The sequence below is a fragment of the Alistipes sp. UBA6068 genome (assembly GCF_949428155.1).
Taxonomy (GTDB): domain Bacteria; phylum Bacteroidota; class Bacteroidia; order Bacteroidales; family Rikenellaceae; genus Alistipes; species Alistipes muris.
Map to the genome: position 1 here is coordinate 287,227 of NZ_CASQFS010000001.1, position 44,674 is coordinate 331,900.

The 44,674-nt window shown below is 60.5% G+C and carries 42 protein-coding genes and 1 tRNA gene (1 of these 43 cut by a window edge); 19 read left to right on the forward strand and 24 right to left on the reverse strand.

Going from position 1 to position 44,674, the window contains the following annotated elements; all coding sequences use genetic code 11:
• The 3 genes from QVG21_RS01245 to QVG21_RS01255 all read right to left on the reverse strand — a co-directional run.
• Positions 1-1,591 carry the 5' portion of an NHL repeat-containing protein gene (locus tag QVG21_RS01245; RefSeq protein ID WP_287921333.1) on the reverse strand. Its footprint begins 431 nt before the window's first position, so the window shows 1,591 of its 2,022 coding nt (coding positions 1-1,591); the start codon lies at positions 1,589-1,591; its stop codon lies beyond the left edge, outside the window.
• A gap of 191 nt (positions 1,592-1,782) precedes the next feature.
• Complete coding sequence (gene lpdA / locus QVG21_RS01250; RefSeq protein WP_287921336.1) at positions 1,783-3,156, reverse strand: dihydrolipoyl dehydrogenase; 1,374 nt, start codon at positions 3,154-3,156, stop codon at positions 1,783-1,785.
• Between the two features lie 7 nt (positions 3,157-3,163).
• Positions 3,164-4,858: a C69 family dipeptidase gene (locus QVG21_RS01255; protein WP_287921338.1), complete on the reverse strand. Its 1,695-nt coding sequence runs from the start codon at positions 4,856-4,858 to the stop codon at positions 3,164-3,166.
• Positions 4,859-5,136: 278 nt separating this feature from the next.
• On the opposite strand from QVG21_RS01255, the gene QVG21_RS01260 reads away from it, so the two are divergent.
• The gene (locus tag QVG21_RS01260; protein ID WP_287921340.1) at positions 5,137-5,808 is read left to right on the forward strand and encodes a YggS family pyridoxal phosphate-dependent enzyme; all 672 of its coding nucleotides are present in this window, start codon (positions 5,137-5,139) and stop codon (positions 5,806-5,808) included.
• A gap of 164 nt (positions 5,809-5,972) precedes the next feature.
• On the opposite strand, the gene QVG21_RS01265 is transcribed toward QVG21_RS01260, so the two are convergent.
• The 6 genes from QVG21_RS01265 to QVG21_RS01290 form a co-directional block, all read right to left on the reverse strand.
• On the reverse strand, positions 5,973-7,010 hold the full coding sequence (locus QVG21_RS01265; RefSeq protein WP_251213797.1) for a peptidoglycan DD-metalloendopeptidase family protein: 1,038 nt from the start codon (positions 7,008-7,010) through the stop codon (positions 5,973-5,975).
• Positions 7,011-7,012: 2 nt separating this feature from the next.
• Complete coding sequence (locus QVG21_RS01270; protein ID WP_287921430.1) at positions 7,013-7,585, reverse strand: DUF3109 family protein; 573 nt, start codon at positions 7,583-7,585, stop codon at positions 7,013-7,015.
• Positions 7,582-8,574, reverse strand: a complete 993-nt coding sequence (locus QVG21_RS01275) for a D-alanine--D-alanine ligase (RefSeq protein WP_287921345.1) — start codon at positions 8,572-8,574, stop codon at positions 7,582-7,584. Before QVG21_RS01275 ends, QVG21_RS01270 begins: the two co-directional genes overlap by 4 nt.
• Positions 8,571-9,383, reverse strand: coding sequence for a nicotinate-nicotinamide nucleotide adenylyltransferase (locus QVG21_RS01280; RefSeq protein ID WP_287921348.1), 813 nt, complete (start codon positions 9,381-9,383; stop codon positions 8,571-8,573). The genes QVG21_RS01275 and QVG21_RS01280 overlap by 4 nt, the downstream gene beginning before the upstream one ends.
• On the reverse strand, positions 9,383-9,946 hold the full coding sequence (gene gmk / locus QVG21_RS01285) for a guanylate kinase (RefSeq protein WP_287921351.1): 564 nt from the start codon (positions 9,944-9,946) through the stop codon (positions 9,383-9,385). Before gmk ends, QVG21_RS01280 begins: the two co-directional genes overlap by 1 nt.
• Before the next feature lie 125 nt (positions 9,947-10,071).
• Entirely contained in the window at positions 10,072-10,932 is an 861-nt protein-coding gene (locus QVG21_RS01290; RefSeq protein WP_251213798.1) for a YicC/YloC family endoribonuclease, read from the reverse strand.
• Positions 10,933-11,172: 240 nt separating this feature from the next.
• Here QVG21_RS01290 and serC point away from each other — a divergent pair, with 240 nt between their 5' ends.
• The 7 genes from serC to QVG21_RS01325 all read left to right on the forward strand — a co-directional run bounded on the left by serC (position 11,173) and on the right by QVG21_RS01325 (position 17,600).
• Positions 11,173-12,246, forward strand: coding sequence for a 3-phosphoserine/phosphohydroxythreonine transaminase (gene serC, locus QVG21_RS01295; protein WP_287921354.1), 1,074 nt, complete (start codon positions 11,173-11,175; stop codon positions 12,244-12,246).
• A gap of 109 nt (positions 12,247-12,355) precedes the next feature.
• A complete protein-coding gene (locus QVG21_RS01300) occupies positions 12,356-13,282 on the forward strand; it encodes an NAD(P)-dependent oxidoreductase (protein ID WP_287921432.1) in 927 nt (308 codons plus the stop codon).
• 305 nt (positions 13,283-13,587) lie between these two features.
• A complete protein-coding gene (locus tag QVG21_RS01305; protein WP_287921357.1) occupies positions 13,588-14,832 on the forward strand; it encodes a DUF1015 domain-containing protein in 1,245 nt (414 codons plus the stop codon).
• Between the two features lie 114 nt (positions 14,833-14,946).
• Positions 14,947-15,174: a 4Fe-4S binding protein gene (locus tag QVG21_RS01310; protein WP_251213634.1), complete on the forward strand. Its 228-nt coding sequence runs from the start codon at positions 14,947-14,949 to the stop codon at positions 15,172-15,174.
• 4 nt (positions 15,175-15,178) lie between these two features.
• Positions 15,179-16,273 (forward strand): 3-methyl-2-oxobutanoate dehydrogenase subunit VorB, encoded by a 1,095-nt coding sequence (locus QVG21_RS01315; RefSeq protein WP_251213635.1) that lies wholly within the window; start codon positions 15,179-15,181, stop codon positions 16,271-16,273.
• 5 nt (positions 16,274-16,278) lie between these two features.
• On the forward strand, positions 16,279-17,040 hold the full coding sequence (locus QVG21_RS01320) for a thiamine pyrophosphate-dependent enzyme (protein WP_251213636.1): 762 nt from the start codon (positions 16,279-16,281) through the stop codon (positions 17,038-17,040).
• Between the two features lie 14 nt (positions 17,041-17,054).
• Positions 17,055-17,600: a 2-oxoacid:ferredoxin oxidoreductase subunit gamma family protein gene (locus QVG21_RS01325; RefSeq protein ID WP_251213637.1), complete on the forward strand. Its 546-nt coding sequence runs from the start codon at positions 17,055-17,057 to the stop codon at positions 17,598-17,600.
• A 289-nt stretch (positions 17,601-17,889) separates the two neighbouring features.
• On the opposite strand, the gene QVG21_RS01330 is transcribed toward QVG21_RS01325, so the two are convergent.
• Both QVG21_RS01330 and QVG21_RS01335 read right to left on the reverse strand, forming a co-directional pair.
• On the reverse strand, positions 17,890-18,138 hold the full coding sequence (locus tag QVG21_RS01330) for a hypothetical protein (protein WP_251213638.1): 249 nt from the start codon (positions 18,136-18,138) through the stop codon (positions 17,890-17,892).
• A gap of 213 nt (positions 18,139-18,351) precedes the next feature.
• Positions 18,352-18,963 carry a YciE/YciF ferroxidase family protein gene (locus QVG21_RS01335; RefSeq protein ID WP_287921362.1) on the reverse strand — a complete coding sequence of 204 codons (612 nt, stop codon included), beginning with the start codon at positions 18,961-18,963 and terminating at the stop codon, positions 18,352-18,354.
• Positions 18,964-19,085: 122 nt separating this feature from the next.
• On the opposite strand from QVG21_RS01335, the gene QVG21_RS01340 reads away from it, so the two are divergent.
• Complete coding sequence (locus QVG21_RS01340) at positions 19,086-19,793, forward strand: peroxiredoxin (protein ID WP_251213640.1); 708 nt, start codon at positions 19,086-19,088, stop codon at positions 19,791-19,793.
• Positions 19,794-19,896: 103 nt separating this feature from the next.
• Here QVG21_RS01340 and fmt read toward each other — a convergent pair whose 3' ends face one another.
• From fmt to QVG21_RS01365, 5 genes are read right to left on the reverse strand one after another with little or no spacing between them, the layout of a single operon-like run.
• A complete protein-coding gene (gene fmt, locus QVG21_RS01345; RefSeq protein WP_287921365.1) occupies positions 19,897-20,868 on the reverse strand; it encodes a methionyl-tRNA formyltransferase in 972 nt (323 codons plus the stop codon).
• A 1-nt stretch (position 20,869) separates the two neighbouring features.
• Complete coding sequence (locus QVG21_RS01350) at positions 20,870-22,093, reverse strand: bifunctional 3,4-dihydroxy-2-butanone-4-phosphate synthase/GTP cyclohydrolase II (protein WP_287921368.1); 1,224 nt, start codon at positions 22,091-22,093, stop codon at positions 20,870-20,872.
• The gene (locus QVG21_RS01355; protein WP_287921370.1) at positions 22,068-23,570 is read right to left on the reverse strand and encodes an LptF/LptG family permease; all 1,503 of its coding nucleotides are present in this window, start codon (positions 23,568-23,570) and stop codon (positions 22,068-22,070) included. The genes QVG21_RS01350 and QVG21_RS01355 overlap by 26 nt, the downstream gene beginning before the upstream one ends.
• Positions 23,567-24,400, reverse strand: coding sequence for a metal ABC transporter permease (locus QVG21_RS01360; RefSeq protein WP_287921372.1), 834 nt, complete (start codon positions 24,398-24,400; stop codon positions 23,567-23,569). The genes QVG21_RS01355 and QVG21_RS01360 overlap by 4 nt, the downstream gene beginning before the upstream one ends.
• A 26-nt stretch (positions 24,401-24,426) precedes the next feature.
• Positions 24,427-24,585, reverse strand: coding sequence for a hypothetical protein (locus QVG21_RS01365; RefSeq protein ID WP_287921375.1), 159 nt, complete (start codon positions 24,583-24,585; stop codon positions 24,427-24,429).
• Between the two features lie 9 nt (positions 24,586-24,594).
• On the opposite strand from QVG21_RS01365, the gene mtaB reads away from it, so the two are divergent.
• Genes mtaB through floA form a run of 6 tightly spaced genes read left to right on the forward strand, consistent with a single transcriptional unit; the run spans position 24,595 to position 31,220 of the window.
• Positions 24,595-25,893, forward strand: coding sequence for a tRNA (N(6)-L-threonylcarbamoyladenosine(37)-C(2))-methylthiotransferase MtaB (gene mtaB / locus QVG21_RS01370; protein ID WP_287921378.1), 1,299 nt, complete (start codon positions 24,595-24,597; stop codon positions 25,891-25,893).
• A gap of 42 nt (positions 25,894-25,935) precedes the next feature.
• Entirely contained in the window at positions 25,936-26,730 is a 795-nt protein-coding gene (locus tag QVG21_RS01375) for a hypothetical protein (RefSeq protein WP_251213646.1), read from the forward strand.
• Between the two features lie 7 nt (positions 26,731-26,737).
• Complete coding sequence (locus tag QVG21_RS01380) at positions 26,738-28,183, forward strand: TrkH family potassium uptake protein (RefSeq protein WP_287921381.1); 1,446 nt, start codon at positions 26,738-26,740, stop codon at positions 28,181-28,183.
• Complete coding sequence (locus tag QVG21_RS01385) at positions 28,180-29,721, forward strand: SPOR domain-containing protein (RefSeq protein WP_287921383.1); 1,542 nt, start codon at positions 28,180-28,182, stop codon at positions 29,719-29,721. Before QVG21_RS01380 ends, QVG21_RS01385 begins: the two co-directional genes overlap by 4 nt.
• A 48-nt stretch (positions 29,722-29,769) precedes the next feature.
• The gene (locus tag QVG21_RS01390) at positions 29,770-30,237 is read left to right on the forward strand and encodes an NfeD family protein (protein WP_287921385.1); all 468 of its coding nucleotides are present in this window, start codon (positions 29,770-29,772) and stop codon (positions 30,235-30,237) included.
• Between the two features lie 14 nt (positions 30,238-30,251).
• Positions 30,252-31,220: a flotillin-like protein FloA gene (floA, locus tag QVG21_RS01395; protein ID WP_275556992.1), complete on the forward strand. Its 969-nt coding sequence runs from the start codon at positions 30,252-30,254 to the stop codon at positions 31,218-31,220.
• Between the two features lie 52 nt (positions 31,221-31,272).
• Here the strand turns inward: floA and QVG21_RS01400 are convergent, their stop codons facing one another.
• Both QVG21_RS01400 and QVG21_RS01405 read right to left on the reverse strand, forming a co-directional pair.
• Positions 31,273-32,040 carry a CDGSH iron-sulfur domain-containing protein gene (locus QVG21_RS01400; RefSeq protein ID WP_287921388.1) on the reverse strand — a complete coding sequence of 256 codons (768 nt, stop codon included), beginning with the start codon at positions 32,038-32,040 and terminating at the stop codon, positions 31,273-31,275.
• 172 nt (positions 32,041-32,212) lie between these two features.
• Positions 32,213-32,425, reverse strand: coding sequence for a hypothetical protein (locus QVG21_RS01405; protein WP_287921389.1), 213 nt, complete (start codon positions 32,423-32,425; stop codon positions 32,213-32,215).
• Positions 32,426-32,487: 62 nt separating this feature from the next.
• On the opposite strand from QVG21_RS01405, the gene QVG21_RS01410 reads away from it, so the two are divergent.
• Positions 32,488-33,918, forward strand: a complete 1,431-nt coding sequence (locus QVG21_RS01410) for a hypothetical protein (RefSeq protein ID WP_251213652.1) — start codon at positions 32,488-32,490, stop codon at positions 33,916-33,918.
• A gap of 72 nt (positions 33,919-33,990) precedes the next feature.
• On the opposite strand, the gene QVG21_RS01415 is transcribed toward QVG21_RS01410, so the two are convergent.
• From QVG21_RS01415 to QVG21_RS01425, 3 genes are read right to left on the reverse strand one after another with little or no spacing between them, the layout of a single operon-like run.
• Positions 33,991-35,370 (reverse strand): TolC family protein, encoded by a 1,380-nt coding sequence (locus QVG21_RS01415; RefSeq protein WP_251213653.1) that lies wholly within the window; start codon positions 35,368-35,370, stop codon positions 33,991-33,993.
• Between the two features lie 2 nt (positions 35,371-35,372).
• Positions 35,373-38,564, reverse strand: coding sequence for an efflux RND transporter permease subunit (locus tag QVG21_RS01420; RefSeq protein ID WP_287921393.1), 3,192 nt, complete (start codon positions 38,562-38,564; stop codon positions 35,373-35,375).
• A gap of 3 nt (positions 38,565-38,567) precedes the next feature.
• Complete coding sequence (locus tag QVG21_RS01425) at positions 38,568-39,749, reverse strand: efflux RND transporter periplasmic adaptor subunit (protein ID WP_502871754.1); 1,182 nt, start codon at positions 39,747-39,749, stop codon at positions 38,568-38,570.
• Between the two features lie 250 nt (positions 39,750-39,999).
• Between QVG21_RS01425 and QVG21_RS01430 the strand changes: the two genes are divergently transcribed.
• The 3 genes from QVG21_RS01430 to gpmA are packed head-to-tail and all read left to right on the forward strand — an operon-like array spanning position 40,000 to position 42,666.
• The gene (locus QVG21_RS01430) at positions 40,000-40,851 is read left to right on the forward strand and encodes an AraC family transcriptional regulator (protein ID WP_287921399.1); all 852 of its coding nucleotides are present in this window, start codon (positions 40,000-40,002) and stop codon (positions 40,849-40,851) included.
• A 42-nt stretch (positions 40,852-40,893) separates the two neighbouring features.
• Positions 40,894-41,910: a 2-hydroxyacid dehydrogenase gene (locus tag QVG21_RS01435; RefSeq protein ID WP_251213657.1), complete on the forward strand. Its 1,017-nt coding sequence runs from the start codon at positions 40,894-40,896 to the stop codon at positions 41,908-41,910.
• A gap of 12 nt (positions 41,911-41,922) precedes the next feature.
• Positions 41,923-42,666 carry a 2,3-diphosphoglycerate-dependent phosphoglycerate mutase gene (gpmA, locus tag QVG21_RS01440; RefSeq protein ID WP_287921402.1) on the forward strand — a complete coding sequence of 248 codons (744 nt, stop codon included), beginning with the start codon at positions 41,923-41,925 and terminating at the stop codon, positions 42,664-42,666.
• A gap of 57 nt (positions 42,667-42,723) precedes the next feature.
• Here the strand turns inward: gpmA and QVG21_RS01445 are convergent.
• From QVG21_RS01445 to QVG21_RS01455, 3 genes are all read right to left on the reverse strand, one after another.
• Positions 42,724-42,809: transfer RNA gene (locus tag QVG21_RS01445), tRNA-Leu, on the reverse strand.
• 203 nt (positions 42,810-43,012) lie between these two features.
• Complete coding sequence (locus QVG21_RS01450; RefSeq protein ID WP_251213659.1) at positions 43,013-43,522, reverse strand: IS1096 element passenger TnpR family protein; 510 nt, start codon at positions 43,520-43,522, stop codon at positions 43,013-43,015.
• A 36-nt stretch (positions 43,523-43,558) separates the two neighbouring features.
• Positions 43,559-44,545 (reverse strand): acyl-CoA reductase, encoded by a 987-nt coding sequence (locus QVG21_RS01455; RefSeq protein WP_287921405.1) that lies wholly within the window; start codon positions 44,543-44,545, stop codon positions 43,559-43,561.
• Between the last annotated feature and the right edge of the window lie 129 nt (positions 44,546-44,674).

The window sequence follows — 44,674 nt, forward strand, 5'->3', positions numbered from 1 at the left end:
TGGCGCCGTGGGCAAGGTCGTGTTCCGGGAAAGCCCGCACAATGCCCCGGTATGCGTAGAGCGTGCCGTTGGTCGCGGCCAGGCCTACGGCGTCGAATCCCAGCCCCAGCGTGGCGGTGCATTCGTAGGTTTCGGCGTCGAATATGAAAAGCGTGTTGTGGCTTCCCGCCAGGTAGATTTTGTCGTGTGTGCGGATGATGTCGGCCGGCGTTCCGATGGTCTGTTCGTTGCCGTTCGGAAGCGTCCATTTGGTGAACTGCTTCTCGTGCACGGGTTTTCCCGTCGACAGGTCGTATACGTCCCACGTGAAGTTCGCGGCACGGATGTCGTTCGTCACGTACATCTTGTCGCCGTATACATAGACGCTGCGCGGCATGTAGTTCCGTTCTCCTACGCCTGCGTCGTTGTAGTCAAGTCTGAACGAGAGTGCGGGTGCGTCCTCCGTCTCGCCCCAGTCCGTATCCAGGAAGTCGTTGCCGCGGGCCAGACCGCCGTCCATTTCGTCGAGTTCGGGGTCTTCGATTACGTATTTCGACGGCCGGTAGTATCCGCCGCCGGGCAGATAGGCGGTCTTGGAGCGGCGGCTGTGCAGGAAGCGGCGCGAGTAGACGGGCAGTTTCTTGGCCAGCGCCAGTTCTTCGTACACCTTGCCGCACAGCGACGTCCAGCCCGGCCCCGTTTGTTCGTAGGTCATGTTGCCTTCATGGCCGTAGCCCAGGCAGTGGGCGTATTCGTGGAACATCGTCTCCGTGATGCTCGAATCGTCCGGATATTGCTCGAAATAGACCGATTCGTGCATGCCGAACGTCTCGCCGCCGCCAAGCCCCATCACTCCGGTGGTGTAGCCGAAGACCAGACCCCGGTGGCTGATTGCTTGTTTGAGTACGGTTTCTTTGTTGACAAGGTTTTTGTCGTTGTTCGAGTGAAGCGGGCCCCAGGCGTTGAGTTCGGCGGCGAATTCAGGGCTGGAGTACATGTAGGTCATGTTCAGCGCCATCGCCACACCTTCGCGGGCATGGCAGGCATGCAGCGGATAGGCCCAGCTGGTCTGGTTGGGATTGTAGCGGCCGAAGCGGATGTGCCAGTGGCACTTGATTGCCTGAAGCGTCTTCCAGTAGGGGGCGTCGCATTCGATTTCCAGCGTGATGTTCTCTTTCGAGAGGTGCGGATTGGCCATGATTTGAATCAGTTTGCCGCTCCGCGTCGTCGCCGTTATGTCTTCCGTCGCAAAGGGCAGCTGCATCTGGAACAGGTGGAACGGCATGACTTTCTCGAATACGAACAGCTTGAACGCTTCGTCGTATCCTTCCATCGTGGCCCAGACCGTCACGTTCGGCAGTGCACGCGGGCTGTAAAATTTCAGTTGGAATTGCAGATCGTCATCGACGGTCACTTGGAGCGGTTGGTCGGTGTAGAACCAGCGTTCGCTCGTGTTGAAGAATACTTCCGACGGTTCATCGTCGTTCAGCATGTAGTAGGTGTTCAGATTGTTGTAGTCGGCCGTCGACAGGCGGATCGGAAGTCCGTCGGGAAATTGTTCCGTCGGGTCGCTTCCGATGGTCTCAGTCGTACATCCGTACAGTAGTAACAAGCTGACAATCAGCCCCCCCCGAGGTTTAGGGCGAAAAATTTCTTCATCGTTCTTGTTGTTTTCGATTGTTCAAAAAACGGTTTTCGGTCAAAACGCCGCAAAGATACGAATAAGCGAGGGCAAAAGCAAGCGAGCTTGCTTTTTGCCGAGCGTGAGTATCTTCGGCGAAGCCAAAGATACGGATATGCCATTTATAGGTGTATCGCGTGGCCCAGCGCCGCTTCCGCCGCTTCGGCCACTCCTTCGTTCAGCGTCGGATGGGCGTGTACCGTGCGGACAATGGCTTCGGCCGTCGCGCCCAGGGTCCGGGCCAGCGTCGGTTCCGCCAGCATCTCCGTCACGTTCGCCCCTACCATGTGGGCGCCTACGAGTTTGTCGTCTGCGTCGAACAGCAGTTTCACAAAGCCGTCGCGGTCGCCCGCCGCCGTCGCCTTGCCCGAGGCCGTGAACGGGAAGCGGCCGATTTTCACCGCCATTCCCTTTTCCGCGGCTTCTTGTTCCGTCATCCCCACCGACGCCACTTCCGGCGTCGTGAATATGCACGACGGGATGTTCGCGTAGTCTACCGGCGCGGGGTTCAGTCCGCAGATGGCTTCCACGCAGCAGACCGCTTCGGCCGACGCCGCATGGGCCAGCGCCGGGCCTTTCACTATGTCGCCGATGGCATATACGCCTGCCACGTTGGTCCGGTAGTATTCGTCCACCGCTACCTTGCCCCGTTCGACTGCTATTCCGAGTTCTTCGAGCCCGATGCCTTCGATGTTGGCTTGTACGCCCACGGCCGACAGCACTACGTCCGCCGTCAGCGTCTCCGGGCCTTTCTTGCCTTCGATTTCCACTTCGCAGCGGTCGCCCGCGATTTTCACTCCTTTGACCGTCGTCGAGGTCAGCACCGTCGCCCGCAGTTTGCGGAACGCGCGTTCCATCGTCTTCGACACTTCTTCGTCTTCGAGCGGCATCATCCGCGGCAGGTATTCGACGACGGTGACTTTCACTCCGAGCGTCGCATAGAAGCACGCGAATTCGCTGCCTATGGCACCCGAGCCTACTACAATCATCGTCTCAGGCAGTTCGTTCAGCGTCAGCGCTTCGCGCGACGTGATTACCCGTTTGCCGTCCACCGGCATGAACGGCATTTCGCGCGGCCGGGCTCCCGTCGCCAGGACGATATGGTCCGCTTCGTAGTCGGTGCCGTCCACATCTACGTGGCCCGGGGCCGTCAGGCGGCCGAATCCCGTTATCAGGTCTATGTTGTTCTTCTTCAGCAGGAACAGCACCCCTTTGTTCATCGTCTCCGCCACTCCGCGCGAGCGGGCCACCATCTTGTCCAGCACCGGGCGTACTTCGCCCGCTATCTCTACGCCGTATTGTTCCGCCGCCTTGCAGTGGGCATATATCTGCGCGCTCTTGAGCAGCGCCTTGGTCGGGATGCAGCCCCAGTTCAGGCATACGCCGCCCGCTTCGGCCCGTTCCACGAGCCCTACCCTTTTGCCCAGCTGCGCCGCGCGTATCGCCGCCACATAGCCGCCCGGGCCGCTGCCCACCACCAGTATGTCGTATTTCATCGTTTCGTCACTTGATTACTTTCAGCGTCACGCCGTTGTCGGCCGCCACGGCGCGTTTCCACTTTTCGTTGTAGCCCGGGAACCGGATGTCGTCCGGGATTTCGCGGCCGTTGCCGTTGTCCACAAAGTGTGCCGCCGTGCCCGGGCCGTCCAGATATTCCAGTACGTCGGCGTGTTCGCTCTTCACGTTGCCGTCCATGTACTTTATCAGCAGGTATTTGTCCAGCTTCGACCAGCGGTCGAACAACTCCTGCGCCGTCTTCACCGAGTAGTCGGTCAGATAGCGCACGCGTTTCTTGGCCGGGAGTTTCGCCGCTTCCATGTCCGCGAGCGGTATCTGCACTTCCGCCTTGTTGTTTTCCCACGCGTCCACTGCCTTGCGGATGTCGGCCGCTATCATGTCATAGCGCATGTACGCAAAGTTCGTCACCCGGTTGAACAGCCAGAACGCCGAGGTCGGCGAGTAGTCCAGCATCGAGCCGTTCTGTTCGTCGAAGCACTCCGGCACTTCCGTCGCCGAGCAGTATATCGGGGTCAGACACGAGGTCGCCGCATCGTCCACGCCGAACCACAGGATGCCCATGTCGCGCGGTACATTCGGCCGGGCCTGCGCCACGAACCAGAATCCCGTCTGCTGCGTCGCCGTCGCACGTTCGTTGCAGTATTCTACCCCGTCCACCTCGAAATACATCGGGCGCCAGCGGTAGGGACACCCGTGCCCTCCGGCTCCCAGGTCGGCCGTCATGTCCATCGGGGTCCCTTCGTAGTGGTCGCGCATGCAGTCGAAGACCGTCTTGGGCGTTATTTTCGCGCGGGGTTCCACCCACAGCGGCATCTTGTTCGTCGGGTTGTGGCCCATCGCATAGTCCGTGTAGGCGTCCATCCCGTCGGCCACCGTCCGGAAAAAGGCCCATACGCGGGCTTCGCAGCCGCGCAGCGCTCCGAAGTCGGCCGGGGCGTAGGCGTCCGAGAAGCTGAAGGTTTCGTCCGGGCCTTCGTAGTAGCCCATTTCGCGGGCGAAGTCTACGACGTCCGGGGCATAGAGGCAGTTTTCCGGGTCGTCTTTCGGAAAGGTCGTGATGCGGGCTTGGTTGGCGTGGGCCGATACATAGCCGTCCGGTATCCGGCGCGCCACCCACACGATTCCTTTGCGGGCGTTGCCTCCTCGGCCGTCGTCCTCGAAGCCCTTGCCTATCAGTTCCATGATCCACGCTTCGTCCGGGTCGGCTATCGAGAACGATTCGCCCGACGACGCGTAGCCGTAGGTGCCGGCCAGTTCGGCGATGACGCCTATCGCTTCGCGCGCCGTCTTGGCCCGTTGCAGCGTAATGTATATCAGCGAGCCGTAGTCCATGCGGCCCGTCGGGTCGGCCAGTTCCGGGCGTCCGCCGTAGGTCGTTTCGGCTATGACGAGCGAGTGTTCGTTCATGTTGCCTATCGTCGACCACGTCTCCGCCGCCTGCGGTATGTCGGTCAGATAGCGTCCCGTGTCCCATTCGTAGACCGGAAGCAGCGCTCCCGCCTTGTGTTTTCCGCCCGGCGTGTGGTACAGGGCGCCATACAGGCCGTGCGAGTCGGCCGCATAGGACACCATCACCGAGCCGTCGCTCGACGCTCCTTTCGTCACAATAAAGTTGGTGCAGGCATCCGCCGTTCCGTGCACAAGCATGGCCGCCGCCAGTAGTACGATGAGTTTTTTCATGGTTCGCAGATTGATTTCCTGTAAAGACAGCGCACAGCAAGTACTGACGCAGTTTTCTGCGTGCCGTCTCGTCGCTGTCGGTCTTCGCATTGTTTCATTAACGCAAATATAAAAAACAAATCGTGAAAAACCGCAAAAATTTTGAGCGTTGCCGTGCGGTTGTCATCCTGAGCGCAGCGAAGGAGCTGCCTATCCGAGGTTTGTTTCAATATTTTTGTGTAAAGTATATATCGACTTGTCCGATTTTTGCCTATTTTTACCTGACCAATCGTTCGCTTATGTTGGAAATCGCCTGCAATCTTTCGCGTATCAGGGCGTCATTGCCCGAATCGGTGACGCTCGTCGCCGTCTCCAAGACCCACCCCGCCGAGGCCATTCGCGAGGCCTACGACGCCGGGCACCGTATCTTCGGCGAGAGCCGTCCGCAGGAGTTGTGCGCCAAGTACGAGGTGCTGCCCAAGCAGATCGAGTGGCACATGATAGGCCATTTGCAGACCAACAAGGTCAAGTACATCGCGCCGTTCGTGCGTATGATTCAGTCGGTCGACAGCGCCCGGCTCGCCGAGACCATCCAGCGCGAAGCCGCCAAGTGCGGCCGCATCATCGACATCCTGTTGGAAATCCACGTCGCGCAGGAGGAGACCAAAAGCGGTTGGGAGTTGGGCGAGTTGAAGCGTTACGTCGATTCGGCCGCTTTCGCGTCCATGCCCAACGTGCGGGTCCGCGGCATTATGGGTATCGCCACCCATACCGATGACCGGTCGGTCATCCGGCGCGATTTCTCGGAGTTGAAGCGTTGTTTCGAGTTGTTGCAGCCTTATTTCGGCGCCCGTTTCGATACTCTTTCGATGGGTATGTCCCACGATTATCTCTTGGCCGTCGAGTGCGGTTCCACCATGGTCCGCGTCGGGTCTTCCATCTTCGGCGAGCGCGATTATTCCGGGCAGTAAGAATCTTTTCACTCGTCCACAGCAGCCATTCGCGGGCCCGGCTGGGGCGGTCGCGCTGTAAGCGCGAGCCGGGCTCCGCGCAGAATTGTTCTGTCATTCTGAACGTCAGCAAAGAATCTGCCCTTATATATAACAAGGACGGAACCATGTCCCGTCCTTGTCTTTTATTTCACCCGAATCGTCTTGCCCGAGCGGATGTTGCTCGGCGATTCGATGCCGTTCAGCCGGCATATCGTCTTCACGGTCGTTCCGTGGCGTGCCGCTATGGCGCTCAGCGTGTCGCCCGGACGGATTCGGTAGTATTGGGCTTCTTTCTTGTCCGGCACCGGCGTGCCCGTGTCTTCTTCGTCATCGAAGTCCTGCCCCGCGTTCGAGTGGATGTTGAAGAACGATTTCTTCAGCAGGAACGTTTCGCGGCACAGCATTCCGTTCTTGAAGTCTATCAGGCGTTCCGGGTCGAATGCCTGGCCGTAGTAGCGGGTCTCGAAATGCAGATGGGGTCCCGACGAGCGGCCCGTCGAGCCGCCCAGTCCGATGATCTGCCCCGCTTCGACCCATTGGTTCGCCTGCACCAGCCTCTCCGCCAGATGGCCGTAGTAGGTTTCCAGGCCGTTGTCATGGCGGATGATTACCAGATTGCCGTAGCCGCCGTTGTTGTAGGTCGACATGCGCACCCTCCCGCAGAACGTCGCATAAATCGGGTCGCCCGTCTTCAGCGGCAGGTCCACTCCTTGGTGTTGGCGTCTTCCCCGCGGGCCGTATCGGCCGTGCGGGTGTACTCCGCCTTTGTAGGGGCAGTGGTAGCTCTTGGTCGAGTCCACCAGGTCGATGACCACCGAGTTGGGCATCGCCGACATGTCTACGTCCGAGTAGGGAAACAGGTCGCGCACGTCCCAGAATTTCTCGAAGACGGTCTTGTCTTTCACCACTTCGCGGTTGCGGATGTATTTCCACGTGTTGTTGCTGTAAAGCACTACCAGCAGCGCGTCGTTTTCCGACGGAAGCGTGTCCACTACAATCAGTTCGTTCGTGTCGAACGTCGATTGTATTTGTTTGGGTTCCAGGCGCAGGCGCAGGGTCGCCAGCGAGTCGGCGGCCGCGGCTTCGGCCGGGGTCAGCGCCGCAAGCCGCGGCGGTTCTTCCTGCGCCGCGGTCGTCAGTACCGCCAGCGCGGCCGTCAGTGTAAGGCAGTATTTCTTCATGGTCATCGGTTTTTCAGCAGTTCCGCCGCCGCTTCGAGCGCTTCGTAGAATTCTTCGCCGAAGCGGCGTACAATCGGTTCGCGCAGCGCCTTGTAGACCGGCAGTCCCAGTTTTCGGCCGCATTCGCGCGCACCCGCACAGACCGACCAGCGGTGATAGTTCAGCCCCACCGTGCCGTTCGAGAACCGCACCAGCCGGATCGGATAGAGGTGGCACGAGATGGGTTTGCGGTAGGCCGTGCGGCCTTCGGCCCACGCTTTTTCGATGGCGCAGAGCGTCACACCGTTTTCTTCGTAGGCGTAGGCGCATTCCGCATCGTCCACCAGCGGCGTCGTGTAGTCGCCGTCGCTGTCCACTACCATGAAGCCCTGCCGTTCCACCGCCGCTATCCCCGCCGCCGTCATGTAGGGTTTGTAGGCGGGGTATTCCCGTTCAAGAATGTCCGGTTCGTCGTCTTCCAGCGGCGCTCCCGCGTTGCCTTCCACACAGCAGATGCCCTTGCATCGTTCCAGGTCGCAGGCAAAGCATTCGCGCAGCAGGTCGGCGCTCACGATTTTGTCGTCGATTTCGATCATCTCGGCGTACATGTGTCGGCTATCACTATGTCGTAGAGTTGGCCCATGGTCATTCCCATCGCCTTCACCTGCTTGGGGACGATGCTCCCGGGGCTCATGCCCGGTATGGAGTTCAGTTCGATGAAGTAGGGTTTCCCCTCCGGCGTCACAATGAAGTCTACGCGTACCACGCCCCGGCAGCGGCACGTGCGGTAGGCTTCCAGCGTCATGCGGTTCAGTTCGGCTTTCACTTCCGGTGCGATGTCGGCCGGGGTTATTTCGTCCGAGAATCCCGCCGTGTATTTGGCTTCGTAGTCGAAGAATTCCTTTTTCGATGCGATTTCCGTAATCGGGAACAGGTATTCCCTGCCCCCCGCTATCATCACTCCGCAGCCCATTTCGCGGCCCGCAATACATTCTTCGATCAGTACCTCGTCGCTCTCCGAGAACGCTTTTTCGACGGCTGCGGGCAGTTCTTCGGCCGTGCCTACTTTCGTCACTCCGAACGACGAGCCGCTCGCGTTGGGTTTCACGAAAAGCGGCAGTCCCAGGTCGTCCGCTATCTCCGTCGCGTTCCACGTTTCGCCGCGGCGCAGGAAGCGTTCGCGCGCAAGGTTGATTCCCCGGCCCGCCAGCGTGCGTTTCGTCGTTACCTTGTCGAACGTCAGCACCGACGAGGTCATCCCGCACGACGAGTACGGAATCCCCATCATGTCTAAATAGCCTTGCAGACGTCCGTCTTCGCCCGGCGTGCCGTGTATCAGAATCAGGGCGTAGTCGAATTCCCTGCGTTCGCCCGCCACCGTCAGCGAGAAGTCGTTCTTGTCGACCTGCCATTCCCGGCCGTCCGGCGCCGTGTAGTGCCAGTCGCGGCCGTGCAGGTCTATCATCGTCACGTCGTATTTTTCCGGGTCGAGCGCCGCCGCAATCTGGGCTGCGCTTTGCAGTGCGATTTCCCGTTCCGACGAATCGCCGCCCGCCAGGAGCGCTATGCTGAGTTTCTCGGTCATGGGTTGTAGATGTCTTTGTATCTGAATGCCAGTATTTCCTCCACCATTTCGACGAATTGCCGGGCTTCTTCGTGCCCGGGGTCGATGCGAAGCACGGCGTTGAAGTCGTTGAGGGCCGCGCCCCATTGGTTCATCCGGTAGTGCAGTTGGCCGCGTTCGAGCAGCAGCGCCGTGTTTTCCGGGTCGGCGTCGAGGGCCGTGTGCAGCGCCGTCATGCGGTTCGCGGGGCTCCACAGTCCTTTGCGGCGGATGTATTCCGTTACGCCCGGCGCCAGCATCCGCGACGTGTCGTCGCCCCGTTCGATGGCCGCCCGCACTTCGGTCGACGAGTAGTCTTGCAGCGGCGCATCTTCCAGCAGCGTGACGCGGTCCAGGTGTTTCTCCGGCCGTTCGCCCCGCCGCGGGTAGACGTATATCGGGTATTCGAGGATTCTTTCGTATTCTTTCCAGCCGTCGAGCCCCGTTATCTGGTCGCTGCCCATCAGTATCGAGAAGCGCATTTCGTGGCCGCACGTCTCCTCCAGAAAGCGCAGCGTGTCGATCGTGTACGAGGGTCGCGGCAGCAGGAATTCGACTACTGAGGGGCGTATGCGTTTCGGATAGCGCGACGCCGCGCAGGCGATTTCCGCCATCTCCAGCCGGTCGGTTTCCGCCACCAGCGCCGCTTGTCGTTTGTAGGGGCTCTGCGGCGAGATGACCAGCGCCGTTTCGTCGGCCAGATCATGCTCCGCCACATATTCGGCCAGCGCGATATGGCCGTTGTGTACCGGGTTGAACGACCCGAAGTAGAGCATCATCCGTTTCATCATCAGCAGTTTATGAATTTCTCCACCAGCGCGCAGACTTCCGCCACGGCTTCTTCCAGCCGGTCGTTCACCACCACATGGTCGAATTCCGGGGCTTTCGTCAGCTCGAACTCCGCTTTCGCCACGCGGCGGTCTATCACTTCCGGGGCGTCGGTCCCGCGTCCTTCCAGCCTGCGGCGCAGTTCTTCGACCGAGGGCGGCATGACGAATATCGCGCAGGCGTCGTCGCCGAACAGGCGTTTGAGGTTCAGCCCGCCGATTACGTCTACGTCGAACGCTATCGTGTGGCCTTTTTGCCAGATGCGGTCCATTTCGCTCCGCAGCGTGCCGTAGCACGTCCCGGCATATACTTCTTCCCATTCCACGAACTTGTCTTCGGCCACCGCCTGCATGAACGCTTCGTGCGTCAGAAAGTAGTAGTCTACACCGTCGCGTTCCGTTCCCCGGGGTGCACGGCTCGTCGCCGACACCGAGAATTCCAGTTGCGGATAGCGTGCCAGCAGTTGCCGGACGATGGTCGTCTTGCCCGAGCCGCTCGGGGCGGAGAATATGATGATCTTACCCATTGGGGAATTAAAAATTAAGAATTAAAAATGAAAAATTATCGGTTCGGTGTTTCGGGGCCGACTGTGTTCGATTTTTAATTCTTCATTTTTCATTTTTAATTGCAATATCTTGTGATTTCGCACAATCACAAGATATTGAGTACCTGTTCCTTGATTTTCTCCAGCTCGTCTTTCATCTTGACCACCAGTATCTGGATGTTCGATTCGTTGGCTTTCGAGCCCAGCGTGTTGATTTCGCGGCCCATTTCCTGGGCGATGAATCCTAATTTGCGGCCTGCGGCTTCTTCGCCGCGCGCCACTTCGCGGAAGTAGTTGCAGTGGTTCGTCAGCCGGACTTTCTCTTCGGTGATGTCCAGTTTTTCCAGGTAGAAAATCATCTCTTGTTCCAGTCGGTTGCGGTCTACTTCGGCGTTGAGTTTCGCCAGGTTTTCCTCTATCCGGCTGCGGATGTTTTCCGTGCGGTTTTTTTCGTAGGGGATTACTTCTTCCTTGTATTGTTCGATCAGTTCTACCCGGCGCAGCAGGTCGGCAATCAGTATCGCTCCTTCCTGCGTGCGGAATTCGTCCAGTTGGGCCGCCGCCGCTTCCGTCGCCGCCATCAGCGCCGCGTGTTCTTCTTCCGATATGGCTTCCGTCTCCGTCGCCACTACTTCCGGAAGCCGCAGGACCGCCGCCGCCAGCGCGTCGTAGTTCACGCCGATGCCCGCATATTCCACTGCTTCGGTCGCCTGCCGCATGTACTCGCGGTACAGTTCGCGGTCTATCCGGGCCGGGGTCTCGGTCTTCTGGTTTTCCACCGTCACGAATATGTCCACCTTGCCGCGTACCAGTCGGCGGGCCGCCAGCGTGCGGATTTCGTATTCCGATTGGCGGTAGAGCGACGGCAGCCGCAGGTTCAGGTCCAGCTGTTTGGAGTTCAGCGAGCGGATTTCCACCGTTATCTTCTTGTTCTTCAGCGTGGCTTCGCCTTTGCCGAAGCCCGTCATGGATTTGGTCATCATCTTCTTGCTTTTGGTCGCCGCAGGGGTCCGGAGGTGTTCCGCAGGGCCCTTTGGCCGACGCAAAAGTAATAAAAACTATTCAAAAAGCCCTATTCCCCGCAGGTCGATTGAAAATTATTCGGGCGGTGGTTCGTTTTCCCGGAAATTAATTTGTTTTGTATTCTGCTTTTCGTATCTTTGTGTTAGCTTACTAACAGCCATGAATTCTCTCACACAAACCCATCTATGAAAAAGCACAATTTCAACGCGGGACCCTCCATTCTGCCGGAGGAGGTCATCGGGAACGCCGCCAGGGCCATCCTCGATTTCAACGGTTCGGGCCTTTCGGTGCTCTCGATTTCGCACCGTACCAAGGATTTCGACGACGTCATGGCCGAGGCCGACAGGCTCTTCCGCGAGCTGCTTGCCATCCCCGACAACTACAAGATTTTCTACCTCGGCGGCGGTGCCAGCACCCTCTTCTATGAGGTCGCCGCCAACTTCCTCGGCCGCAAGGCCGGTTACGTCAATACCGGCGTCTGGGCCAAGAAGGCTATCAAGGAGGCCAAGCGTTACGGCGAGGTCGAGGTCGTCGCTTCGTCCGAGGACCGCAATTTCACTTACATTCCTAAGGGTTTCGCCATTCCCGCCGACCTCGATTATCTCCACATCACCACCAACAATACCATCTACGGCACCGAGTTCCACGAGGATATTTCGTCGCCCGTGCCCCTTATCGCCGACATGTCGTCCGACATCCTCTCGCGTCCGGTCGACGTCTCCAAGTACGCTATGATTTACGGCGGCGCGCAGAAGAACCTCGCTCCTGCGGGCGTTTCTTTCGTCATCATCCGCGAGGACATGCTCGACAAAATCGTCCGCGACCTGCCTACGATGGTTTCGTTCCGCACGCACGTCGAGAACAATTCCATGTTCAATACGCCGCCCGTCTTCCCCATCTACGTCTTGATGGAGACCCTGCGGTGGCTCAAGAAAATCGGCGGCGTCGAGGAGATTTACAGCCGCAACATCGCCAAGGCCAAGTTGCTTTACGACGAAATCGACCGCAATTCCCTGTTCCGCGGTACCGTCGAGATGGAGGACCGTTCGCTCATGAACATCTGTTTCGTCATGGCCGAGGGTCACGAGGAGCTCGCTCCCGAGTTCATGGAGTTCGCCAAGGCGCGCGGCATGGTCGGTATCAAGGGCCACCGGCTCGTCGGCGGTTTCCGCGCTTCGTGTTACAACGCCTTGCCCATCGAGAGCGTGCAGGCGTTGGTCGGCTGCATGCAGGAGTTCGAGAAGCTCCATCTGAAGTAGGCCGATGGCTTACCAGTTCAAGATTCCCACGGCCTACAGCGCCCTCACGGGCGAGGTGACCGCGTGGGAACAAACCGAATTGCAAGAATCCACTACATTGATACACTCTATGAAAGTATTGGTCGCCACCGAAAAGCCCTTCGCCAAAAAGGCCGTCGAGGGTATCCGTGAAATCGTCGAGGGCGCGGGTTACGAGTTCGCCCTGCTCGAAAAGTACGCCGACAGGTCCGAGTTGTTGGCCGCTGTGGCCGATGCCGACGCCTTGATTGTCCGCAGCGACAAGGTCACGGCCGAGGTCATCGCCGCCGCTCCGAACCTCAAAATCGTCGTTCGCGCAGGCGCCGGGTACGATAATGTCGATTTGGCCGCCGCATCGGCCCGCGGTATCGTTGTCATGAATACTCCCGGGCAGAATTCCAACGCCGTGGCCGAGTTGGCCGTCGCCATGATGATTTTCATGGCCCGCAACCGTTTCACGCCCGGCACCGGGTCGGAGATTCAGGGCAAGACGCTCGGCATCCACGCCTACGGCAACGTCGGTCGGTTGGTCGGCCGCAAGGGCAAGGCGCTCGGCATGCGGGTTGTAGCTTACGATCCGTTCGTTTCCGACCCCCAGGTCTTCGCGGCCGACGGCGTGGAGCAGGTTTCTTCCGTCGAGGAGCTTTACCGGGTCTCCGATTATCTGTCGCTCCATATTCCCGCCACTCCGCAGACTACGGGTTCGATCGGTTACGAGTTGCTGACTTCCATGCCCAAGGGGGCTACGCTGGTTAATACTGCTCGCAAGGAGGTCATCGACGAGCAGGGTGTCATGCGTGCCTTGACCGAGCGCGAGGATTTGAAGTACGTGACCGACATCGCCGCCGCCGTCCAGCCCGAGTTCGACGAGAAGTTCGGCAAGCGCGTTTTCGCTACCGCCAAGAAGATGGGAGCCGAGACCGCCGAGGCCAATCTCAACGCAGGCTTGGCCGCCGCCCGGCAGATCGTCGGGTTCTTCACCGACGGCTGCACCCGTTTCCAGGTGAACAAAGGGTAGAAGCGTTCTTTGTCATGGCGGGTTGCTTGGTTGTCATTCCGGGCCCCTTCCCTGTCATTCCGGGCCCCCTTCCCTGTCATTCTGAGGAGCGTAGCAACGAAGCATCTGTTACGGCTTCGTCATTGCGGGCGAGTGTAACGAGCGTGGCAATCTGAATATACGCCGTAACTTTTCGGGCTTCTCCCCGGCGATGTTTTACGCTGTTCCGAACACCCGCTCCGGGCTCTCGACGAACCAACCCCCGCCATTTCCACGAGTGCGGGATTTTATTAGTGATGAATTTTGTAGCTTAAATTTCTGAAAATATGGTTAGAATCAAGCCTTTCCGCGCCGTCCGCCCGCCCCGGGAGCATGCCGCCGAGGTCGCGTCGCGGCCTTACGACGTTCTGAATTCCGCCGAGGCCAAGTCCGAGGCCACGGAGCGTTCGCTGCTCCACATCATCAAGCCCGAAATCGACTTCGAGCCCATCGCCGACGAGCATTCGCAGCAGGTCTACGACCGGGCTGTCGACAATTTCCGCCGTTGGCGCAGCGAGGGGTGGCTGCAGCAGGACCCCGAGGAGTACTATTATATTTATGCGCAGACCATGGAGGGCCGGACGCAGTACGGGCTGGCCATGTGCTGCCACTTCGAGGATTACCTGTCGGGTGCCATCAAGAAGCATGAGCTCACACGGCCCGACAAGGAGGAGGACCGGATGATTCACGTCCGTAACCAGCAGGCCAACATCGAGCCCGTCTTCTTCGCCTATCCCGACAACGCCGAAATCGACGCCATCGTCGCCGGCGTGGTCAGCAGCAGCGCGCCCGAGTACGACTTCACCGCGGCCGACGGTTTCGGACATCGTCTGTGGGTCATTCGCGACCGTGGGACCAATGACCGCATCACCGAGATTTTCAAGGGCATTCCCGCGCTCTACGTCGCCGACGGCCATCATCGTACCGCCGCCGCCGCCCGCGTCGGTGCCGAGTGCAAGGCCAAGAATCCCGGCCATTGCGGCGAGGAGGAGTATTGTTATTTCCTGGCCGTCACCTTCCCCGCCGGACAGCTCCGTATCATCGACTACAACCGCGTCGTCAAGGATTTGAACGGTCTCACGCCCGCCCAGCTCGTCGATAAGCTCCGCGAGAATTTCATCGTCGAGGAGAAAGGCGCCGAGGAGTACCGTCCCGCCGCCTTGCACAATTTCTCCATGTATCTCGACGGCAGGTGGTACAGCCTCACCGCCAAGCCGGGCACTTACAACGACAGCGACCCCATCGGCGTGCTCGACGTCACGGTGCTTTCCGACCTCGTCCTCGACAAGATTCTCGGCATCGGTGATTTGCGCACTTCCAAGCGCATCGACTTCGTGGGCGGCATCCGCGGCTTGGGCGAGTTGAAGCGGCGCGTCGACAGCGGCGAGATGCAGGCGGCTTTCGCCCTCTATCCCGTTTCGATGCAGCAGCTCATCAACATCGCCGACACGGGCAACATCATGCCGCCCAAAACCACTTGGTTCGAGCCCAAGCTCCGTTCGGGCGTCGTCATCCATAGTTTCGGCGAATAGTCCGTTCCGCGGATTGCCTGGTTTTCAGAGGTGCTTGTCGAAAAGCACCTCTTTTTTGGTTATGATTCGCTTTTTTTCGTTATATTTGTTTCCGAATATTAATCAATCGGCATTATGGCTAAAATCAAAGGTACTATCGTCGTCGACAAGGAGCGGTGCAAGGGGTGCGGGGTCTGCGTGGCTTCGTGTCCGTGCAGCGTGCTGGTCTTGTCGGCCGAGGTCAATAGCAAGGGTTATCCCGTCGCACGGATGGCCGACCCCGATGCCTGCACCGGGTGCGCTTCGTGTGCGGTGATCTGCCCCGACAGCGTCATTACGGTTTATCGTCAAAAATTCGAGTAGGACTATGGCAGAGAAAGAGGTGAAGTTGATGAAGGGCAACGAGGTGATTGCCCATGCCGCCATCCGTTACGGCTGCGACGGTTATTTCGGTTACCCCATTACGCCGCAGTCCGAGGTGATGGAGACTTTGATGGAGTTGAAGCCTTGGGAGACCACCGGCATGGTCGTCTTGCAGGCCGAGTCCGAGATTTCGTCCATCAATATGGTCTACGGCGGTGCTTCGACCGGTAAGCGCGTCATGACATCGTCGTCCAGCCCCGGTATTTCGTTGATGGCCGAGGGTATCAGTTATCTGGCAGGCGCCGAGTTGCCGTGCCTGATCATCAATTGCCAGCGCGGCGGGCCCGGTTTGGGTACCATTCAGCCGTCGCAGGGCGATTACTTCCAGGCCGTCAAGGGCGGCGGCCACGGCGATTACAAGTTGATCGTCTTCGCGCCCAATTCCGTGCAGGAGATGCACGACCATGTCGCCGAGGCGTTCGACCTCGCGTTCAAGTATCGCAATCCTGCCATGATTCTCGCCGACGGCGCCATCGGGCAGATGATGGAGAAGGTCGTTCTCGCGCCGCAGCGTCCCCGCAAGACCGACGAAGAACTGAAAGCCGAGTGCGACGCCTGGGCCGCCATGGGCAAGCCGTCGGGCCGCGGGCGCAACGTCGTCACGTCGCTCGAATTGCAGTCCGAGAAGATGGAGATCATCAACCAGCGTTTGCAGGCCAAGTACAAGGCTTTGGAGGAGAACGAGGTGCGTTTCGAGGCCGTCGGGTGCGACGATGCCGATTACGTCATCGTCGCGTTCGGTTCGTCGGCCCGCATCTGTTCCGCCACCGTCGAAATGGCGCGTGCCGAGGGTTTGAAGGTCGGGCTTCTGCGCCCCATTACCCTTTACCCGTTTCCCTCGAAGCAGATCGCCGATTTGGCCGTGCGCGGGGTCAAAGGGTTCCTCTCCGCCGAGCTCAACGCCGGGCAGATGGTCGAGGACGTGCGGTTGGCCGTCAACGGCAAGGCTCCGGTCGAGCACTACGGCCGTCAGGGCGGTATGTTGTTCAACCCCGACGAGGTGCTCGCGGCGCTCAAGGATAAATTGATTAAAAAGTAAAGACCATGGCAGAGGTTGAAATCAAACAGGAGAATCTGGTTTACGCCAAGCCGGAGCTTATAACCGACAACGTCATGCACTATTGCCCCGGTTGCAGCCACGGCACCGTGCATAAGCTCGTCGCCGAGGTCATCGCCGAGTTAGGGTTGGCCGACAGGACCGTGGGCGTGTCGCCCGTGGGGTGTTCGGTGTTCGCTTACAATTATATCGACGTCGATTGGATCGAGGCGGCCCACGGCCGTGCGTTAGCCGTCGCTACGGCCGTCAAGCGGCTCAAGCCCGGGACGATGGTCTTCACCTACCAGGGCGACGGCGATCTTTCGGCCATCGGTACGGCCGAATCCATCCACGCCGCGGCCCGCGGCGAGAACGTCGTGGCTATCTATATCAACAACGCCATTTACGGCATGACGGGCGGGCAGATGGCTCCCACTACCCTCTTGGGTATGAAGACCGCCACTACGCCCTACGGTCGTGACCCGCGGCTCAACGGCTATCCCTACAAGATCGCCGAAATGATGGCCCACCTCGACGGTGCCACTTACATCACCCGCCAGAGCGTCCATAAGCCCGCCAACGTCCGTAAGTGCAAGGCCGCCATCAAAAAGGCTTTCCAGCGTTCGATGGACGGCAAGGGTTTTTCGCTCGTCGAGGTCGTTTCGACCTGCAACAGCGGGTGGAAGCTCTCGCCCGTGGCGTCGAACGAGTGGTTGGAGCAGAACATGTTGCCGTTCTATCCGCTGGGCGACATCAAAGTGGTTGAATAAGAGCGCAGACGATTATGAAAGAGACATTGATTATAGCAGGCTTCGGAGGACAGGGCGTCCTTTCGATGGGTAAGATTCTCGCTTATTCGGGCGTGATGCAGGACTTCGAGGTAACATGGATGCCTTCCTACGGGCCCGAGATGCGCGGCGGTACGGCCAACGTCACGGTCATCCTCTCCGACCGCAAGATTTCGTCGCCCATCGCCCACGAGTTCGACACGGCCATCATCCTCAATCAGCAGTCGATGGAGAAGTTCGAGCCGATGGTCAGGCCCGGCGGCGTGTTGATTTACGATACCAACGGCATTACGCGCCACCCCGTCCGCGACGACATTTCGGTCTTCGCCATCGACGCCACGGCCGAGTGCGCACGGCTCGGGCAGGCCAAGTTGTTCAACACGATGATTTTGGGCGGTTACCTCAAGGTTCGGCCCGTCGTCGAGATGCAGAACGTCATGATCGGGCTCAAGAAGTCGTTGCCCGAGCGCGCTTGGAAAATGTTGCCCGACAACGAAAAGGCCATCATCCACGGCGGCCAGATCATCCGCAAAATCCGGTAGTTCGGCCGGGCGTTTGCCATTCGGACCTCACCTTTCGGGTGGGGTCTTTTTTTTGCAGGTTGCCTGTCGTTCCGGGTTTCCCTCCCTTGTCATTCTGACCCCAGTCTCTTTGTCATTCTGAGCGTCAGCAAACCCACGTCCTGTCATTCTGAGGAGGGCTTTAGCCCGACGAAGAATCTAAATTTGTAGCAATGTCATTGCGAGCGAGAGCAACGAGCGTGGCAATCTCTCGGTATGTCGTAACCTCCCGGGCTATATGACATGGTCCTTATTCACTATTCGTTGTTAATTATTCATCTTTTTTGCCTTTTCCTCTTGACAAACGCTTTTTCAGGTTGTATATTTGTCTCGTCCCCGCGGTTTTGCGTATCGTCGTCAGCGCGCTTGATTCTTTGAATACGACGATAGCGGTGCACAGCAGCGCAATTTCCGTCCGGGTCGATTGTTTTTCCGCAATTTTTCCCAGTCGGCGCCGATTCTTTTTTCGCTTTCCCGTTTTTCCTTTCCGGTCGTGTCTTCCATTTTCCGACGTTTTCACCTCTTCAGGATGCGTTATGGATATATGGTCTGACAGATGCTCAATTGCCCGCCTTATGAGGTGAGGCCGGCAGCCTCGGAATTAGTCTCCCGGTGTGCTTCGTGCACCGGGGGACTTCTTGCGTCCATACTTCGCCTTGCTCTTAGAAGCCCTGCCGTATAAAAAAAGAGGACCCTGCAAAGGTCCTCTTTTTCGTCGTCCGAAGCGGTTGCTTTATTCCACCGCTGCGCATTCGTTGACGAATTCTTCGGCGATTCGCGTGAGCAGTTCGTCGGTCTTCTTCTCGCCTGCCAGGATAGTTTCCAGCATCTTGCGGATTTTCTTCTCGGGCAGGTAGGCCGCCAGCGCACGCAGCGTGCCGTAGGTCGCGATTTCGTAGTGCTCCACTTTCTGGGCGGCAAGAATCAGCCCCGCGTCGCGCACGAAGCTGTTTTTCTGCGTGTCCGAAATCATGCCGTCGGCTTCTTCCAGCAGCCCCGCCATCGCTTCGCAGCGTTTGGTCTCGGGTTTTTCGCCCATCAGGCCGAAAATCGTCTCCAGTTCGGCGATTTGCTTGTCGCCTTCGTTGTAGTGTTTCTCGAACGCGTCGCGCAGCTTGGGGCTCGTCGCGGCCTTGCTCATCTTCTTCAGCCCTTTCTTCAGGTGTTTCTCGGCCCAGTAGATGTCCTTGAGTTGGTCGACGAAAAAGCAGTGGAATTCGGTCTGCGCCGGGCTCGTCCACTTGTCCGCCGTCTTGTTGCCCGGCATGCGGTAGCCTTCTTCGGTCGTTTTGTTGCCGGTCGTCGTTTTCGTGTTCGGCATCGTCTTGGTGTTGTCCGTTTTCATGGTCTTGTTTTTTTAGGATTTGACCGTTTCGCGGCAAATTGCATACCACAAACGAGCCGATGCGGGTGCCGTTCGGACAGGCACCGTATTTGCAGAGCGGGAAACACCTAAATTTTCAGACTATGGACAATCAAACCTACATGATGCCTCTGATCGGCGACAAGGCCCCGTCGTTCGAGGCCGAGACCACGCAGGGCAAAATCCGTTTTCCGGAGGATTTCAAGGGCCAGTGGGTCATCCTGTTCAGCCATCCGTCGGATTTCACCCCCATCTGTACGTCGGAGTTCGTGATGTTCGGTGCTATGCAGGCGGAGTTCGAGGCGCTCAACTGCCGGTTGGTCGGGCTTTCGGTCGGCACCAACGCCAGCCACATCGCCTGGCTGCGTTCCATCCACGAGCGCATCGAGTTCAAGGGGCACAAGCGCGTCGAGCTCAATTTCCCGCTCGTCGCCGACATGTCGATGGAGGTGGCCCGCAAATACGGCATGATTCAGACCGGGGTCTCCACTACGGCGGCCGTGCGGGCGGTTTTCTTCATCGACCCGACGGCTACGATTCGCGCCGTCATTTATTATCCCATGCAGCTCGGGCGTAATTTCGACGAGCTCAAGCGCGTGCTTGTGGGGTTGCAGACCATCGACAAGTACCACGTGGCTCTGCCTGCCGACTGGCGGCCCGGCGACGACATCATCGTGCCCGCTCCCACCACCTACGACGGGACCGACAAGTCGGCCGAGGGGATGAAGTGTTACGATTGGTATTTCTGTACCAAGCCCCTGGCGATGGACAAGGCGGACAAGGAGAAGTCCAAGGCCTACGAAAAAGCGTAAATAATGGGATGTTCGCCCTACCGAAAAGCCCGTTCCTTTGCTGGAACGGGCTTTTTTCGTTGTGAATTGTCATTCTGAGCGCAGCGAAGAATTTATGTGCGGCTTATTCGCCGAAGCGGTATTGCAGTACGTCGCGCCAGCCTAAAAGCAGGTCGCGGACGGGCAGGCGTTTCTTGCCTGCTATCTGCAATTCTTCCAGCGCTATCCAGCCGTCGGCGCACGCTGCGCGCACAAAAGTGCGGCAGTCGCTCTCCACGGTTCCGGGGGCTGCGCCGTGGGCCGTTGGCTCGAACCGGGCCTTGAATATCTTGGCGGTAGTTTCCTCTCCGCCGTCTTCCCGCCGCAGCGTGGTCCACGCCGCCGGATAGGGCGATAGCCCGCGTATGAGGTTGACGATTGCACTGCCCTGCTGCGTCCAGTCTATGCGGCAGTCCTCCTTGAATATCTTCGGGGCGGGCCGCAGCGTCGATTCGTCGATGTGCTGCTGTTCGATGGGTGTGACGTCGCCCGCGGCGATGCGGTCCACCGTGTCGGTGACGAGCTTCGTCCCGGCGTGCATCAGTTTGTCGTAGAGCGTGCCCACGTTGTCGTCGGGCAGAATCGGCATCCGTTCCTGCGCGAGGATGGCCCCCTTGTCGATTTCGTGGTTGAGCAGAAAGGTCGTCACGCCCGTCTCCGTTTCGCCGTTCATGATGGCCCGGTTGATGGGTGCCGCGCCGCGGTATTGCGGCAGCAGCGACGCGTGGAGGTTGAACGTGCCCAGCCGGGGCAGCGCCCACACGCTTTCGGGCAGCATCCGGAACGCGATGACGATTCCCAGCTCGGGTTGCCAGGCCTGGAGCGCTTCGAGGAATTCGGGCGCGCGCAGTTTTTCGGGTTGCAGAATCGGCAGCCCCAGTTCGCGGGCGGCGATCTTCACTTCGCTTTCGTGCAGTTTCTGTCCGCGTCCGGCGGGTTTGTCAGGCGTCGTCACCACCCCCACTACGTTGTAGCCTCCTTCGACCAGCGCCCTCAGCGACGGTACGGCGAATTCGGGCGTGCCCATGAAAACGATTCGTATCTGCTTGGAATCCATGCTATTTCTTGTTGAGCCCCAGCGTGTGCTGCATGCGCTCCTGCTTGGTCTCCAGATAGTGTTCGTTGTACTTGTTGGGCGCGATGACGATGGGTACGATTTCGTCGATTTGGAGCCCGTAGCCCTCCAGCCCGGCCCGCTTGAGAGGGTTGTTGGTCATCAGCCGCATGCGCCGGATGCCCAGCTCGCGGATGATGCCCGCCCCCACGCCGTAGTCGCGTTCGTCGGCCTTGAAGCCCAGGCGCAGATTGGCGTCGACGGTGTCGAGCCCCTCGTCCTGGAGTTTGTAGGCGTGAATCTTGTTGCACAGGCCGATGCCGCGCCCCTCCTGGTTGAGATAGACGATGGCTCCCTTGCCCTCCTTGTCGATCATCTGCATGGCCCGGTGGAGCTGGTCGCCGCAGTCGCAGCGGTAGGAGCCGAAGATGTCGCCCGTGGCGCACGACGAATGGACGCGGATAAGGACCGGTTCATCGTCGGCCCATTCGCCCTTGGTCAGCGCCACGTGCTCCACGCCGTTGGATTTCTGGCGGAACGGCGTAATCTTGAAGTCGCCCCACTCGGTGGGCAGCGGTACGGTGACCCCTTTTTCGATGAGCGATTCTTCGCGCAGGCGGTAAGCGATAAGCGAAGCTATCGAGATGATTTTCAGCCCGAATTTCCGGGCGATTTCGCGCAGCTGCGGCATCCGTGCCATGGAGCCGTCCTCGTTCATGATTTCGATGAGCGCTCCGGCGGGTTGCAGGCCGGCCAGCCGTGCCAGGTCGACGGCCGCTTCGGTGTGGCCCGGACGGCGCAGCACCCCTTTCTCGCGGGCCCGCAGCGGATTGATATGGCCCGGACGGCCCAGGTCGGCGGGACGCGTGGCGGGGTCGGCAAGCGCGCGGATGGTAGCGGCGCGGTCGTGGATCGACACGCCCGTGGTGCAGCCGCCGCCCAGGAGGTCGACCGTCACGGTGAACGGCGTGCCCAAGAGCGAGGTGTTGTTCTCCTCCATCATGTTGAGCCCCAACTGCTCGCACCGCTCCTCGCTCAACGGGGCGCACAGCACGCCGCGTCCCTCCTTGAGCATGAAGTTGACGATTTCGGGCGTGATTTTTTCGGCCGCCACGATGAAGTCGCCTTCGTTCTCGCGGTCCTCGTCGTCGACGACTATGACGACCTTGCCCGCGCGGAAGTCGTCGATGACCTCCTCTACGCTATTGAGCGTCGTTTGGTTTGCCATGAAGTTTGAATTTTATCGCGTTCTTGAATTTCAGCAGCCGCGGCTCCATCTTCTCGCGCAGCGCCTTGAACTTGCCCGCGTACCAGTCGGTGTCGAGCAAAGCCGAATCGTTGGTAGCCTTGTAGGTCAGATAGACGGCTATGGGGGTGAGGATGAACGATGAGATCCACATGCCCCACACGGCCTCCCAGTTGCCCTCCTTGACCTGTTTTTCGCCCGACAGGCTGATGATGTAGTAGACCACGAAGAAGATGACCGACACCACCACCGGAAGTCCCAGTCCGCCTTTGCGGATGATGGCGCCCAGCGGTGCGCCGATGAGGAAGAAGATGATGATCGACGCGGGCAGCGACACCTTTTTGTGCCACTCCACTTTCGAGCGGTAGAGCTGGCTGAGCGTCTGCTTGGCCGTCGTCTCGTCGAACGAGAACATGTTGCGCGAGTTCTTGGCCAGCGACCGGGCCTGGCTCCAGATGCGCTCCTTTTCGCGCAGGGGCAGCCGGGCGATGGAGTCGGCGGTCTGCATGTCGCGGAAGCCGCGCTTGTCGATGCGCAGGCTGTCGGGAAGCGGCAGGACGCTGTGGTCGCGGACGAAAATCTGTTCCTTGAGCAAGGGTTCGTAGGAGCTGGTCGTGGCGGCGTTGACCTTGATTTCGAGCGAGTCGATGTCGTTTTGCAGTTCGTTGATGTTCTTCGTCTGGCTGTTGGATATGTTGTTGTCGCTGCGTTCCATGACGAAGCCGTCCATCGGAATCTCCTGCTTCTGAAGGTCGAACGTATGGTGGCGCAGGGCGCTCTTGGTGTACCACTGGCCGTTGCGGGTCTGCTCGTAGGTCTCGCCGTTGTAGAGGGTTACGAGCAGCGAGCGGCGGTCGTCCGAGAGGCGGATGTAGCCCGAATCGGCCACGATGGTGTTCATGTTGCCGCGGTTGGTCGGGCGGTTGTCGTAGATGAGCACGTCGTAGAGCAGGTGGGTGTCGGGGTCCTGGTGGCCTACGCGGATGGACATGTCGTCCAGTCCGTTGAAGAAGAGCCCGTCGCGGAATTCGAGCGTCTGGCGCTGCTGGCGGATGTCGGAGATGATGCTGTACATCTTCTTGTTGGCGTAGGGCACCAGGTTGTTGCCGATGAAGAAGCTCCCCACGGCAATCAGACTGACGAAGATGAGCAGCGGCTGGGTGATGCGCACGAGCGAGAGCCCGGCGGACTTCATGGCCAGCAGTTCGTAGTTCTCGCCCAGGTTGCCCATCGTCATGATGGCGGCCAGCAGCACGGCCAGCGGCAGCCCCAGCGGCAGCATGTTGGCCATGGCGTAGGTCATCAGTTCGATGACGATGCCGGCGCTCAGCCCCTTGCCCACCAGCTCGTCGATGTAGCGCCACACGAAGTTCATCATCAGCACGAACATGACGATGAAGAACGTGAGGATCATCGGCCCGAGGTAGGCTTTCAGAACGAGTTTGTGGATGGTTTTCATGCGGCCGTTACCGTTTTTCTGCGACGCAAAGTTAGCAGTTTTACCGCAACGAGCGTCAGGGTGAGCGTAAATATGATGGCCGCGCCGGGCGGGACTTCGAGGTGGTAGCTGGCGGCGAGCCCGGCGACGTTGCCGGCCACGGCGACGACGGGGGCCCACAGGGTCAGCGTGCGGTAGGAACGCGAAAAGGCGTTGACGATGACCACGGGCAGCGTGAGCAGCGAAATGAGCAGCACGATGCCCATGATGCGTATCGAGAGTACGATGGTCACGGCCACGAGGGCGGCCGTCAGGTAAGAAATCGTGCGGGTGCGGATGCCGCGGCTGCGGGCGAATTCGCGGTCGAAAGCCACGTACATGACGGGCCGGAGCCACAGTGCCGCGCCGATAAGCAGCAGGAATGTGAGCACGGCCAGTCCGGCCACGTCGCCGCGCGTGACGGTGATGATGCTTCCGAAGAGGTAGGCCGACAGGTCGCCCGACGTGTAGCCCGGCCGCAGGCTCATGAAGAGCGCTCCGACAGCCATGCCGACCGACCAGATGATGCCGATGGCCGAATCCTCGCGGATGCGGCCGCGGCTCCCGGCCCATTCGATGCCCAAGGCCGAGAGTACGGCGAAAAGCATGGCGCCTGCGATGGGGTCGGTGCCTAAGTAGAATGCGATGCCCAGCCCGCCGAACGAGGCGTGGGTGATGCCTCCGGCGAGGAAGACCATCCGCCGGCACACGACGTAGGTGCCTGCTATCCCGCAGGTTATGCCCGAGAGGATGCAGGCCGCCAGCGCGTTGGACAGATAGCCGTATTGGAAGAGGTCGCCGAAGAATTCCATACCGTGTTAGCCGAATGCGCGCAAATTTACGCTTTTTTCCGGGAAATGCCGCTTTTTTCCGGCCGCTTTTCGTAATTTCGCAACCGGAAAGCAACGGCGGACTTTTCAGACTTTCCGGCATAGCCTGCAAGCAGTCTCTGCCCTCGCTGAACCGCAAAGTCGACCTTTAACTTTTCACCTTTCACCTTGGATATATGTTTCCTCGCAAAGTCAATTTCCATACCTTAGGCTGCAAACTCAACTTTTCGGAGACCTCGACGCTGGCCCGCGAGTTCGCGCGCGGCGGTTTCGAGCGCGTGGCGGCGGACGCTCCGGCCGACATCTGTGTGATAAACAGCTGTTCGGTGACCGAACACGCCGACAAGAAATGCCGCAACCTGATTCGCAAGCTCCACCGCCGCAACCCGCAGGCCATCATTGCCGTGACGGGGTGCTACGCGCAGCTCAAGCCGCAGGAAATCGCCGCCATCGAGGGGGTGGACCTGGTGCTGAGCAACAACGACAAGGGCGAGCTGTACCGCCGGGTCGCCGCGCTCGGGGGCAAGTGCCGGGCACAGGTTTTCAGCTGCGACACCGATTCGCTGACCTCGTTCTTCGCGGCCTTTTCGAGCGGCGACCGCACGCGGGCTTTTCTGAAAGTCCAGGACGGCTGCGACTACTGCTGCTCCTACTGCACGATCCACTACGCCCGCGGAGCGAGCCGCAACATGCCCATCGCCGACCTGGTCGACGAAGCGCGGCAGATAGCGGCGGCGGGCCAGCGCGAGATCGTCATCACGGGGGTCAACACGGGCGACTTCGGCCGCACGACGGGCGAGAAGTTCATCGACCTGCTGCGGGCGCTCGACGCCGTGGAGGGGATCGACCGCTACCGCATTTCGTCCATCGAGCCCAACCTGCTGACCGACGAAATCATCGCGTTCTGCGCCTCGTCGCCCAAGTTCCAGCACCATTTCCACATCCCGCTGCAAAGCGGCTCGGACCGCATACTGGGGCTGATGCGCCGCCGCTACACCACGGCCCGGTTTGCCGAGCGGGTGGCGGCCGTGCGGCGCGCGATGCCCGATGCGTTCATCGGAATCGACGTTATCGTGGGATTCCCGGGCGAAACGGAAGCCGACTTCCGGTCGACCTACGACTTTCTGGCCGGACTGCAACCTGCGTTCCTGCATATTTTCCCCTTTTCGGAACGTGCGGGCACTCCGGCAGTGGATTTGCCGGACAAGGTGCAGGCATCGGTGGCGACGCGGCGTGCGGGCGAACTGGAAGAGTTGTGCGAACGGCTGCACGGCGAATTCTGCGCCCGCGGCACGGGGACCGAAGCCGAAGTGTTGTTCGAGAGCACGATGCGCGGCGGGCTGATGTTCGGCTACACGGGCGAATACCGCCGCGTGAAAGCCCCCTACGACCCTGCGCGCATCAACGCCGTGTGCCGGGTCCGGCTGGGCGCGATGGACGATTCGCACGATTTGTGGGGAGAAATCCGGGAATAATAAGTATATTTGCAGGCTTATACAATAATTAGAGAAAGCTATATGACGGGTATGCGCAGAAGGGTGACGATCGGATTCCTGAGTATCGTCTGCCTGCTCTTCTTTTCGGGGATGGTCTCGCTGGTGGAACTGAGCCGCCTGAGCCGCGACACGGACGGCATATTGCGGACCAACCAGCGCAACATCGAGTTGGCGAAGACGATGCTCGACGCGGCGCACGGCCACAACGTGGCGCTTATCCGGCTGGCGGTGTTCGGCGAACGGCAGTATGACAGCCTGTGCATGGCCAGCCTCGAACGGCTCGAAAGCAGCTTGCAGGCGGCCCAGCACGAAGCGCTGGAAAAATCGTTTCTCGATTCGCTGGCCTTTGCGGCGACCGAACTGCGCCTGCTGACGGACAACTATCTGGCGTTCGGCGTGTCGGAACGCCCTGCGTCGAAACCCGCGGCGGCAGGCTACGCCGACCCGGTGGGAGCCCGGTGGTACAACGACCAGTACGAAGCGGTCTACGAACGGCTCACGGCGGCTATCAAGAGCTACATGACCTCGACGCAGAGTTCGCTGGCCCCCCGCACCGAGCAGATGAAGAAGAACGCCTACCGCGCGGTGACGCCGGTGCTGATCTCGCTGTCGGTGATGATAGCCATCGTGCTGATGCTCTTTTACTTCATGTCGATATATTGCGTCAATCCCATCGTCCAGATGAACAAGGGGCTGGGCGACTGGCTGACGTTCCGGGTGCCGTTTGCGGTGAAGGGCGACCTGAAGGACGAGGTGCTCGAACTGCGTGAGAAAATCGACGCGCTGATAGCGCTTCTGAAGCAGAACAAAGCGTAGAGGGGCGATGCGGGTAGATGTCGTAATGAGGTACGTAGGCATGGTGATGCTGTTCATCGCCGGATTCATGCTGCTGTCGGCCGGCATTTCGTGGCTCGGCGGCATGGATTCGTCGTTCTATGCACTGCTTCTCGCGGCGTTGCTGACGGCGCTGCTGGGCGCTTTCCCGCTGATTTTCGTGGAGAAGAAGGAGCAGCTCACCAACAAGGAGGGATTCTGCGTGGTGGTGGCTTCGTGGCTGGTGGCCTGCGTGGTCGGGACCTTCCCCTATCTGATATGGGGCGGCGAATTCAGCCTCGTCAACGCGCTGTTCGAGAGCGTCTCGGGCTTCACGACGACGGGCGCCACCGTGCTGACCGACATAGAGGTTCTGCCCCGCGGCATGCAGTTCTGGCGCATCTCGACGACGTGGATAGGCGGCATGGGCGTGGTGATGTTCGCGCTGGTAATCCTGCCCTCGATAGGCCGCAGCAAGATGACCCTTTCCAACGTGGAGCTCTCGACGCTGGCCAAGGACAATTATCGCTATCGCACGCAAATCATCGTGCGCATCCTGCTGGTGGTCTACGTGGGACTGACGGTGCTCTCGTCGCTGTTGCTCAAGTTGGCGGGCATGGACTGGTTCGATGCGGTGTGCCACGGGATGTCGGCGTGCGCCACGAGCGGATTCTCGACCCGCAACGCGAGCATCGCCTACTACAACAGCCCCTCGATAGACGCGATTCTGGTATTGGTCATGACGCTGGCCGGTATCCACTTCGGGCTGATATACGCCACCGTGACGGGCAAGCGCAACAACATATTCCGTTCGGAGGTGACCCGTTGGTACGTGGGTCTGCTGCTGGCGGGCGCGGCGGTCATCGCCGTGACGCTCTATGCGGCGGGGCTCTACCCTACGCTCGGGACCTCGCTGCGCTATGCGCTGTTCCAGTTCGTGTCGCTGGTCTCGACCACGGGATTCGCGACGGCCGACACCAATCTGTGGCCTCCGCTGGCGGTGGTGCTGCTCATTGCCGGTTCCATCGTGTGCGCGTCGGCGGGTTCGACGTCGGGCGGCATCAAGATCAACCGCTTGGTGCTGGCGGTGAAGATGATGCGGGCGCGGCTCCGGCAGCAACAGCACCCCAATGCGGTCCTGCGCATCCGGCTCGACGGCGTGGTGCAGGAGACCGAATTTTTGCACACGGTGATGACCTTCATCGTAGCCTACTTCATGCTCATAGCCGCCGGAACGGTCTTTGCGGCGCTCTGCGGCACCGACCTGACCACGGCTTTCACGGGTTCGGTGGCGATGCTGGGCAACGTGGGGCCCGGATTCGGGCAGGTGGGTTCGATGAACACCTACGCCGAACTTCCGGCGGCCCTCAAACTCTTCGATTCGTTTCTGATGCTCTTCGGGCGTCTGGAGATATTCGGACTTATTCAGCTCTTTTTCATCAAATGGTGGCGATGACCAAGTTATTGCGCAATATTGGCCTGCTCGGGGCGCTTTTGTTCGGAACCGTGGGTACGGGTGCTTCGCAGCCTCCTGTCGAAGCCCGCATCGCGGGACTGGAGGGCAACGGCGAATACATGTCGCTGCTGGAAGAGGACGCCCGGCTGCAGGAGCGCGAGGATTCGGTGGGCCATGCGGTCGAGGGGCTGCGGCGGCGCCTGCGCGACGACCGCGAAGCCGACCGTGCGGCGCTGGCCGACGAAATATTGGAGCTGGAAAACCGCATTTTCGAGATACGCACGGCCAAAGGGCGGATCATCGACCGCATCAACACCATCGAACAGGAATGGGTGCTGGCCAATCTGAACAAGGCGACGGCCGAACCCGAACCCGCGGCGCCGCCCGCACCTGCCGTGCGGACGGAGGGGGTGCGCAACCTGACGGACAACCGCTGTTTCCGCGACGAACTGCCTGCGCAGGACTATGCCGCCTTGCAGCGGGCCCAGCAGCTCGAATGCCGGGCGGCCGAGTGGATGCGCCGCTACTGCGCCAATCATACGACCCTCGGCCAGCTGGCCGACGCCTACCGTGCGGCGACGGCCGAAGCCGAGGCGCTGGAAATCTACGCCAGCTATCAGACGCTCGACGGGCTGAACCGCACGCTGGCCGATTCGCTGTCGGGGGCGTGGAACTACATTTTCGACAACAAGAGCTATGCCTACGACTACATGCTCGACAAGCTGGGCCACACCGAACTGCTTGCCGTGCAGGAAGATGCTCTGGCCGAAACGGCCCGCACGTTTGCCGAACTGCAAGGCACCACGGCGTCGGACGAGGTGGTGGACTACGTACTGCGCAAGCAGGTGCTGGTGGACTACGAGGTGACGGTGGCCCATGTGCTGGGACTGGCCCGGGCGGCCGATTCGCTGCGCAATGTCTCCATGCAGCTCTGCACGGTCGACTACCGGCTGCCGCGGTGCGAGGTCGAAGAACGCTATTTCCTGGTCTACGACGACATTGCCTTTCCGTCGGTGTCGCCCTACGACACCCGCCACCCGATTCCCGAGTGCCGGATTTACTCGCGGGGAACGATTTACCGCATCCTGCTGGGCCGTTTCAGCACCAAGCGCCCGGTGTCGACGTTCCGGGGGGCCGCGCCGCTGTCGTATCTGATCGACGGCGACGGCAAGTGGTGCTACTATGCGGGCGGATTCGCCACCCGCCGCGAAGCCGAGGAAGCGCAGGCCCGGCTGAAGAAACGCGGCTTTGCGCGGCCCGAAATCGTGGTGTGGCACGACGGTGAGTACCGCAACGTCTCGCTCGACGGCGATGCGGCGGCGGAAACGTACCGGGTGGAAATCGCCGCCCCGGGGCCGCTGTCCGATGAAGTGAAGCAGGCCATCGCCCGCACGGCCCGCGGTGCGGGGCTGTCGCGCGCGGGGCAGAAATTCATCGTGGGGATGTTCGACGACCGGGCCGTGGCCGAACAGGTGGCCCAGGCCGTGCGGCGCGCCGACCCCGACCTGGAAATAAAAATTGCGGAAACGGCCGAATAACCGGAAAATTTCGCTACCTTTATAACGTATTCATCAAAACCTGCGGTTATGGATATGTTCTATGTTGTTCTGCTGGTGCTCTTCGGGGTGCTGTTTCTGGTGGCCGAGCTGGTTTTCCTGCCGGGCGTGTCGGTGGGTGCCGTGCTGTCGCTGGTATGCTACGGAAGCGCCATTTACCTGGCGTTCCGTAATTTAGGCCCGCTGGCGGGCGTTGCGGCGATATTGGCCATCGGGCTGCTGTCGCTGGTGGCGACCGTCGTGTCGCTGCGGGCCAAGACATGGCAGCGCTTCTCGCTCAAGCAGGAAATACGCTCGTCGTCGATGCCCCGCCCTGAGGAAGAACTCCGCGTGGGCGACCGCGGCACCACCCTTTCGCGCCTGTCGCCCATGGGCAAGGTGGAAATCGGGGGCCGCATCTATGAAGCCAAGTCGCAGGGTCCCTATGTCGACCCGCACAGAGAAGTGGAAGTGACGGGCTTCGAGAACTTCAGCGTCATCGTGAAAACAACCGACTAAAAAACCATAAGATTATGTTGGAACCCGCATTGATTGCATTGATTGTCTTCGTGAGCCTGTTCGCCATCTGGCTCGTATTCTATTTCGTGCCGGTGGGGCTGTGGTTCTCGGCGCTGGTTTCGGGCGTGCGCATCAGCCTGCTGCAACTGATTCTGATGCGCTGGCGCAAGGTTCCGCCCTCGACCATCGTGGCGTCGATGATCGAAAGCACGAAGGCGGGGCTGAAACTCAATCCCAACGAACTGGAAGCCCACTACCTGGCGGGCGGCAACGTCTCGAACGTGGTGCATGCGCTGGTTTCGGCCCAGAAAGCCAACATCCTGCTCGACTTCAAGATGGCGACGGCCATCGACCTGGCGGGCCGCGACGTGTTCGAGGCGGTGCAGATGTCGGTGAACCCCAAGGTCATCAACACGCCGCCCGTAGCCGCGGTGGCCAAGGACGGCATCCAGCTGATAGCCAAGGCCCGGGTGACGGTGCGCGCCAATATCAAGCAGCTGGTCGGCGGCGCGGGCGAGGAGACGGTGCTGGCGCGTGTGGGCGAAGGAATCGTCTCGTCGATAGGCTCGGCCGCCTCGCACAAAATCGTGCTGGAGAACCCCGATTCGATTTCGCGGGTGGTGCTCGAAAAGGGGCTCGACGCGGGAACGGCGTTCGAGATACTTTCGATCGACATTGCCGACATCGACGTGGGCAAGAACATCGGCGCACAGCTTCAGATGGACCAGGCGCAGGCCGACAAGAACATCGCGCAGGCCAAGGCCGAAGAACGGCGCGCGATGGCCGTGGCGCTGGAACAGGAAAACAAGGCCAAGGCGCAGGATGCGCGCGCGAAGGTGATTCTGGCCGAAGCGGAGGTGCCGATGGCGATGGCCGAGGCGTTCCGCAACGGCAATCTGGGCATCATGGACTATTACAGGATGAAGAACATGATGGCCGACACGACCATGCGCGAATCCATCGCCCGGCCGGAGAAGAAATAAACGGCAGACGCCGGAAACGAAATGGCCGACCCTCGGGGCCGGCCATTTCGTTTTAATACACCTCCTCGGGCAGGGTCTCGCCCACGGGGTCGCCCTGGAGCCCGTCGCGCCACTTGACGGCGGCGTGGGTGCCGTCGCAATAGGGCTTGTTGGCCGACTGCCCGCAGCGGCACACCACCACCCGGTTGCGGAGCTCGAAGAACTCGCCGTTTTCGCGGCGCATGGGAATGCCGCCGCGAATCCACAGCCCGCCGCTGGCGCCGATGGCGGGGTCCTCGATAAGGCCCAGGCTGGGCTCGAAACGGAACTCGTAGGGAGTGCCCGAAGCCTTGTCCCAAGCTGTGAGCCGCGCGCTGGGACACATCGAAGCCTCGCGGACGGCCAGCCGCCTTGCTTCGGGATCGGAGGAGAGCTCGGTCAGCGTCCAGGCCCCGCCGAAAGGGTGGCAGAAGCGGGCGAAGACGCAATATTGGGGGTTGTCGGTCATGGTGAGCGTGGCGCCCTCGGTCTTGTCGGCCCCGTCGAGCAGCGGCCGCCGGGAAGCGGTGAGCTGCGGGTCCCAGTCGGCGCGGACGTGGGCCCCGTCGCAGTAAGGCTTGCGCTGCGAAGCCCCGCACCGGCAGAGCGCTGTAGGCTCCGCTTCGGTGGAGAAATGGCGCCCCTCCTGGAAATACCAACTTTCGTTGTCGGGGTCAGGCATGATGAACTGCTCGCAGAAAGGCGGCCGCCCGTAGACCAAGTAAGGCCCTTTTTCGGTGACGGTGACGGAGACCCGGCCAGCGGCCGGGTCGGAATCCGTGGGAGTTTTGTGTGCGGACATACTTGCAGGGTTGAACGGTACGTTTGTAAAGCGGACGGCAATAATTGTTCCCAACGGAACTGTTCGTGCCGCCGGATGAGATTTAATTTTACCTTTTATTAGTATATTTGCATTGTTACTATAACATCATTTGCGATGGACCGATTATTCTGTGTAATTGCAAGTCTGCTTTTTACAGCGCTAATCGTAGGGTTGGATGCTTTCGCCCGACGATCCGCACGTCGGCAACGTGAGAAACGGTGGCCGGATTTAAGAAAAAAGATATGACCATTTCTCCCGCCCCCGTTCCCGCAGAACGGGGTTTCTTATATCCCGGCTTCAAGGCACCCGACGTATTCAAATCGAAGTCTAAGATGACTTGGCGCTGCGTTGTATTTTCTGCCATGATTTTGCTGGTTTGTCAAAATTCGTATCTTTGTACTTTCGGAAGACGATAAATTGAACGATATGAAATCATTGGCAAGACTGGCGGCCGCGGCTGCGATGGCTGCGGCGCTGCTGACGGCGTGCGGCAAGGAGAAGGAGACGGGCGACATTCGTTTCGACCGCCCGGCGCTCTATCTGTCGCAGGGCCGCACGGCGACGGTGGCTTTCACGACCGACAACATCGACCTGCGGACCCTTTCGGTGACCTCCCGTCCGACGGGCTGGGAACAAATCGAAGTGAACGCGGCGGAGAAGACCCTGACGGTGACGGCCCCTGCCGCCATAGAGGGCGAGACGGCGTCGTCGGGCTCGGTGGTGCTGACCGGCGTGCCGGGCGGTGGCGGCTCGGTGGCTTCGGGAACCCTGTTCGTGAGCATTGCGGGAACGGAAGACCTGAGCGCCTACCCTGCCAACAGCTATCTGGCGAACAAGAAAGAGACGGAATACCTGTTCGACGCCCTGCACAAAGGCGAGGGCGAGGAAGAACTGGCCACGGCCCGGCTGGGAATCATCTGGCAGTCGGCGTCGGAGCTGGTGCAGCACCTGCATTTCGACGGGCAGAAAGGCTCGTTCTATATAGGTGCCGACAAAGACGATGCGACCCGCATCAAGGAGGGCAACGCACTGATAGGCGCCTACGATGCACACGACAAACTGCTGTGGAGTTGGCACATATGGGTGGCGGACTTCGACCCGGAGGCACAGCCGCTGGTGCTGAACGGCCGCACGCTGATGGCCCGCAACCTCGGCGCCCGGACCGAAAGCCATGCGACGGCGGCGGAGAAGCTGGCTTCCTACGGACTCTATTACCAATGGGGCCGCAAGGAACCGTTTATCGGCCCGCTGACCTACAATGCTGCGTCGGGCGGCGTCTCGGCGAAGATGTACGACGGCTCGGGAACGGGCGTATCGCTGAAAGCGACGGCGTCGACGGCCGAGACGGGCACGATGGCCTATGCGGTGGAACACCCGCTGGAATTCATCACGGCGGCCGAAAAGGATGCCGACTGGCTGCAAGGCGGCACGACGGTGCGCTGGTCGGAGGAGGAGAAAACGCTCTATGACCCCTGCCCGCACGGGTGGCGGGTGGCCCCTGTGTCGGCTTTCGACAACCTGTCGATAAAGGACGACCTGGCCGCGGACGCCGACTACGCGTCGCAGTACGGCTGGACGCTGGGCGACGGAACGGCCGAATCGTACTTTGCGGGCGCCGGACGCCGGAGCTGGCGCGATGCGAGCGTGCAGAACTATTTCGACGAATCGCTGCCTGCGCGGGCGGTGGAGATGCAGCCGTGGGTAGGCTACTACTGGACCGCCGGCGAGGTGGGAGCGCTCTCCCCTGCTTTCTGCTTCTGGTACAAGGCGGACGACGTGGCGGCGAGCGATGTACGCAACGGCCGCCCGATGGGCCGCGCCAACGGCATGCAGGTACGCTGTGTGAAAGACGAATAGAACTCGGGAAAGAGCAAAAAATCCCGGACTTGCTTGGCAAGTCCGGGATTTTTCGTTTGGCCGGAAGGGGCGTTACTTTTTCTTCGGCTCGGGCTCGGTGTCGCGGCCGCCGCCGAGGGCCTGGTAGAGGTTGATTACGCCCTGTATCTCGTCGAAGCGATCGGCGATTTGCGACAACTGGGCCGAGAGGAGCGACTGCTGGGCGGTGAGGACCTCCAGGTAAGTGGTGGACGAATGCTCCATCAACAACTCGGTGCTCTCGACGGCCCGCTTCATGGCCTTGATCTGCTTGGCCCGCAGCTCGCTTTTGGCGCGGGCCGTCTGGTACTGCGACAAGGCGTTGTTGACCTCGGCCCCGGCGTTGAGCAGGGTCTGCCGGAACGAGAGCTTGGCCTCCTCCTGCTGGGCCTTCATGATTTTGACGCGCGCGCGGTTGGCCCCGGCGTTGAAGATGGGCTGCAAGAGCGAAGCCGCGGCGTTGAGCAACAATTTACCGGGATTGACGATGATCGACCCGGCGCTGTTGGTCCACCCTGCCGCCCCGCTGAGGGTGATGGAGGGATAGAGCGCCGACCGGGCTTCGGCCGTGGCGTAATAAGCCTGCATCAAGGCGAACTCGGAAGCACGGACGTCGGGCCGGTTGGAAAGAAGCTGGACGGGAACGCCGACGGTGATTTCGCGGGGCAGGTGGCGGCTGGAGAACGACCCGCGCCCGACGGCCTGCGGAGTACGCCCGAGGAGCGAACAAAGGCTGTTCTCGACCTGGCGTAGCTGGTGGTCGAGGTCGCGGAGCGAGGATTCGATGGCGTAGTAATTACCCTCGTACTGAGCGACCCCGGCCTCGGTGGTCATGCCGGCCTCCTTCATGGAACGCATGGTCTCGACGCTCTTTTTCCAACGGTCGGCCGTTTCGCGGGTGACCTGCTGCTGGCTGTCGAGCATCAGCAACGTATAATAAAGGTTGGCGACGCTGGCGATCAACTGCGTGCGCACGGCCTGGCGGTACTCGATACTTTGGAGGTAGAGCGCCTTGGACTTGCGCTTGGTATTGGTGAGCGCGTTGAAGATGTCGAACTGCCAACTGGCGGTGATGGGGACGCTGTAAGTTTTGACGGCGGGGCCGTTGTCGAAACTGCTGATGTTCCCCTGCGGCGCGAAGTTGAACGACGGCAGGTAAGCGAGCCGCGCCGACTTGAGCGACGCTTCGGTCTCCTTGACGCGCCAATGGGCCGACTGCAGGTCGGTGTTGTTGGCCAGGGCCTCCTCGATGAGCGACTGCAAGTGCGGGTCGGTGAAGACCTCCTGCCAACGGACGTTGCCGAAGGTGGCGGTGTCGGCGCTCTCGGCCGAGCCGTAGAGCCCGTCGGTCGAAATCTCGGGGCGGGTATAGGGCTTGTAGATGCCGCAGCCGACCGATGCGGCCGCCAGGCACAGGATGATGAACTTTTTCATGATCAGAGCTCTTCTTCTTTCTGGTTTCTGCATGCTTCGACCTCGGCGCGGACGGACCACTGCGGGGCGGGGTCGAACTCCAACGGCTTGATTTTCTCCTGCAACGCCTGGAACACGATGAAAAGCGTCGGGACGAGGAACAGCAGGGCGAGCGTACCGACGATCATGCCGCCGACGACGCCTGTGCCGAGCGTAGAGTTGCCGTTGGCGCCCACGCCGCTGGCGAGGACGAGCGGAATCATACCGAAGACCATCGTCAGGACGGTCATCAGAATGGGACGCAGGCGGACCTTGGCGGCCGAAACAGCGGCCTGCGTGAGGCTCATGCCAGCGCGTCGGCGGTCGCCGGCGTACTCGGTGAGGAGGATGGCCGTCTTGGCCAACAGACCGATGAGCATGATGAGACCCGTCTGCAAATAGATGTTGTTCTCCAACCCCATCAACTTGGCGAAGAGGAACGAACCCATCAGACCGCACGGCACGGAGAGGATGACGGCGAACGGGATGATGAAACTCTCGTACAAAGCGCTGAGGATAAGGTAGATGAGTAGGATACAGATGCCGAAGATGATGACGGTGTTGCTGCCGGTCTGCGCCTCCTCGCGCGTGATGCCGCCGAACTCGAATCCGTAGCCCTTGGGCAGCACCTCGGCGGCCGTCTCGCGGATGGCCCGGATGGCGTCGCCCGACGAATAACCGTCGGCCGAAGTACCGGTGACGGCGATGGAATTGTAGAGGTTGAAGCGGTTGAGCACCTCGGGGCCGTAGACCTTGGTGAGCTCGACGAACTGGCTGACGGGAGCCATCTCGCCGGACTGCATCCGCACGAAGATGTTGTTGAGCGATTCGGTATCCAGACGGTACTTGGGGTCGGCCTGCATGGTGACGCGGTAGACCTTGGAAAAACGGTTGATGTTGGAGATGTACTGCCCGCCGTAGTAACCCGAGAGCACGGAGAGGATCTCCGTGGGCGAAACCCCGGCGCGCTTGGCCTTGGCGGCGTCGATGTCGACGACGTACTGCGGGAAACTGATGTCGAAGGTCGAATAGGCGCGGCCGATTTCGGGACGCTGGTTCAGGGCGCCGACGAACCGGAGGTAGACATTATAGAAATCGCGGATGTCGCCCCCGGTGCGGTCCTGCAAGAACATGTTGAACCCGGTGGAAGTACCGTAACCCGAAATCATGGGCGGTGCGACGGCGAAGACCTGCGCGTTCTTGATGTCGGCGGTGCGGGCGTAGATCTGCCCGATGACGGCATCGACAGCGTCCTGCTTGTCGGGGCGCTCCTCCCAATTCTTGAGCTTGACGATACACATGCCGTAGGAATTGCCCTGCCCGGCGATCATGCCGTAACCTGCGACCTGGTTGAAGTCGCGGACCTGGGGAATCCCCTGCAACCGGCGCCCGACCTCCTGCATGACCTTGTCGGTCTCGGCGAGCGAAGTGCCGGGAGCGGTGGTGACGTTGACCATGACGGTGCCTTGGTCCTCGTCGGGGACGAGACCCGTCTTGGTGGAATTCATCAACACGACCAAAGCAGCGAACGACAGTCCGAGCGTAGCCCACATGAGCCACTTGTGCTTGATGAAGAACATGACGCCGTGCTTGTATTTGCCGACGATGGCGCTGAACGCCGTATTGAACGCCTTGCGGAAGCGGGCGGCGAAGTTGTCGCGCATCTCGCCGTTCTCGTCCATATAGGGCTTCATGATGATGGCGCAGAGCGCGGGCGACAGCGTAAGGGCGTTGAGCGCGGAGATGCCGACGGCGACGGCCATGGTCAGACCGAACTGCGTGTAGAAGACGCCCGACGTACCGCCCATCATGGCGACGGGGATGAAGACGGCCATGAAGACCAACGTAGAAGTGACGATAGCCGAAGTGATGCCCGACATGGCGTCGATGGTGGCCATGTAAGAAGACTTGTACCCGGCGTCGAAACGCGCCTGCACGGCCTCGACGACGATGATGGCGTCGTCGACGACGGTGCCGATGGCGAGCACGAGGGCGAACAGCGTCAGGAGGTTGATGGAGAACCCGGCGACGGAGAGGAACGCGAAGGTACCGATGAGTGCGACGAGAATCGAAACCGTGGGAATCAACGTGGACCGGATGTCCTGCAAGAAGACGTAGACGACCAGCACGACGAGGATGATGGCCTCGAAGAGGGTTTTGACGACCTCGTTGATGGAAGCGTAGAGAAAGTCGTTGACGTTCTGAAGGCTGACGATTTCGATGCCCTTGGGCAGCTCGGCGCGGATTTCGTCGAGCAGGTCCTCGATGTCCTCGACGACCTGCGTGGCGTTGGACCCGGCGGTCTGGAAGACCATGGCGGCGATGCCGGGGTGGCCGTTGGCGTAGCCTTTATAGGCATAGGACTCGCCGCCGAGCTCGATGTCGGCGATTTCGCTGAGCCGCAGCACCTGCCCGTCGGGGGTGGAGCGGATGACGATATTGCCGAACTCCTCGGGCGTCATCCTGCGGCCGCGGTACTTCATGGTATACTGGAACGCGTTGTCGGAATTCTCGCCCAACTGCCCCACCGCCGACTCGATGTTCTGCTCGGAAAGCGCGTAGGTGACGTCGGACGGAACGAGCCCGTACTGCGCCATGACGTCGGGTCTGAGCCAGATACGCATGGCGTAATCGTCGCCCAGGGCCATGAACTCGCCCACGCCCTGGATACGCTGGATGCGCGGCTTGATGTTGATGTTCATGTAATTGGCGAGGAAGACCTCGTCGTAGGAATCGTCGGGGCTGTTCAAGGCGAAGACGCGCAGCATGGAAGTCTGCCGCTTCATGGTGGTGACGCCGATGCGGGTGACCTCGGCGGGCAGCGACCCGGTGGCGGTGGCGACGCGGTTCTGCACGTTGACCGTAGCCATGTCGGCGTCGGTGCCCTGCTTGAAGTAGACGGTGACGGAAGCCGAACCGGCGTTGGTGGCGCTGGACTGGATGTAGATCATGTCCTCGACGCCGTTGATGGCCTCCTCGAGGGGCACGATGACCGACTTCTGGATGGTCTCGGCGCTGGCGCCGGGATAGGACGCGTGGACCATGACCGTAGGCGGCGCGATGTCGGGATACTGCTCGATGGGCAGCGTGGCCAGACCGATCAGACCGGCGATGACGATGACGATGGAGATGACGGACGCCAGCACGGGGCGCTCGATGAAGTGTCTGAGTGTCATGGGCTATTCCTCCTTGGCGGTTTGGGCATCGGGAACGGTTTCGGCCACGGCTTCTGCCTCAGCTTCGGCTTCGGCTTCGGCCTGCGGCTGTTTGGGGACGATGGGCGTACCCTCGCGCAGGAGACCGACGCCCTCGGCGACGATGGTCTCGCCGGGCTCGAGACCCGAACGGACGATGTACTCGCGGCCGTTGGTAACCTTCTCGACGTCGATCATGGCCGATGAAGCCTTGCCGTCGATGACCTTATAGACATAGACCTTGTCCTGGATCTCGAACGTAGCGGTCTGGGGAATGACGATGCAATCTTTATAGACGGAGGGCAGGATGATGTTGCCCGACCCGCCGCTGTGCAACAGCCCGTTCTTGTTGGGGAATGCGGCACGCAGCTGGACGCTGCCGGTCGAAGCGTCGATGACGCCGCTGATGGACTCGACGCGCCCGGAGTGGTCGTAGAGCGACCCGTCGCTGAGCTGCAGCTGCACGTCGGGCATGTTCTGCAAGGTAGCGGCCGTGGAGCCGTAACGACGGGTGAGGTTGAGCAGCTGGTTCTCGGTCATCGAGAAGTAGATGTACATCTCGGAATTGTCGGAAACGGTGGTGAGCTTGGCGGACGGACCGACCAAAGCGCCGACGCGGAACGGCAAAGTCCCGACAACGCCCTTGGACGGAGCCTTGACGACCGTATAGGAGAGGTTGTTGGCGGCGCTGACCCGCTGGGCCTCGGCCTGCGCGAGCTGAGCCTCGGCGGTGAGGAGCTGGTTCTGGGCGGAGGAGAGGTCGAACTGCGAAACGACCTTGCGCCTGAAAAGCTGCTTCTTGCTGTCGCGGACCAGCTTGGCGGTGGAAACCCCGGCCTTGGCGGCGGCGACGTTGGCTTCGGCGGTCTGAAGCGCGGCCTTGTAAGGCACCTGGTCGATGATGAAGAGCGTCTGCCCCTCGTCGACCTGCTGGCCCTCGGTGATGCAAAGCTCGGAAACGGTGCCCGAAATCTGGGGATAGATATCTATGTCCTGCCGCCCGCGGACGGTAGCCGAATAATAAACGGGAATCTCCCGGTCGGAAGTGGCGACGGTCTGGACGGCGTAGTGCTCGGGACCCGCGGCGACGGGAGCTTCGGCACAGCCGACGGCCGCGGCGCAGCAGGCTGCGAGGGCCGCTTTTACGAATTTCTGCTTCATAATCATCTTTCTTTCTACGTTATATATATATCAAGGATGCAAAAATAGGCTAAATTTGCGAAGCTGCGAAGTGGATATTGCGAAAAGTGTTGTTCATTTTCGGAATGATTTTCGGCTTGGCGAACGAAAAAACGCTATTTTTGTCCGAAAAAAGAATAACGTTTTGCACCGGCAACCTTTCGGCGAAGCCTGCTTTCCGAAAGGACTAACGCCGGAAGAAACGTTCGTAGTATACGAACGCTCAAATAAATAGCCTATGTTTTCATCCGCCGACCCGCTGGTGACCACCCCCGAAGAACAATTTGCGGTCGGGAACTCCGACTTTGCGTTTTACGGCAACTATGCGTCGCGCTGCCGGAGCTTTGCGGTGGCGTGGTGCACGGGAGGCCGCGCGGAAGCGACGGTCAACCAACACCGGGGAACGCTGGAACGCAACACGTGGCTGTTTCTGCTGCCCGGGTGGGTGCTGATGCTGACCGACTGCACGGAAGACTTCCGGATGAACTACTGCGCATTCTCGAAAGAGATGTTTGCCGAAGCGGCGTTCCGTCTTGAACCGGCCTTTTTCCAGGCCCTGCGCGAATGCCCGCTCGGTACGATGACCGACGGAATGGCCGAAGGGGCCGAAGCGTGGTTCCGGATGATGGAATACACCTATCGCGACAAGGAAAACACATACCGCAACACGATTATCCGCAACCGCCTGCAAAACATGCTGCTGGGAAGCTATGACAAGTACCTGCGATTCGGCACGCAGCGCCGGACGGCGCCGGACAAACGGTCGCGGCAGACGGACCTGTTCCACCGTTTTGTGGACCTGACCCACGAATACTGCACGACCCACCGCGAAGTGGCGTTCTATGCTGACCGTCTGTGCATCACGACGCGCTACCTGTCGGGCATCGTGCGCCGGATGGTCCACAGCTCGGTGAAGGAATTCATCGACCGGGCGGTGGTGCTGGAAATCAAGATGCTGCTGCAGTCGACCGACCTGTCGGTGCAGGAAATCGCCTACCGCCTGCGGTTCCCGGACCAGTCGTACCTGGGCCGCTACTTCAAGCACCACACGGGCTACTCCCCTACCGAATACCGCCACGCGAAGGAGTAAGGGCCCGGAATTTGCAAAGGAGACGGGAAAAAAGTCTCCGCTATGAAAGTCACCTTTTTCGGCGTACAGCCCTATGACCGCGAAGCGTTCGACCGGGCCGGCGCCGCCTACGGATTCGAGATATGCTATCATCGGAGCCACCTGAACGCGCAGAACGTAGCGCTGGCGTCGGGGGCCGATGCGGTGTGCATATTCGTGAACGACACGGCCGACGCCGAAACCATCCGCCAGCTGGCCGAAATGGGCGTGAAACTGATAGCGCTGCGCTGCGCGGGATTCAACAATGTGGACCTGACGGCGGCCGTACGCCACGGGGTGTCGGTGGTGAGGGTGCCCGCCTACTCTCCCCACGCGGTGGCGGAACACGCGGTGGCGCTGATGCTGTCGCTGAACCGCAAAATCCACCGTGCCTACTGGCGCACGCGCGACGGTAACTTCTCGCTGCACGGCCTGCTGGGATTCGACATGTACGGCAAGACGGCGGGAATCGTAGGCACGGGCCGGATAGCCCGCGAACTGATTCGGATACTGAAGGGATTCGGGATGGAAGTGCTGGCCAACGACCCCCATCCCGACGAACGCTTCGCGTGGGAAGCGGGCATCTCGTATGTGGCGCTGGACGAACTCTACGAACGCTCGGACGTGATTTCGCTCCACTGCCCGCTGACGGACGGGACGCGCTACATGATAGGCGACGTAGCCATCGGGCGGATGAAACCGGGGGTGATGATCATCAACACGGGCCGCGGCCAACTCATTCACACGGAAGCGCTGATCGACGGTCTGAAAGAGAAGAAAATCGGCGCGGCGGGGCTGGACGTCTACGAAGAAGAAGCGGCCTATTTCTACGAGGACACCTCGGACCGGATTATGGACGACGACGTGCTGGCACGCCTGCTGTCGTTCAACAACGTGATAGTCACCTCTCACCAAGCGTTTTTCACGCGTGAGGCGCTCGACAACATAGCGCATGTGACCCTGCAAAACATGCTGGAATTCGACGCAGGCAAGAAACTGACCAACATAGTATGCCCCGACCCGGTGGCGGGCATGGCGTAACGACGGCAACTTATGAAAAGAATCGTACTGCTCCGCCACGGCGAGAGCCAATGGAACCGCGAAAACCGATTTACGGGCTGGACCGACGTGGACTTGAGCGACCGCGGCCGGACCGAAGCGACCGAAGCCGGAGAACTGCTCCGGAACGAGGGATTCCGCTTCGGAAAAGCCTACACGTCGTATCTGAAACGGGCGGTGAAGACGCTGGACCTGGTACTCGGCGCGCTGGACCAGGACTGGATAGAAGTGGCGAAAAGCTGGCGGCTGAACGAAAAACACTACGGTGCGCTGCAAGGACTGAACAAACGCGAGACGGCCGAAAAATACGGCGAAGAACGGGTGTACGAATGGCGCCGCAGCTATGATGTGGCGCCGGAACCGCTGGCGGCGAACGACCCGCGCAACCCACGCTTCGACCTGCGCTACAAGGGGATACCCGAAGCCGAACTGCCGCTGACCGAATCGCTGTCGCAGACCGTGAAACGGACACTGCCCTACTGGCAATGCGAGATACTGCCGGAGCTGGCGCGCTGCGACGCGCTGCTGGTAGTGGCCCACGGCAACAGCCTGCGGGGAATCGTGAAACACCTGAAAGGGATTTCGGACGACGCCATAGCGGAGCTGAACCTGCCGACGGCCATGCCCTATGTATTTGAATTCGACGAGGGGCTGAACTGCGTGGGCGACTACTTTCTGGGCGACCCCGGGAAAGTGGCCGCGGCGATGGCGGCCGTAGCGGCGCAGGGCCGGAAATGACTTCCTTACATAAAAGAACAAGGTTGCCTGCCGTGGTGGCGGGCAACCTTGCTGTTGTACTCGGAACGGGAATCGAACCCGTACGACCATTGCTGGTCACAGGATTTTAAGTCCGGCGTGTCTACCTATTCCACCATCCGAGCGACCGCGTCCCGAAACGGGAAGCGACGGCAAAAGTAGCAAAAAAACGCGACTTCGCAAAACTTTGCGCCCGGGCCGGGGGGGGCGTCAGCCTGCGGGAATATGACGGTGGCGGGACAGGCCGGCGAGGGACTATGGGTGTTTGCTTGCAGGCCGGGCAGGCGTTGGCTGTCGCGGGGTGTTTACTTGCGGGCCGGGATGGACGCTAATATTCGTCGTCGTAATTGTCGTCGCCCTCGAAATCGCTGAAATCGCTCATCATGTCGTCGAAGATGGAACCCTCGTCGTCGACACGGTTTCGGGAGGGGTCGTACTGGTCGGGAACCTCGGCCTGGGCGAAGATTTCACGAGGATAGGAAGCCCCCTTTTCGGCCTCGTAAGTCCCGGTGAGTTCCAGATAATAAGCCCGGTCGCCGAACAAATCGAACAGATAGATCAGCCGGTCGCGGCTGTTGTGGATAATCTGTCCGAGGGTCACCCGCTCCATGGATTCGGGAGCACCCTCCCCCTCGCCCATATCCATGCAGGTGAATTCGCGCTGCTTCTCCCAACGGTCGTCGGCGGTGAAGAACGACGCCATGCACTCCTCGTATTCGAGCGAGGAGAGGATGAAACGGTGGAAATCGAGCAGCGTAGTGTCGTACTGCACCTCGTAGTCGCGGACGAAACGGTCGTTTTCGTCGCTCAGCATGCGGAAACGGAAGATCATTGACATAGGGTCGTAGTTTGCTATAAGTTTGCGAATGTTCGGCTATTGTACGGTTTCGGTCAGCCAGGCCATCACGTCGAGGTCGTCGGGGTAATCGGTCAGTCCGGGCGACTGCGCGCACCCGAAACCCGTGCGGCGGCTGTGGCCGACGCATTCCGAAACGACGCACTGCAACTCGCCGTCGTGGTCGGCGAGCCATGTTTCGACTTCGGCAAGGTTGCGGTAACGGGTATAGGCGATTTGGCTCAACGACGCCGGAAACCCGGTCTGCTCGACGGCGACGGCGCACCCCAGGTCGATGAACGGGCGGCCGGTCATGGTCAGCAAAGCACGCGAGCGCAGGTAGTTGTTGCGGTATTTGCGGTTCATGGAGGGCATGGCGAGCCGAAGCTCGCAGCCCTCGGGCAGGAAGAGCCGGGAGACGCTGCGGCAGCCCAGTCCGGAATAAGCCCAGATGTCGTCGGCGAGCCCGGCCAGCTGTTCGGGAGTTTCGCGGCCCGAGAGTACGGCGACCGACTGACGATGGCCCCGCAGCAGAGCGGGCTTCCCGGCGTAGTGCGCCTGAAAATAACGGCGGGCGTTGTCGCTGCCTGTGGCGATGACGGCGTCGGTTTCCTGGTGGCCGTCGTAGAACTCGATGGGAACGTCGGGGTCGATGGCGCGCAGCTGCTCAACGACATACTGCATCAGCACGGTGTCTTTGGCCGACGGCTTGACGATGCACCGATGGCCGCTGGCGACGACGCACAGCAGGTCGAAGAACCCTACCAACGGGATATTTCCGGCCATGATGACGAGCACGCGGCGCGGTGCGGCGGGGGGAACGGGATAGGCGGCGAGCCATGGTTCGAGCGTTTCGCGCCGGAGCATCCGGTCGGCGATGGCCGCTGCGGCACGGCTGATTTCTTGGGGCGAAAACCACCCGTTCGCCCGGCAGGCGCCGTCGATAACGTGCTGTGTCTGCGCTGTGTTGCCGAAATCGCGGAGCCGTTCGCCCAAAGCGGAAAAAAGTCCGATAGCATCCTTCATAGTTGCAAAGATAGTGCAAGCCGAGGGCAAAAGCAAACAAGCTTGCTTTTGCCGAGGCGCCGCCTATATTCTGTAAAGATAGTGCAAGCCGAGGGCAAAAGCAAACAAGCTTGCTTTTGCCGAGGCGCC

Bases quoted from the DNA above. Each gene is read 5' to 3' on its own strand.
- QVG21_RS01405 (WP_287921389.1), bottom strand. From the start codon at position 32,425: ATGGCAGAAAATACAACGCAGCGCCAAGTCATCTTAGACTTCGATTTG.
- QVG21_RS01305 (WP_287921357.1), top strand. From the start codon at position 13,588: ATGGTTAGAATCAAGCCTTTCCGCGCCGTCCGCCCGCCCCGGGAGCAT.
- QVG21_RS01335 (WP_287921362.1), bottom strand. From the start codon at position 18,963: ATGAAAACGGACAACACCAAGACGATGCCGAACACGAAAACGACGACC.
- QVG21_RS01385 (WP_287921383.1), top strand. From the start codon at position 28,180: ATGACCAAGTTATTGCGCAATATTGGCCTGCTCGGGGCGCTTTTGTTC.
- QVG21_RS01255 (WP_287921338.1), bottom strand. From the start codon at position 4,858: ATGAAAAAACTCATCGTACTACTGGCGGCGGCCATGCTTGTGCACGGA.
- QVG21_RS01310 (WP_251213634.1), top strand. From the start codon at position 14,947: ATGGCTAAAATCAAAGGTACTATCGTCGTCGACAAGGAGCGGTGCAAG.
- QVG21_RS01360 (WP_287921372.1), bottom strand. From the start codon at position 24,400: ATGGAATTCTTCGGCGACCTCTTCCAATACGGCTATCTGTCCAACGCG.
- QVG21_RS01380 (WP_287921381.1), top strand. From the start codon at position 26,738: ATGCGGGTAGATGTCGTAATGAGGTACGTAGGCATGGTGATGCTGTTC.
- QVG21_RS01280 (WP_287921348.1), bottom strand. From the start codon at position 9,383: ATGATGAAACGGATGATGCTCTACTTCGGGTCGTTCAACCCGGTACAC.
- QVG21_RS01350 (WP_287921368.1), bottom strand. From the start codon at position 22,093: ATGGCAAACCAAACGACGCTCAATAGCGTAGAGGAGGTCATCGACGAC.
- QVG21_RS01260 (WP_287921340.1), top strand. From the start codon at position 5,137: ATGTTGGAAATCGCCTGCAATCTTTCGCGTATCAGGGCGTCATTGCCC.
- QVG21_RS01375 (WP_251213646.1), top strand. From the start codon at position 25,936: ATGACGGGTATGCGCAGAAGGGTGACGATCGGATTCCTGAGTATCGTC.
- QVG21_RS01415 (WP_251213653.1), bottom strand. From the start codon at position 35,370: ATGAAAAAGTTCATCATCCTGTGCCTGGCGGCCGCATCGGTCGGCTGC.
- QVG21_RS01455 (WP_287921405.1), bottom strand. From the start codon at position 44,545: ATGAAGGATGCTATCGGACTTTTTTCCGCTTTGGGCGAACGGCTCCGC.
- QVG21_RS01325 (WP_251213637.1), top strand. From the start codon at position 17,055: ATGAAAGAGACATTGATTATAGCAGGCTTCGGAGGACAGGGCGTCCTT.
- floA (WP_275556992.1), top strand. From the start codon at position 30,252: ATGTTGGAACCCGCATTGATTGCATTGATTGTCTTCGTGAGCCTGTTC.
- mtaB (WP_287921378.1), top strand. From the start codon at position 24,595: ATGTTTCCTCGCAAAGTCAATTTCCATACCTTAGGCTGCAAACTCAAC.
- QVG21_RS01315 (WP_251213635.1), top strand. From the start codon at position 15,179: ATGGCAGAGAAAGAGGTGAAGTTGATGAAGGGCAACGAGGTGATTGCC.
- QVG21_RS01270 (WP_287921430.1), bottom strand. From the start codon at position 7,585: ATGATCGAAATCGACGACAAAATCGTGAGCGCCGACCTGCTGCGCGAA.
- QVG21_RS01300 (WP_287921432.1), top strand. From the start codon at position 12,356: ATGAAAGTATTGGTCGCCACCGAAAAGCCCTTCGCCAAAAAGGCCGTC.
- QVG21_RS01420 (WP_287921393.1), bottom strand. From the start codon at position 38,564: ATGACACTCAGACACTTCATCGAGCGCCCCGTGCTGGCGTCCGTCATC.
- QVG21_RS01340 (WP_251213640.1), top strand. From the start codon at position 19,086: ATGGACAATCAAACCTACATGATGCCTCTGATCGGCGACAAGGCCCCG.
- QVG21_RS01450 (WP_251213659.1), bottom strand. From the start codon at position 43,522: ATGTCAATGATCTTCCGTTTCCGCATGCTGAGCGACGAAAACGACCGT.
- QVG21_RS01400 (WP_287921388.1), bottom strand. From the start codon at position 32,040: ATGTCCGCACACAAAACTCCCACGGATTCCGACCCGGCCGCTGGCCGG.
- QVG21_RS01355 (WP_287921370.1), bottom strand. From the start codon at position 23,570: ATGAAAACCATCCACAAACTCGTTCTGAAAGCCTACCTCGGGCCGATG.
- QVG21_RS01435 (WP_251213657.1), top strand. From the start codon at position 40,894: ATGAAAGTCACCTTTTTCGGCGTACAGCCCTATGACCGCGAAGCGTTC.
- serC (WP_287921354.1), top strand. From the start codon at position 11,173: ATGAAAAAGCACAATTTCAACGCGGGACCCTCCATTCTGCCGGAGGAG.
- gmk (WP_287921351.1), bottom strand. From the start codon at position 9,946: ATGGGTAAGATCATCATATTCTCCGCCCCGAGCGGCTCGGGCAAGACG.
- QVG21_RS01320 (WP_251213636.1), top strand. From the start codon at position 16,279: ATGGCAGAGGTTGAAATCAAACAGGAGAATCTGGTTTACGCCAAGCCG.
- QVG21_RS01265 (WP_251213797.1), bottom strand. From the start codon at position 7,010: ATGAAGAAATACTGCCTTACACTGACGGCCGCGCTGGCGGTACTGACG.
- QVG21_RS01275 (WP_287921345.1), bottom strand. From the start codon at position 8,574: ATGACCGAGAAACTCAGCATAGCGCTCCTGGCGGGCGGCGATTCGTCG.
- gpmA (WP_287921402.1), top strand. From the start codon at position 41,923: ATGAAAAGAATCGTACTGCTCCGCCACGGCGAGAGCCAATGGAACCGC.
- QVG21_RS01290 (WP_251213798.1), bottom strand. From the start codon at position 10,932: ATGACGGGCTTCGGCAAAGGCGAAGCCACGCTGAAGAACAAGAAGATA.
- QVG21_RS01410 (WP_251213652.1), top strand. From the start codon at position 32,488: ATGAAATCATTGGCAAGACTGGCGGCCGCGGCTGCGATGGCTGCGGCG.
- QVG21_RS01425 (WP_502871754.1), bottom strand. From the start codon at position 39,749: ATGATTATGAAGCAGAAATTCGTAAAAGCGGCCCTCGCAGCCTGCTGC.
- lpdA (WP_287921336.1), bottom strand. From the start codon at position 3,156: ATGAAATACGACATACTGGTGGTGGGCAGCGGCCCGGGCGGCTATGTG.
- QVG21_RS01430 (WP_287921399.1), top strand. From the start codon at position 40,000: ATGTTTTCATCCGCCGACCCGCTGGTGACCACCCCCGAAGAACAATTT.
- fmt (WP_287921365.1), bottom strand. From the start codon at position 20,868: ATGGATTCCAAGCAGATACGAATCGTTTTCATGGGCACGCCCGAATTC.
- QVG21_RS01390 (WP_287921385.1), top strand. From the start codon at position 29,770: ATGGATATGTTCTATGTTGTTCTGCTGGTGCTCTTCGGGGTGCTGTTT.